The 42,041-nt window shown below is 35.0% G+C and carries 39 protein-coding genes and 2 rRNA genes (1 of these 41 only partly in view); 19 read left to right on the top strand and 22 right to left on the bottom strand.

Annotated features, from left to right (window positions below; translation table 11 throughout):
• Nucleotides 1-308, top strand: a 23S ribosomal RNA gene (locus tag IJE13_RS03955); the annotation flags it as partial.
• A gap of 166 nt (nt 309-474) precedes the next feature.
• Nucleotides 475-596 (top strand): 5S ribosomal RNA (gene rrf / locus IJE13_RS03950).
• Between the two features lie 434 nt (nt 597-1,030).
• On the opposite strand, the gene IJE13_RS03945 is transcribed toward rrf, so the two are convergent.
• The 4 genes from IJE13_RS03945 to IJE13_RS03930 form a co-directional block, all read right to left on the bottom strand.
• Nucleotides 1,031-1,867: an ATP-binding cassette domain-containing protein gene (locus IJE13_RS03945; RefSeq protein ID WP_292777338.1), complete on the bottom strand. Its 837-nt coding sequence runs from the start codon at nt 1,865-1,867 to the stop codon at nt 1,031-1,033.
• 1 nt (nt 1,868) lies between these two features.
• Nucleotides 1,869-2,564: a cobalt ECF transporter T component CbiQ gene (gene cbiQ / locus IJE13_RS03940; protein ID WP_292777336.1), complete on the bottom strand. Its 696-nt coding sequence runs from the start codon at nt 2,562-2,564 to the stop codon at nt 1,869-1,871.
• A 64-nt stretch (nt 2,565-2,628) separates the two neighbouring features.
• Entirely contained in the window at nt 2,629-2,916 is a 288-nt protein-coding gene (locus IJE13_RS03935) for an energy-coupling factor ABC transporter substrate-binding protein (RefSeq protein ID WP_292777334.1), read from the bottom strand.
• Nucleotides 2,917-2,926: 10 nt separating this feature from the next.
• Complete coding sequence (locus IJE13_RS03930; protein ID WP_292777332.1) at nt 2,927-3,592, bottom strand: energy-coupling factor ABC transporter permease; 666 nt, start codon at nt 3,590-3,592, stop codon at nt 2,927-2,929.
• A gap of 559 nt (nt 3,593-4,151) precedes the next feature.
• Here IJE13_RS03930 and cobI point away from each other — a divergent pair.
• The 12 genes from cobI (at nt 4,152) to IJE13_RS03870 (ending at nt 15,113) form a co-directional block, all read left to right on the top strand.
• A complete protein-coding gene (cobI, locus tag IJE13_RS03925) occupies nt 4,152-4,838 on the top strand; it encodes a precorrin-2 C(20)-methyltransferase (protein WP_292777330.1) in 687 nt (228 codons plus the stop codon).
• A gap of 53 nt (nt 4,839-4,891) precedes the next feature.
• Complete coding sequence (gene cbiD / locus IJE13_RS03920; protein WP_292777327.1) at nt 4,892-6,034, top strand: cobalt-precorrin-5B (C(1))-methyltransferase CbiD; 1,143 nt, start codon at nt 4,892-4,894, stop codon at nt 6,032-6,034.
• 127 nt (nt 6,035-6,161) lie between these two features.
• A complete protein-coding gene (gene cobM / locus IJE13_RS03915) occupies nt 6,162-6,917 on the top strand; it encodes a precorrin-4 C(11)-methyltransferase (RefSeq protein ID WP_292777325.1) in 756 nt (251 codons plus the stop codon).
• A gap of 58 nt (nt 6,918-6,975) precedes the next feature.
• The gene (locus IJE13_RS03910) at nt 6,976-7,995 is read left to right on the top strand and encodes a cobalt-precorrin 5A hydrolase (RefSeq protein ID WP_292777323.1); all 1,020 of its coding nucleotides are present in this window, start codon (nt 6,976-6,978) and stop codon (nt 7,993-7,995) included.
• Between the two features lie 53 nt (nt 7,996-8,048).
• Entirely contained in the window at nt 8,049-8,780 is a 732-nt protein-coding gene (cobJ, locus tag IJE13_RS03905; protein ID WP_292777321.1) for a precorrin-3B C(17)-methyltransferase, read from the top strand.
• A 106-nt stretch (nt 8,781-8,886) separates the two neighbouring features.
• On the top strand, nt 8,887-9,639 hold the full coding sequence (gene cobK, locus IJE13_RS03900) for a precorrin-6A reductase (RefSeq protein ID WP_292777319.1): 753 nt from the start codon (nt 8,887-8,889) through the stop codon (nt 9,637-9,639).
• Nucleotides 9,636-10,826 (top strand): precorrin-6y C5,15-methyltransferase (decarboxylating) subunit CbiE, encoded by a 1,191-nt coding sequence (gene cbiE / locus IJE13_RS03895; protein ID WP_292777317.1) that lies wholly within the window; start codon nt 9,636-9,638, stop codon nt 10,824-10,826. Before cobK ends, cbiE begins: the two co-directional genes overlap by 4 nt.
• A complete protein-coding gene (locus IJE13_RS03890) occupies nt 10,819-12,171 on the top strand; it encodes a cobyrinate a,c-diamide synthase (RefSeq protein WP_292777315.1) in 1,353 nt (450 codons plus the stop codon). Before cbiE ends, IJE13_RS03890 begins: the two co-directional genes overlap by 8 nt.
• A 79-nt stretch (nt 12,172-12,250) precedes the next feature.
• A complete protein-coding gene (locus IJE13_RS03885) occupies nt 12,251-12,889 on the top strand; it encodes a precorrin-8X methylmutase (RefSeq protein WP_292777313.1) in 639 nt (212 codons plus the stop codon).
• Between the two features lie 218 nt (nt 12,890-13,107).
• Nucleotides 13,108-13,896, top strand: coding sequence for a sirohydrochlorin cobaltochelatase (locus IJE13_RS03880; protein ID WP_292777311.1), 789 nt, complete (start codon nt 13,108-13,110; stop codon nt 13,894-13,896).
• A gap of 181 nt (nt 13,897-14,077) precedes the next feature.
• Complete coding sequence (locus tag IJE13_RS03875) at nt 14,078-14,785, top strand: hypothetical protein (RefSeq protein WP_292777309.1); 708 nt, start codon at nt 14,078-14,080, stop codon at nt 14,783-14,785.
• Nucleotides 14,786-14,846: 61 nt separating this feature from the next.
• Nucleotides 14,847-15,113 (top strand): hypothetical protein, encoded by a 267-nt coding sequence (locus IJE13_RS03870; protein ID WP_292777307.1) that lies wholly within the window; start codon nt 14,847-14,849, stop codon nt 15,111-15,113.
• A gap of 58 nt (nt 15,114-15,171) precedes the next feature.
• Here the strand turns inward: IJE13_RS03870 and IJE13_RS03865 are convergent, their stop codons facing one another.
• The 4 genes from IJE13_RS03865 to IJE13_RS03850 all read right to left on the bottom strand — a co-directional run bounded on the left by IJE13_RS03865 (nt 15,172) and on the right by IJE13_RS03850 (nt 23,762).
• Entirely contained in the window at nt 15,172-15,609 is a 438-nt protein-coding gene (locus IJE13_RS03865; protein ID WP_292777305.1) for a hypothetical protein, read from the bottom strand.
• Nucleotides 15,610-16,049: 440 nt separating this feature from the next.
• A complete protein-coding gene (locus tag IJE13_RS03860; RefSeq protein WP_292777304.1) occupies nt 16,050-17,975 on the bottom strand; it encodes an endonuclease MutS2 in 1,926 nt (641 codons plus the stop codon).
• Between the two features lie 147 nt (nt 17,976-18,122).
• Nucleotides 18,123-21,110, bottom strand: coding sequence for a U32 family peptidase (locus IJE13_RS03855; protein ID WP_292777302.1), 2,988 nt, complete (start codon nt 21,108-21,110; stop codon nt 18,123-18,125).
• A gap of 84 nt (nt 21,111-21,194) precedes the next feature.
• Nucleotides 21,195-23,762 carry a U32 family peptidase gene (locus tag IJE13_RS03850; protein WP_292777300.1) on the bottom strand — a complete coding sequence of 856 codons (2,568 nt, stop codon included), beginning with the start codon at nt 23,760-23,762 and terminating at the stop codon, nt 21,195-21,197.
• A gap of 237 nt (nt 23,763-23,999) precedes the next feature.
• Here IJE13_RS03850 and tmk point away from each other — a divergent pair, with 237 nt between their 5' ends.
• Nucleotides 24,000-24,590, top strand: a complete 591-nt coding sequence (gene tmk / locus IJE13_RS03845) for a dTMP kinase (RefSeq protein ID WP_292777298.1) — start codon at nt 24,000-24,002, stop codon at nt 24,588-24,590.
• Between the two features lie 73 nt (nt 24,591-24,663).
• On the opposite strand, the gene IJE13_RS03840 is transcribed toward tmk, so the two are convergent.
• The 5 genes from IJE13_RS03840 to IJE13_RS03820 all read right to left on the bottom strand — a co-directional run bounded on the left by IJE13_RS03840 (nt 24,664) and on the right by IJE13_RS03820 (nt 29,833).
• Nucleotides 24,664-24,870 (bottom strand): hypothetical protein, encoded by a 207-nt coding sequence (locus tag IJE13_RS03840; protein WP_292777295.1) that lies wholly within the window; start codon nt 24,868-24,870, stop codon nt 24,664-24,666.
• Nucleotides 24,871-24,950: 80 nt separating this feature from the next.
• The gene (locus IJE13_RS03835) at nt 24,951-25,916 is read right to left on the bottom strand and encodes a tyrosine--tRNA ligase (protein WP_292777292.1); all 966 of its coding nucleotides are present in this window, start codon (nt 25,914-25,916) and stop codon (nt 24,951-24,953) included.
• 111 nt (nt 25,917-26,027) lie between these two features.
• Nucleotides 26,028-27,068: a 60S ribosomal export protein NMD3 gene (locus IJE13_RS03830; RefSeq protein WP_292777289.1), complete on the bottom strand. Its 1,041-nt coding sequence runs from the start codon at nt 27,066-27,068 to the stop codon at nt 26,028-26,030.
• A gap of 103 nt (nt 27,069-27,171) precedes the next feature.
• On the bottom strand, nt 27,172-27,579 hold the full coding sequence (locus IJE13_RS03825; protein ID WP_292777287.1) for a translation initiation factor IF-2 subunit beta: 408 nt from the start codon (nt 27,577-27,579) through the stop codon (nt 27,172-27,174).
• Nucleotides 27,580-27,829: 250 nt separating this feature from the next.
• A complete protein-coding gene (locus IJE13_RS03820; RefSeq protein ID WP_292777285.1) occupies nt 27,830-29,833 on the bottom strand; it encodes a minichromosome maintenance protein MCM in 2,004 nt (667 codons plus the stop codon).
• Nucleotides 29,834-30,078: 245 nt separating this feature from the next.
• Here IJE13_RS03820 and IJE13_RS03815 point away from each other — a divergent pair, with 245 nt between their 5' ends.
• Nucleotides 30,079-30,510 (top strand): hypothetical protein, encoded by a 432-nt coding sequence (locus IJE13_RS03815; protein ID WP_292777283.1) that lies wholly within the window; start codon nt 30,079-30,081, stop codon nt 30,508-30,510.
• 125 nt (nt 30,511-30,635) lie between these two features.
• Here the strand turns inward: IJE13_RS03815 and IJE13_RS03810 are convergent, their stop codons facing one another.
• Together IJE13_RS03810 and IJE13_RS03805 are read right to left on the bottom strand one after the other, a co-directional pair.
• A complete protein-coding gene (locus tag IJE13_RS03810; RefSeq protein WP_292777281.1) occupies nt 30,636-31,262 on the bottom strand; it encodes an RlmE family RNA methyltransferase in 627 nt (208 codons plus the stop codon).
• Between the two features lie 12 nt (nt 31,263-31,274).
• Nucleotides 31,275-31,823, bottom strand: coding sequence for a metallophosphoesterase (locus IJE13_RS03805; RefSeq protein ID WP_292777279.1), 549 nt, complete (start codon nt 31,821-31,823; stop codon nt 31,275-31,277).
• Nucleotides 31,824-32,132: 309 nt separating this feature from the next.
• Between IJE13_RS03805 and IJE13_RS03800 the strand changes: the two genes are divergently transcribed.
• Nucleotides 32,133-33,224 carry a formate--phosphoribosylaminoimidazolecarboxamide ligase gene (locus IJE13_RS03800; protein ID WP_292777276.1) on the top strand — a complete coding sequence of 364 codons (1,092 nt, stop codon included), beginning with the start codon at nt 32,133-32,135 and terminating at the stop codon, nt 33,222-33,224.
• Nucleotides 33,225-33,315: 91 nt separating this feature from the next.
• Here IJE13_RS03800 and IJE13_RS03795 read toward each other — a convergent pair whose 3' ends face one another.
• The 3 genes from IJE13_RS03795 to IJE13_RS03785 all read right to left on the bottom strand — a co-directional run bounded on the left by IJE13_RS03795 (nt 33,316) and on the right by IJE13_RS03785 (nt 37,229).
• The gene (locus IJE13_RS03795) at nt 33,316-33,846 is read right to left on the bottom strand and encodes a hypothetical protein (protein ID WP_292777274.1); all 531 of its coding nucleotides are present in this window, start codon (nt 33,844-33,846) and stop codon (nt 33,316-33,318) included.
• A gap of 243 nt (nt 33,847-34,089) precedes the next feature.
• Entirely contained in the window at nt 34,090-34,464 is a 375-nt protein-coding gene (locus tag IJE13_RS03790) for a DUF5518 domain-containing protein (RefSeq protein ID WP_292777272.1), read from the bottom strand.
• A 164-nt stretch (nt 34,465-34,628) separates the two neighbouring features.
• Nucleotides 34,629-37,229, bottom strand: coding sequence for an ATP-dependent helicase (locus tag IJE13_RS03785; protein WP_292777270.1), 2,601 nt, complete (start codon nt 37,227-37,229; stop codon nt 34,629-34,631).
• A gap of 293 nt (nt 37,230-37,522) precedes the next feature.
• On the opposite strand from IJE13_RS03785, the gene IJE13_RS03780 reads away from it, so the two are divergent.
• A complete protein-coding gene (locus tag IJE13_RS03780; RefSeq protein ID WP_292777268.1) occupies nt 37,523-38,374 on the top strand; it encodes a HEAT repeat domain-containing protein in 852 nt (283 codons plus the stop codon).
• 118 nt (nt 38,375-38,492) lie between these two features.
• Here IJE13_RS03780 and IJE13_RS03775 read toward each other — a convergent pair whose 3' ends face one another.
• On the bottom strand, nt 38,493-39,332 hold the full coding sequence (locus tag IJE13_RS03775) for a carbon-nitrogen hydrolase family protein (protein ID WP_292777266.1): 840 nt from the start codon (nt 39,330-39,332) through the stop codon (nt 38,493-38,495).
• 140 nt (nt 39,333-39,472) lie between these two features.
• Complete coding sequence (locus IJE13_RS03770) at nt 39,473-40,555, bottom strand: hypothetical protein (RefSeq protein ID WP_292777264.1); 1,083 nt, start codon at nt 40,553-40,555, stop codon at nt 39,473-39,475.
• Nucleotides 40,556-40,766: 211 nt separating this feature from the next.
• Between IJE13_RS03770 and IJE13_RS03765 the strand changes: the two genes are divergently transcribed.
• Complete coding sequence (locus IJE13_RS03765; protein WP_292777262.1) at nt 40,767-41,267, top strand: hypothetical protein; 501 nt, start codon at nt 40,767-40,769, stop codon at nt 41,265-41,267.
• A 65-nt stretch (nt 41,268-41,332) separates the two neighbouring features.
• Here the strand turns inward: IJE13_RS03765 and IJE13_RS03760 are convergent, their stop codons facing one another.
• Nucleotides 41,333-41,905, bottom strand: coding sequence for a manganese efflux pump MntP family protein (locus IJE13_RS03760; RefSeq protein ID WP_292777259.1), 573 nt, complete (start codon nt 41,903-41,905; stop codon nt 41,333-41,335).
• Between the two features lie 76 nt (nt 41,906-41,981).
• Nucleotides 41,982-42,041 carry the final stretch of an endonuclease NucS gene (gene nucS / locus IJE13_RS03755; protein WP_292777257.1) on the bottom strand. The gene runs 726 nt beyond the window's last position, so 60 of the gene's 786 nt are visible here — the last part of the coding sequence; its start codon lies beyond the right edge, outside the window; the stop codon is at nt 41,982-41,984.

Raw genomic sequence — 42,041 nt, 5'->3', positions numbered from 1 at the left:
TAGACCGTCGTGAGACAGGTTGGTTGCTATCTAATAGAAGTGTTTTGTTGCTTGAGCGGAAGGTGGTTCCAGTACGAGAGGAACGAGCCGTCGGTGTCTCTGGTCTACCAGTTGTCTGATAAGGCATTGCTGGGCAGCTACGCACTGGACGATAAAGGCTGAAAGCATCTAAGCCTGAGGTGTCCCCTGAAAATAGATTGCTTAGGACGCGAGTAGAAGACTCGTTTGATGGGGTAGGGATGTGAGCTTCGAGGTTTTTTTCCGAGTTGTTTAGTCCGCTGCTTCCAATTGTTCGCTTGCTTTATTTTCTTTTTATTCTCAAGGAAATTAATGTATTGTTTGAATTCCTAGTGTTCGTAATGGATGATTAGGATTCGGTTTGGTGTATTCAGTTTGGGTGAAAATGTACGTTTAATTAAAGATCATTGATTTTATGAGTCAAATTATGTCTTGATTCTATCATTATCATATAGGTTTGGCGGTCATAGCGATGGGGTTACACCTGGTCTCGTTTCGATCCCAGAAGTTAAGTCTTTTCGCGTTTTGTTTGTGTACTATGGGTTTCGGTCTATGGGAATTTCATTTAGCTGCCAGCCTTTTTTATCGACCAATATTTAGTTTTATTAACTACGAACTATTTTTATTAATATTATTTATTTTCCTTTTTGAAAGTTTTTTTTAAGCATCTAATTTTTAAAATTAACTACTTTTGTATTTTTTGCTAAAGTGATGTAGATAACATTCTTTCAATTATTATAATTTTTATTATCATTCAATTTAATTAATGAAGTGATTAATTAAAGTATATCTTTTCATTATTTCTTATATTTTAATCAATTCTTATTATATTTTACATAGGAGGAATTTGAAGCGTAAATTTTTAATAAAAATTTAATGTAAAAATAGTTGACTTTTTTAAAAAGTATTATCTCCAATCAAAAAAAGTAATACTTAGTCTATTAAAGTTATGATGAATTTTATGATTTAAAAAAAAATAGGATTTTTAACTTATTTCAAATTCAATAAGTAATTAATTGTTGTTTCTTAAGATTTCTAAGAACTTTTCTTTTGCTTCATCAATGGTTAAAGGATAATCTCCTTTCATATCAAAACCTTCTTCTTCAAGGTCTTGGAAAAGTTCAGTAACGATTGGCACTTCCAAATTAGCTTTGTCAAGAATTTCAGGTTGTGCAAAGATCTCTTTGGGAGTTCCTTCTGCAATGAGTAATCCATCAACCAATACAAAAACTCTTTGTGCATAGTTAGGAACCAAATTAACTTCGTGAGTTGAAATGATGATTGTAATTCCTTCGTCGTTAAGTTCCTTCAATAATCTGCTTAAATCTGTTACACCTTGTGGGTCAAGACCTGCAGTAGGTTCATCCAATACCATGATTTTTGGTTTCATTGCAAGAATTCCTGCAATTGCAACCCGTTTCTTTTGACCTCCACTTAAATGGTGAGGTGCCTTCTTCTCATAGCCGCTCATTCCAACACGAGCCAAAGCTTCAGTCACCCTTCTTTGAACTTCTTCCATAGGCAAGCCTAAGTTCAAAGGACCGAATGCCACATCCTCTTCAACGGTAGGTGCAAAGATTTGATCATCTGGGTTCTGGAAAACAATTCCCACTTTCTGTCTGAATTTAAGCAAGGATTTCTTGTCGTATTTCAATTCCTCTCCTTCGATGAACACTTGACCTTCATCAGGTTCAAAGATACCGTTCAAATGAAGGAACAAGGTAGATTTTCCAGCACCATTCTTACCTAAAAGAGCGACCATTTCGCCTTCTTCAACTTTTAAGCTGACTCCTTTAAGTGCTTGATAATCTTTATTATAAGAATATTTGATATTTTTTACTTCTAACATTTTATTCCTCCATCTTTGGTGGTATATAAACTGGAAGTTCTCCAGTGTATCCTCTTGAATCTAAACTGTGTTGTAATGTTTCACTTTTATCTAAGGACCTTAAAAATATGTTGCTTATAAGTGAACCTAAGCATTCCAATGAATTCCGATAGGAATTATAACCCATTCTTGTTTTTTGTGCCTTTTGCATTGTGTCAATTTCATTTAGGAATATGAATATTGTATTATACATTAAAAGTCCGATTTCAATAAGAATCTTAGGCACTTTGAGGGTTTCCAAGCAATGGAAAACTTTTGCAATAGGGGTTGTAAGTGCAAGGAAACCTAAAATAGGGAAACATCCTAAAACTCTAAAGAATGTGTAGAGACCATAATGCCATGAGTCATCAGTGACTACAATGCCGAAAATTCCAGTTTCATAAATAACATTTCCGATACCAAAGAAGAATATTAAGAAGAGACATGTTATTATAAGAAATGCCATAGGAATTGTTAGGAATTTTAAATATGATCTTAAACTGATTTTTGCTATCCCTAATATTATAATGGAAAACAGAATGAATATAAATACATCAAAGTATAAGTTATCTAACGCCAAAGTAACAATTAATAATATTATTGTCAAAAACAATTTAAAATAAGGATTTGTTTCAGTCAATTCATTGTTGTGTGCAATGTAATCCATATCAAATTTCATAAAATCACTAAATGTCACTAATATGTTCTAAAAATTTAAAAAAAGAAAAAGTGATAAAGAAGATTTATTCTTCTTTACCTTGTCCTCTCCAGTAACCGAAGAAGTAACCAATGATGATTGCTCCTATAGCTGCTTGAAGAGCGAATAATAAACTTTCGATTTCACCACTAGGTGGCTCCCAAATTGAAGAGAACCATGGTTCGTAATTTGTTGCTTCAATTTGTTCACTAGCTGCATCGTCAGATCCACCGAAGTATCCTTCATCTTCACCGAGACCACTGTACATGATGAGTGGTGCGATGAATAATAAAATACAAACGACTGCTAAAATAATTAATGTTGATCTTTCCATATTAATCACCTTATGCTTCATTAGGAGCTAATGCGCCTAATTTGTCTAACAATTTTGGTTTGTAAGCTTTTAATCTGTCCCAAATGATTACGGTTAAGAGACCTTCACCAATAGCTAATGGTACTTGGGTAACTGCAAAGATAGTTAAGAATGCAGTTAATGCTGCTCCAAAGGTTGGTGCAGGGAATGCGAAAGCTAATTGGAATGAAGTAGCTACGTAAGTTAATAAGTCACCTAAGAATGCTGCAAAGAAGATTGCAATGGTTGATGAAATATTAGCTTTAGTTAAACCTTTGTATACTAACCAAGCAACGAATGGGCCTACAATACCCATTGAGAAAATGTTTGCACCTAAAGTGGTTAATCCACCGTGAGCAAGTAATAATGCTTGGAAAATAAGTACAATAGTTGCGAGTACAGCGGTTACAGCAGGACCGAATAATGCTGCACCTAATCCGTTACCACAAGGGTGAGAACAACTTCCAGTAACAGATGGTAATTTCAAAGATGATAAGATGAACATGAATGCTCCGCTTACAGCAAGTAAAGCTTTGGATTCAGGGGTTTCATCTACAATTTTTTTGATTTGATAGATACCAAATGCAACAATGGCGAATGATATGATGAACCATATGATACACCAGGTCAATGGTAAATATCCTTCCATAATATGCATAACTTTTTTCCTCCAAATTAATATCAAAAATTTTTGATATAAAATTCTTAAAAATCAACTTAAATTAATATTTTTTAAAATTAAATTGATTGTTACTATATATATAAATTATTATATATAAATGTTTATCATTTCTTAATCGAGTTAACCTAAATTTTAAGCACTTTTTAAAGAATATTGGAATTAAATATGCTCAAATCCGACTTTTATTGTTTTTGGGATTTTTGTAAAATTCAGTTAAATCTTATTAAATTTTTTCAATTATATTTTATGAGCATATTTATATATTCTTGTTAACATATTTTTTAAATAGATGATTAAGTTATAAAATTTCATTAAGAAATTTGAAGACTATAATCAATTTAAATTTTAATTAATGCGATTAAATTAAGTGTTACTTATATATTTATAAAATATCATTATTAAGTTTATTTGATATTTTTAAAAATTAATTTAATAAATTGGAATAATTTTTCTAAAAATTTCATTTATAATATGATATGTCAAGTAATTTTTAGTGAATTTTCAGTGCATTGAAAAGAGAAAAAAGGGTATTAAAATGGAGAAAGGAACATTATACGGAGTAAGCATAGGGCCAGGAGATCCTGAGCTGATCACTGTAAAGGCAATGAATATCATATCCAAGTCCAAGTATATTGCCACTCCCCATACAGGAACCGGAGATTCATTGGCAATGAATATCGTATCTCAAGCAGTAGATTTATCTGACAAGGAGATAATGCTATTGGAATTTCCAATGACAAAGGATAAGGACATCTTGACTAAAAGTCATAATGAGGCTGCAGATGCAATAGCTAAGGTTCTTGATAGCGGTGAAGATGTTGCAATGTTGAATTTAGGGGATGTGACAATCTATTCAACATTTGCCTACACTATGGACAAATTATTGGAAAAGGATTACAATGTTGAAGTGATTCCTGGAGTCACAAGCTTCTGTGCCTCCGCTTCCCAGTTGAAGATAGGCTTGACAACAATGAATGAGCCTTTGCATATCATTCCGGCAACCGGAATAGATATGAAGGAAGCTTTAGAGATGCCTGGATCAAAGGTTTTCATGAAGATAGGTAAGTCAATGCCTAAACTTATTGAAACATTGAAGGAATTGAATATTGAAGACAATGTTTATGCGGTTGAAAACTGCGGTCTGGAAAATCAGAAGGTTTATAACAGTTTAGATGAATTTGATGGTAAAATGGGCTATTTCACCATTGTTGTTGTAAAATAGTTTTAAAAATTTATATTAATTTAATAATTTTAAATCTTGATTGAGGATTTAATATGGCAGAAAAGAGATTGGTGAATCAAAAGTTGTTGCGTTGTGGCTATACAACAGGAACATGTGCCGCAGCAGCGTCAAAGGCAGCTGCAGCAATGCTGTTCAAGCAGGAATCAATGGATTCTGTGGCAATCACAACACCTAATCAGACAGACCTTGTCATAGATGTTTTAAGTCCCCAATTCAATGATACTGCAGCAAGCTGTTCCATTGAAAAGGATAGCGGTGACGATCCCGATATCACCAATGGCACATTGGTGTCCTCTAAGGTCACACTGATTCCAGATTCTACTGAGATTATTATTGAAGGTGGAAAAGGGGTTGGCAGGGTAACCAAAGGTGGTCTCGACCAGCCTGTAGGGGAGGCTGCAATCAATTCGGTTCCCCGTAAGATGATTAGGGATTCATTGTATGAGTTGGCTAAGGAAAACGATTACAATGGTGGTTTTCATGTTCTGATTTCAGTACCGAAAGGTGAGGAATTGGCAAAGAAAACATTCAATCCCGAACTGGGAATCGTTGGCGGAATTTCCATATTGGGAACCACAGGTATTGTGGAGCCTATGAGCTCTAAAGCCTTGGCTGATTCCCTTAAGGTGGAAATAAGCGTCATTGCTGCAGAGAGCAATGAGAACATACTTATCTTCTTAGGCAATTTCGGTAAGAAATTCACTGAAGAGGAATTGGAATTGTCTACAAAGCCTGGAATAATGTGCAGTAATCTCATTGATGTTGCATTGGACAGTTCTGTGGAATATGGATTTAAAAAGATCCTTTTGATTGGACATATTGGAAAGCTTGTGAAATTGGGCATTGGAATGTTCAACACTCACTCACGTAATGGTGACGGAAGGATAGAAACATTATTGTCCTGTGCTTTGGAAGCAGGTGCTGATTTGGATACATTAAATGGGATTCAAAAATGCGTCACTACAAATGCGGTATTGGATATATTGTATGAAAATGACTTATTGGATAAGACCATGGAAATTCTAAATGGAAGAATACAACATAATATCGATAGAAGAATACCTGATGAGATTGAAGTAGGATTCATATGCTTTGCAAATACCGGGGAATATGCCGGTGTTCTATTTGAGAGCGAAAATGCAAAAGAGCTTATGAAATTATGGGAAAAGAAATAAAAAAATAATTAATAAAAAATAATTAAAAATAATCAAAATCATTAAAATTAACTATAATTAAATAGAATTAACTAAATTATACTAATGGATTTCTTTAATTAACTTAAAATTTATGGAGGAAAAAATTATGATTCATTTTGTTGGAGCAGGAAGTGGAGCTGTTGACTTAATAACCGTAAGAGGGGCAGAACTCTTGAAGGAAGCGGATGTTATAATCTATGCAGGTTCATTGGTCAATCCTGACTTGTTAAATTATGCTAAAGAGTCTTGTGAAATTTATGACAGTGCTAAAATGACTTTGGATGAAGTATTGGAAGTCATGTTTGAGGCAGAAAATGAAAATAAGATGACAGTACGTCTGCATACTGGAGACTCCAGTATTTATGGAGCTATCCGTGAACAGATGGACCGTTTAGATGAGGAAGGAATTTCCTACGATGTTTGTCCTGGTGTTTCAAGCTTCTGTGGAGCTGCAGCATCCCTCAAGGCAGAATATACCTTACCTGATGTAAGCCAAAGTGTCATCATCACACGTATGGCAGGAAGGACTCCAGTTCCTGAAAAGGAAAGCATTGCATCATTTGCAGCACATGGAGCTACAATGGTCATTTTCCTAAGTACAGGGCTCCTTAAGGACTTATCCAAAGAGCTTGTAAAAGGGGATTACACTGAAGACACCCCTGCGGCAATCGTTTATAAGGCAACTTGGCCTGACGAAAAAATAATGAGATGTACTGTCGGAACATTATATGAAACTGCGCAGGAAAACAATGTTACAAAAACCGCTTTGATTATTGTTGGAGATGTTTTAGACAGTGAATACTCACTTTCACGTCTTTATGCAGATGATTTTTCAACAGAGTTCAGACAAGCTAAGAAATAATATTTTTTGAGTTCAAGATTAAAAAAAGTTTTTTTTTCCTTGAATTGTGGGGTTAAGAATGAAAGTATCAATCATTGCATTTACAGATAATGGCATGGAGATAGCCTATACATTATCAAATTCATTGTCTGAGGATAATGATATAAGCTTCACCAGATGTGGTAAAGGTGAACTGTCTGTTTGGACAGAGGAACATTTTTCAGATAGTGATGCTCTTATATTCATAGGTGCGATAGGAATAGCATTAAGGGCAATTGCCCCTTACATTAGGACTAAAACAAAGGATCCTGCTGTTGTCGTTGTAGATGAATTAGGACAATTTTCCATACCTGTCCTATCTGGGCATATTGGAGGAGCCAATGAATTGGCACTTCAAATGGCAGACATATTAGATGCAATTCCAGTCATTACAACTGCAACCGATATAAACAACGTATTTGCAATTGATACTTGGGCAAAAAGCCAAGGATTGCAGATTTTAAATCCGCAGTGCATCAAACTGGTTTCATCTAAATTGCTAAAGGGAGAGGCCATTCATATAAAATCAGATTATCCTATTCAAGGAAATGTGCCAAATAATGTCCAGATTAATGATTTGGGAGATTCAAATAATGATTATGATGTCATAATAAGCCATAAAAATTTTGAAAATGATGATAAGGATGTCTTATTATTAGTCCCAAAAATAATCACAGTTGGAATTGGATGTAGAAAGGATATAAATTTTGAAAATATTGAAAAATCCATTTTAAATATATTGAAAAAGGAAAATTATCATATCCTATCTTTAAATGCCATTGCAAGCATTGATAAGAAGGCTAATGAAAAGGGAATATTGGAATTTGCAAAGAAATACGATTTGCCATTCAATACTTATAGTGCGGAAGAGCTGAACAGTCTTGAAGGAGATTTCACAAAGTCAGAATTTGTAAAAAGTGTTGTGGAAGTGGATAATGTCTGTGAACGTTCCGCAGTCATGGAAAGCAATGGAAGCTTGATTAGAAGAAAGGACACTTGTGATGGTGCCGGAGTGACCGTTGCTTTAGCGATGAATGATCCCATTATCTCATGGGAATAAATTAGAATAATGATTATAATAATTATTTAGGTGTCTATTGGAGGAATAAATTTATGAAATGTGTGTCTGTTGTTGGTATCGGGCCTGGAAATGAGTTATACCTTAGCATTGCAGCTAAGGAAACTCTTGAGGATTCAGATTTGATTGTTGGCTATAAGAAATATGTGGAACTTGTTGAAGAGTATCTGCCTGAAAAGGAGTATCTCTACACTGGAATGACAAAGGAAGTTGACCGTTGCAGGATGGCATTGGAAAAGGCTTCAGAAGGCAATATGGTTTCTGTTGTCTGCAGTGGAGATGCCGGAGTCTACGGTATGGCAGGATTGGTTTATGAATTGTCTATCGACTATCCTGATGTTGAAATTGATATTGTTCCGGGCATAAGCGCTGTATTGAGCGGTTCTGCAGTTTTAGGTGCTCCAATAGGACATGATTTTGCAGTGATCAGCTTATCAGACCTCTTAACTCCATGGGAATTGATTGAAAAGCGATTGGCATTGGCTGGAGAAGGAGATTTCTGCATTTGCCTTTACAATCCTTCAAGCCACAAAAGGAAGGATTATCTTAAAAAGGCATGTGAAATATTATTGAAATACAAAGATGAAGACACCATCTGCGGATATGTGAGAAACATTGGCAGAGAAGGTGAGGAGTATCATATCACAAACCTTTTAGAGCTTAGAGATACTGAAGTAGACATGTTCACTACTGTTTTCATTGGAAATGCCAATACTATGGTCATTGATGATAAGATGGTAACACCTAGAGGCTATAAAGGCGTATAATTATAAATGATATGAATCATTATATTATATTAATTAATAAAGTTTCAAAATTACAAGTTTAACTTTCTAAATTATGAATTAAAGTTCTCAAATCAGAGGTGTGAATATGCACAAAATTGTTTTGTTTGGAGGAACAACTGAGGGACGTCTTTTAACTGAATTCCTGTCCCAAAATAAGGTTCCATCCATTGTATGTGTTGCGACTGAATATGGGGAGAAAGTCTTGGAATACGAACCTCCTGTCATAGTTCAGCCTAAAAGATTGAAACCTGGCCCTATGAGAAAACTATTTGAAGATGAGCAAACCGAGTTTGTCTTTGATGCGACACATCCTTATGCAACCGAAATAAGCAAGCACATCAAGGAAGCTTGTGATGAGATGGGCATCGAATACATTCGAGTATTGAGGGAATCCATTGAGATTGAAGGTGCCGTTAAAGTTTCCAGCATGGACGAGTTGATTGATTATCTAAACCAAACAGAAGGATTGATATTCTCATCTATGGGTGCTAAGGAAGCTGAAGCCCTAACTGATGTAAAGAATTTCCAGGAAAGGGTTTATTTGCGTATGTTGCCTTCACCTGAAGGAATGGGGCATTGCCTTGATTTGGGATATCCTATGAAAAACCTTTGCGGAATGCAGGGGCCTTTCTCTAAGGAATTTAATATGGCTCAATTTAAGGAAGTCGGTGCAGACATACTTGTCACAAAGGAATCAGGCAATGTTGGAGGATTTTTGGAAAAGACAGATGCCGCTAAGGAGTGTGGCATGGAAGTGGTTGTCTTATCCAGATTGGTTAAGGAAGAAGGGATTAGCGTAGAGGAAGCTAAGGACACTATTAGGAGCAAGTGCTTATGAAGGAAATCAATATTATTGGAATGGGAATGAGTGAAAGGACACTTACTGCTGAAGCTTTAAGACTCATTCAGGATGCGGATATATTAATAGGCGCTAAAAGATTGATCAATGAGTTCGCTCACTTAAATAAACCTAGTTTTAATGCTTATTTATCTGATGACATATTGAAAATAATTGAAGAGACAGATGCAGAAAAAATTGCTATCCTGGTATCTGGAGATGTTGGATTTTACAGTGCAGCAGAAAAATTGACAGATACTTTAAAGGAATATGATCCTAGTCTAATCACTGGAATCTCTTCTGTTTCCTATTTCTTTGCAAAATGCAGTCTTCCTTGGAAGGATGCAAACTTGATAAGCTGTCATGGGCTTGATACAAATATAGTCTCTTCAGTTAGAAGAAATGAATACACATTTGCCTTAACTGGCAAGAACATTCCAGAATTACAAAAGGAACTGGTCAAATATGGATTTGGAGATTTGAAGGTCTGGGTTGGCGAAAACCTGGGATCTGAAGAGGAATCCATTCAAGAAAGCACCATAAATGAATTGGGCGGAAGGCAGTTCAGTTCCCTGACTGTCTTGATTATTAAAAATCCTGATTTTGATTCAAGAATCAGAACAGGCATTCCCGATGAGGAATTCATTAGAGGAAAAGTCCCAATGACAAAGTCAGAGGTGCGTGCTGTCTGCTTATCAAAATTATCAATAAAACCTGATGACATAGCATATGACATTGGCTGTGGAACAGGTTCTGTAACAATCGAAATGGCATTTGCAGCTTATGAAGGAAAGGTTTATGCCTTCGATAAGAATGAAGAGGCAATTGCTTTATTAAATCAAAACTGTGAAAAGTTCCATTTGGATAATGTAGAAGCAATCTGTGGTTTGGCGCCTGACTGCTTAAAAGATTTACCTGTTCCAGATGTGGCTTTCATTGGAGGAAGCTCTGGAAACATGGATGAAATTGCAAGTTATCTCTATGGCATAAATGATAGGATGAGATTTGTCATTACTGCAGTGACTCTTGAAAATGCCATGGCTGGATTGGAATCATTGAAGAATATTGGAATAAGCGGGGACATTGTTCAGGTTGCCGTTTCAAAAGGCAGGCAAATTGCTGACTTGCATATGTTGATAGCTCAAAACCCTATATTCATTATTAGCGGATGTGGTGCTGATGAATAGGATACTGATTTCTGGAACCAACAGTAACTGTGGAAAGACAACAATTACTATGGCATTGCTTGCAGCATTTAAAAATAGGGGCTTGGAGATTGCTTCATTCAAATCAGGTCCTGATTATATCGATCCTATGTTCCATCGTAAGGTCTTTGATGTGGAAACCCATAATTTGGATCCTTACTTTTCAACAGAAGAGATGCTATGCGACCAGTTCATCAGAAACTGCGGAAAGGATTTAAGCATAATTGAAGGGGCTATGGGATACTATGATGGAATTGGCGTAGAAGGAAAGGCAAGCGCTTGGGAAGTTGCCAAATCCATTAAGGCTCCGGTGGTACTCATAATTGATGCTAAGGGAATGAGCAATTCTGCAGCAGCGATTATTACAGGATTCAAGGAATTCAAAAAAGACAGTATGGTTGAAGGAGTCATATTCAATAATATTTCCCCAATGTTATATCCGCTTTTAAGGGATATTGTGGAAAATGCAGGTGTTAAGGCTTATGGATTCCTGCCAAGGGAAGAGAAGTATTCTGTAGGAAGCAGAAACTTAGGACTCATCACTGCTGATGAAATCGAGGACATTAAGGAGAAGATAAACGGTCTTAGGGAATTGGCGGAAAAATACATAGATTTGGATGGATTGTATGAATTGGCACAGTCCGCTCCGGTGCTTGAAGCAAGTGATGATTATAAGGAATTGATTGAAAGTTCACAATCTAATGATGGTGAACCTAAGCCTCGCATTGCGGTTTCCCGTGACAATGCTTTCTGTTTCATGTATAAGGAAAACATTGAGATATTGGAGGATTTGGGATGTGAAGTTGTCTATTTCAGTCCATTGGAAGATGAAGGGCTTCCAGAAGATATCTCTGGATTATACTTATGCGGAGGCTATCCTGAATTGTATCCTGATGAATTGTCCAACAATAAAAAGATGTGTCAGGCAATCAAGGACATAATAAGCAAGGGAATTCCTACAATAGCCGAATGTGGAGGTTTCATGTATTTGCATGATTCCATTGAGAATGTTCCTATGGTCGGATTCATAAAAGGAAACTGCATTAAAACAGATAAACTGCAACGTTTCGGATATATTGAAATCACTGCCCTTGAAGATAACCTATTATGTGACAAAGGAGAAAGCATTAGAGTGCATGAATTCCATTATTATGACAGTGAAAACTGTGGAGAATCATTTATGGCTAAAAAGGCATCAAATGGCATAGAATATCTTTGCTGTCATGGCTCAGACAGTCTTTATGCTGGTTTCCCACATATCTATCTTCCTGCAAATCCGAATTTTGCAAAGTCATTTGTGGAACATGCCAAAAAGTGGAAGGGTTAAATTAAATTGTTTTTAGATTAATTGTTTTGATAATCTGTTTATATTTACCAAATTATATCAATTGTAATGAAGTGATAGTATGAAAATTGAGTTAGAACAAGTTGAGCCTGCTGAAATTGAAAGCAGAAGTATGGAAATCATTGAATCTGAACTTCCTCATGAAATTGATCCTAAATTGGCGCCAATCATCAAAAGGGCGGTTCACACAGCTGCCGATTTTGATTATGTGGATAACTTATGCTTTAGCGAAGGTGTTGTGGACAAGGCGTTGGAAGCAATCAGGAATGGTGCTTGCATTGTAACCGACACTCAAATGGCAAAGGCAGGAATCAACAAGAATGAACTTAAGAAGCATGGCGGGGAAGTCTTCTGCTTCATGAGTGATGATGACGTTAGGGAAATGGCTAAGAAGAACCATTCAACCCGTGCAAGGGCATCTATGGATAAGGCAGCAAGCTTGGACAAGCCTTTGATCTTTGCAATCGGAAATGCACCAACCGCATTGATTAGATTGTATGAATTGATTCAGGAAGGAAAACTCAAACCGGAACTTATCATAGGAGTTCCTGTCGGTTTTGTAAATGTTGTCCAATCAAAGGAATTGATCATGCAATGTGACGTTCCATATATCGTTGCTCGTGGACGTAAAGGCGGAAGCAATGTTGCAGCAGCTATTTCAAATGCATTGCTGTACATCTTAAGAGATCAGGATAAATAGTTTTTTATTCCTTTTACTTTTTAATTTTTTTATTTCATGTATTTTCATGTTTTTTCATGAACAACTTTTTTCTCTTTTTTTCTTATTTTATTTTATTAATTCACTTCCTTTTATCAATATTTTTAAATATTTCTTCAAATAAAGTATAATTTAGTATTATTAAATTTTTCTTTAAAAAACTATAATTTAATAAAATTTTTATTTTTTAGGATGATATTATGAATGATAAGATTATTTTAGTGGTAAGTTTTGGAACTTCCTATAATGAAAACCGTGCTCTCACCATTGGAGCTATTGAAAAGGACATTGCGGAAGCATTTCCTGATTATGAGATGAGAAGGGCATTCACAAGTCAGATGGTCATAAACATATTGAAAAAACGTGATGACTTGGCAATTGACAATGTGGGAGAGGCTCTTGAAAGAGCATTGAATGATGGCGTAAAGACAGTCATTATCCAACCAACCCACATCATGAACGGTACTGAATATCATTTCAAGATCAAGGATACTGTAGAGAAGTATCTTGATAAGTTTGAAAACATTCCAATTGCAGATCCTTTATTAATCACTGATGAGGACTTTGAAGACTTGATTGCAAGCATAACCACTAAAGGGGACTATGATGATGACACCGCTGTAGTATTCATGGGTCATGGTTCTCCTGCAGAAAGTAATATGGTCTATACCAAATTGCAAGGAATGTTAAATGATAAAGGTTTCAACAATTATTACATCGGTACCGTTGAAGCCGAACCTGACTATGATGATGTTTTGGCTATGGTTAAAGAGAAAGACTATAAGAAGATTGTACTCAAACCATTGATGGTAGTTGCTGGTGACCATGCTACAAATGATATGGCTGGAGATGAGGAGGATTCCTGGAAATCAATGTTTGCATCAGAAGGCTATGAGGTTGAATGTGTCGTAGAAGGATTGGCACAATCCAAAGACATTAGGGATGTTTACATCAAGCATGCTCAAAAAGCCATTGATGGCTTGAATTAATTTATTTTTCATAAGGATTATTCCTTATTCTCTTTTTTTATTTTATTTAATCTATTTTTTTAAATTTAGTTAATTTTTTAGAATTATATTGTCCTATTTTTTTAAATTCATTACCTTTATATATTATCGTTCCCTTATTATATTTGCAATTAAAATTTAAAAAATATTTAAGGGTGATATTATGAAATGTTCTGCTTGTGGTGAAAAGTACTCAGATGAATTGGATTTCTGCCCGTTTTGCGGTGCATATCCTAAAAAGTTCTGTCCAAAATGCTTTTGTGAAGTGAATGATGGTGGAAAAGTATGCTCAGACTGTGGAAGTGAGCTTTTGCCATTTGAACAATTTAAACCTTATCATAATCTTAAGGAAAAGGCTTTAGAATATAAGGATAAGAATGATTTTGAGAAATCTGCTGAATGTTATGAAAGGATATTGGAAGAGTGGCCTAATGTTGAGGAAATAAATTTTCTTTTGGCTGAAAATTATGCATTTATAGGAGAGACTGATAAGGCTTTAAGGCAGTATGAAAGATTGGAGAATATCAATCCGGAATATGTCGGGCTATGTTCAAGACTGGCTAAGATATACATTGAAAAAGAGGAAATTGAAAAGGCGAAGGAATATCTCAAAAAGGAACATAAGGCACATCCATTTGAAAATGAGCACTATATCTATTGGATGCACATATGTTTTATCAAGGATGAATTTGAAAAGGCGAATAGAATCCTTGATCGTTTGTTTGCAATCGGCCCTAATGAAGATGACCTATTGATGTTCAAGGTCAACAATGACTTGAATCTGAAATATGTTGAGTATAATCAGGAGCTTGCAGATATAAATGAAAGGGTTAAAGAGTATTTGGAGAAGAATTTCAATATTTCCATTTAATCTTTTCTTTTTTAAAAAAGTATTCTATAGATGATTTACAATATGTTTAGGGGGTTGAAATATGGAAGTAATTGATGTAATTAATGAGATAGAAACCAATAATAATCCATTTCAAGACGGTTTGGATTATTATATGGATTGCATTGTGAATGTGAACAATGTCAGAACAAGATGCGACCAGATCAGTGTAGTTCAATGTGATATGGATGACTATGGCAGAAATGGGATTCAGATTTTGCTTGAACTTCGCAGAGGTGAGTGGATCACTTGGGTCTTCCTTGATGAAGTGGAATCCTTAGAGGTAAAGGAGTTTAAAAAAAGTAAATAAATTAATGGTTTAAGAAAAAAGAGTTGAAAAAGTTTTCAACTATTTATTAAACCACCATCTATTTTTTATAATCGTCACAAGTTGTCTTTTCGCTATTATCCTTAATGGAACAAACTCCATTCTGTGATAAAGCACAGTTTAAGCAGTTTTGTTCTTCTTCAGGATCTGGAGCTGCAACTATTTGTTGAATGGATAGTGTAAAAATGCCATTCAAATGTTCTCCATTGGTCTTTTTTGGGCCTCTGCCAACTATAGGGGATAAGCTTTTCATATAACATGGAATATCTCCGGTTCCTCCAATATCCACTTTGATTTGTTCATAAGTGTTGAATGTAGAGAAAAATTCTGCTCCTTCCTTCAATATATCTTGAGAAGCTTCAAATTTAAATATTAGCATTTTATTTTCCAAAGAAGTTATTTGAACGTACTTGTCATCAAAAATAAATTCTTCCCCATTTCCTTTTTTAAAAATAACTATTCTTGCAATCTCAGACATGTTTAATCTCCTAATAATATATGTATGATTATAGTCTCTAATAGTATATTATTGTTTGCATTTATCAAAACTAGTTTCATTGAAAATAAGTTGCTATCTAATAAGTTTATAAATTCAATTCTTAAATTCCCTCTTTTTACAAAATTATATATACAATTTTAAGTAAAGATTATATTGTCGTATCATATTTATGACTGATGTTTACGGTCCTTCTATGAGGGAAGCTTTAGCTGTCGATGATTAGGAGAAACCCGACATTAGATAGGCTGCCTGTTTCGAGGGTTACTCGTGGAGGAAAGGGTAAACTACCTGTGAAGCAAGAGAGTTAGTATACGGGCAAAATATCAATATTTAAAATATTTAATAATTCTTATAGATTAATTCCGGAGATTTAATCTATTTTATTAAATATCTTTTTTAGCTATTTTTTTTATTCTATCTTAAAACTTTTCCAAGATTCTGCCATATACCTTTTTAAGTTCAGGCGGTGAATTGTTGTACATTCTTTTTATGATCAGTTCTGGTGTACTCTTTGCAAGATAATTCATCTTAGGTGTCCTGTCCACAATCAAATTGTAGTTTTCATCAAGTCCTGTCGCTTCGATTCCATCTACACGAATATCTGTATATTTCATCAGCTCATTTGCCATATGTGTTACGATGATTGCAAAGGAATTGCTTTCCTCAATCATTTCAATGAAGCTGGAAATGATCTTTACAGCTGCTTCGAGTTCTGTGATTCCTTCAAGTTCATCCAATAGAACCAATTTTTCTGAGTCGCTTGTAACTATCGGCATGAATACATTCAGGAATGATTCGAATGCTCCTGCATCCAATGATCTCTTTTTGGAAAAGTGATAAATTTCATCCAACAATTTTATCTTAGCGGATTTGGCTGGAACAGGCAATCCCATTTGTGCAAGGATAGCTATTTGGCTGATTGTTTCAAGCAAGGTTGTCTTACCTCCGCTGTTTGCTCCAGTTAAGAGTGCAATGTTTTCCTCCTCATTCAATCTGTAATCCACTCTTTGAATATCCTCTGGGTTTGTTCTTTCCCTTAGGCATAGGTTCAGGTGCAATGCCTGATGAAGGTCATATTCATTGGCGAACTCAGGCTTGTTCAAGTCATAAAGATAGGCAAAGCAGCCTAATGCATATTCATAGTCAAACCTGATTATTTCTGCAACTTCCCTTTCAGCATCTTCCTTGATTGAAGCCAATTGTTCTGCAGCAGTGATCTTCTTGTCAAAATAATTATTCTCAGTGTTGGAGAGAATTTCCATCTTCACCCTTTCCATTTCCATGTCATCAATTTCGATAGGATATTTCTTTATGAATGGGTCGAAATCAATACCACTTTCTGCCTTGATTGTTTCCTTTGATTTACTTAAAATTTCGTTAAATATTTCTTCTATTTTTGCAGGTAAAGTATTGTTTAATAAACCGAGAACTTCATCTCCTTCAAGGTCTATGTTTTGAATCTTCCTTTCCAACTCTTGGTCTATATATCTCTTTTCAATATTAACAATTTCATCCAAATCCACATCTTTGGTCTTGTAGTTATCAAGTTCATCAAGTATAGGGCCAATGTCATTCAAGACAGTTTCCTCACCAAGAATGGTTTTTATTTTAGAGACTCTTTCAAAGAGATCCCTGTTCTCATTGAAGTAATCCAAGATGACTTCAGGAACAAGCTGATAGGTAGGAGCATCCTTGTTTATCATGATAAGATTAGGCATGTCTCCAAAGTCAAGGAACCCTTCAGTGTAGATGTAAAATATCAGTTCGTATCCCCTTAATTCCTCTTGGAGGAATGGGGAGTCAGATGCTGTCATAATGGTGTAATATTTGTTCAGGCCCAGATCCATCAGATAGTCTGCATCTTCATGGCTTTCCACAAGAATTGCCTTGCTTGCATCGTAATTTGCCTTGGCGATTTTAGGTTCATGAAGGTTTCTCATCAATTTATCCAGGTCATATATCGGCAGATTGCTGACTTTCTCTTTGGCATTCATTACAAAATCCAATCTTTCATTGATGATTTCCTCATCCTTTATAGGAGCAAGGAGCAAAATCCTATTCTTGGAGTATGAGGTGTTTGAATAGCTTAGCACTTTATCTATGATCTCTTCATAGAGTTGGACTGCCCTATCGCTTTTCAGGAATTTCTGGGCAGGGTTTCCAATCAATTGATTCATGATTTCAATGGCCTTTCTTTGGCTGATTCCATCAATATTGATCAGTCTCTCGAGGTCAAGGTTTTCAATGACCTGGTTCAGTTCCTCTTCTCCTCCCAATTCATTTATGATCTTTTGAGATAATTTATCTCCAATTCCCTTTATGTTCTGTAATTGTGCTCCTTCCATAAGATCACCTCAATTGGAAATTAAATAATTGATTATCATTTCAATATCATTAATTCTCTTTATTTTCATATTGATTTTTAAGTTTTTTGTTTTTCAATGCCTTGTGTTTCAAGATGATTTTGATATTGATTTCATTTTGAAAATTATTTATTTCAACCCTTTTTCAAAATTGGCTTTAGTTAGATTAGGACAATGTTTAGCTATTGCTTTTCTGGATTCTTCAATATCATTTTCCTTCTTGTCAATAAGCTCTCTGTAAACCTTTCCAATGTCTCTGATGTAGTCTAAGGATTTCCATCTTGCATCAATTGAAAAGCTGGAGATTCCTATTGATTTCAAATAGTCTATATCATCAAGCAAGCAAAGTTCCTCTGAATTTAGTATGATTATATTGTCTTCATTCAAATTGGTTTTGATTGGATAATGCTGATCTTTTCTATTTCTCAAATAGTATTCATTTGAGTCAATATAGTATTCATTTGCATTTCCCTTTCTTGATTTCTTTTTGTATTTATTGATAAGCTTTAATTGCTTTTTGGAAATAAGTTCCTTTCTTGTTATCATGGATTCTATGTTTCCATGAACCAATACCTCTAATTCTGGAATAGTATTGTTATTTTTTGGTAGTTCCTTATAGTAATCCTCCATCAAATCCTTGATGTTTTTCTTATATATCTCCGGAGATACACATAAGACTTCAAAATTATCCATCTCCAATACTGTCTCTATATTATATGCATTCAATGGATAATTTCCATAAAGATTGAGATTGAACTTATCCTTTAATGAATCGTGGAGTCCAATTAAGCTAGTCATTATGTCAATCTCCAGATTCATTTTCTTAAGAATGCCTATGATCTTTATTATGGATTCCTTTGTTTGCTTATGAGCGATATCTGGAAGTTTCCAGATCAGTTTATAATCCTGATTCCTTGAAATTTCAATAGCTTCCTTTAAGAAATTGACGCAATAGCTGATGTTAAGTTCATGCTCTTGAATGGATTTGTTTTCTAAGATGTTCTGGCTGATTTCCTCAAAGTCCTTGTTTGGAGGTATTTCCAAATAGATTCTATCAAAAATGGATTCGCTTTTATTAAGTTCCCTTAATATTTCCAAGCTATTTATGTATGCTGATAAGTTATATTTTTCAGCATTTGCCTTTGATTTCAAGTCTATTCTTTTTCTTAAATCCTCATTCAAGTTCCTTATATTCTCTTCAGCTATTCTTATGTACTCTTCATTTGGCCTGTAACTTTCAATGATTTCCTCTTCAAGTCTGTTGAAGAAAGTTCTTCTCAGCTCATTGATTTCACTTATCGGAGAGAATAGGCTTTTGTTATTGTTGATTGTAATCTTTTCAATATAGTAAGGCAAATCTCCAATCTTCAGCAATTGCTTTCTGATTGTTTCGTTGGAAATTGGCTTATTTATCGCTTCCTCCCAAGGATTTTCTCCTTTTACCTTGAGGGTGATTACCTTGCCATTGTCCAATTTGAGATTTCCCTTCAAATGAGGGTAATTGTCACTGTCTATTCTAAAGTAAAGTTCCAATAATGATTTTTTGATGTAATGATTTTCCTTTTTATGTGGAAGGTCCTTCACTTCATTCAACAATGAGTTTTTCTTTGTCAGGTAGACTTTTGAGCCTTTTTTAAGTGGGAAATTGATTCTCTTGTTTTCTCTAACCCTTTTGATGACCAACAATCTTCCTTCAATGTCCTTGTCCTTTTCCCTTTTTCTCCAATGCCTGTCTTTGGAGTCCTTCAATACAGGCTTTGAGGATATGTCGAATCCATAGGTTTGGATGTTATTGATTTCATCAGTTGGATTGATTTCCTTTTCAGCTCTTTTCTCTTTTCTTTTGGCTCTTTTATCCTGTTTTGTCTTTGATTTTTTAGTATCCTTAGTATTATCATTATTGTCGTTATTTTCCAAATTAGGAATATTTTCAATTAATATTCCGTCCCCCTTTTCTGGGATGTTTATGAGATTATCCTTTAGAAGGATATGGATCTCTTCAGTTTGAGGATTGTATCTGTGTATCTTTCCGATGTACAATCCTTGATGCCCTGGCTTTTTCCTGTTCATGATCATGGGATTGTTTTTAGGAATGAGATGTCCAGTTGTAAATTCCCTATTGAAGACCAATTCAAGCTCTTCAAGGGATTCCAGATTTTCCAATTTCTGCTCTTCTTTAAGTCTTTCAATGTTTTCCTTATCCTTTAGCTTTTTCAAGTCAGTGCTTCTTCCCTTTTTCCCTTTGCTCTTTCTTTCCAGCTCTTTGATATTCCTGTTCAATGCTTGGCTTGTCTTGTCATATCTTAATTTGTTAAGTCTTTTTCTATAGTTTTTGACAACAGTTGCAACATAATCATTGCTTCTCATTCTGCCTTCTATCTTAATGCTGTCCACTTCAAGATTGACTATCTCGTCAAGATGTTCGAATAATGACAAATCCCTTGGTGATAGGAGGTAGTCCCCTTCGGTTTTTGGATTTATTCTTTTGCTCTTGTTGATGTTCAATTCATACCTTTCCCTGCATGGCTGAGCGCAGGTTCCTCTGTTTCCACTTCTTCCTCCTTGCATGGAAGAGATCAGGCAATGTCCCGAATAGCTGTAGCATAATGCTCCATGAGCGAATATCTCTATTTCAATTCCAAGTGGATGTGCATAGTCAATGATTTCCTTAAGTTCATTTATTTCCATTTCCCTTGGAAGAACAACCCTTTTTATATTATGTTCGGAGGCCCATCTGATTCCTTCAATGTTGTGAAGGTTCATTTGGGTTGAAGCATGAATCTTAAGTTGGGGGATGTTTTCATTGATGATCCTTACAAGGCCGATATCCTGAATGAGCACTGCGTCAACACCCATTTTGTATAATTCGAGAAGGTAATTGCTAACCTTTTCCAATTCCCCTTCCTTGATCAATGTGTTTACAGTCACATAGACCTTCACATTATGCAAATGGGCATATTTCACTGCTTCCCTAATCTCCGGAACTGTGAAGTTTTCAGCATATTTCCTTGCTCCGAAGTTTTCTCCAGACAGGTAGATGGAGTTTGCACCGGACAATATGGCTATCTTCAAATGTTCCGCAGAACCGACAGGTGCTAATAATTCAGGCAATTTCATTCTTTTTCCTCAATGATAATTAATATTAATTTTTTGTTTTCTTTTAGTTATTTTAATTTAGTTTATTGGATTTAATTTCATGCATTAGCAGGATTTTTCATGTATTCGTCCGTTAATGAAGTTTCCTTTGTTCAATCTTGATAATGTGATGTTTTCAATTTGTTCTTTCAATAAGTTCAAGTCATAAATGTTGTCCTCTTTCAATGCCTGTGAATAGAGTGAGATTATTGTAGAACTGTACTGTGGAGATGAGAATCTGCAGTCGATTATTACAGAGTTCACTCCAGTGTCCTTGATCAGTTCCACTTCATCTATCAGGCATAAGCAGTCCTTATTGATGAAATGGCTGTGCCTATTGTAATCGAATACCACTTTGTATTTGAATTTCTTACGTTTCTGGTCTTCAAGTATTGCATAGTCTGAAGAGTCTTTGATTATGAAGTCTTTTCCATCATTAAGGTTTGAGAAATCATCCTTACTGCTCATCACTTCAAGGTTTCCTTGAATGATGATGTTCAAGTCAAGATCTTCATCATCAGTCCTGATAAACTGATATTTTGATACCAATTCCTTGATTTCTGTGTGTGACAATTCGGAGGATAGGATAACGCTTTTGAATCCGGAATCTGACAGGTTCTTAACATTATAGCTGTTCCAGACATTCAAGTTATGATTTCCATAAACCTTGTTCTTGAAGCTTTTAGCTATTCCTGGTGTGTCATACATGATTGGAATTCTTATATTCTCCTCTTCCAGTTCATCTATGATTTTGCTTATCCTTTCTATTTCCTCATCGCTGATGAATGATGATAGGACCAAGACCAGCTTGTCATCTTTATTTTCCTTTCCTTTGTAAACGATGGAATAAGCCTCTTTCAAGACGTCCTTAATGTTTTCAAAGTATTCCTCTTGACTGTTGTATGAGAAGGAAGGGTCGAAGAAATACTTGTGTATTGGCAATTTGGAAGTCATTTTCAAGAGTTCCAGATTGTCTGCGAATATTGAAAGTTTCAGCTTTTCATTTCTGACTGGAATCTCACTATAAGTCTTATACTCTTTTATGAATTGGCTAATTGCTTTGTTGGTTGCCCTGATTTCCTTCTTGTCTGGCTTGTAGTAATTCAATAAGAGTTCAGTAGCTTCATCAAGAACATTACGTCTTATCTTATTAAGCTTTCCAATTGGAATAAAGCTGTTTTCAGGCATGTCATTTATTGTCAGGTTATTGATGTAGAATGATGTTGAACCGGTTTTAAGCATTTGCTTTTCAATGTCTTCAATGCTTACAGGTCTTTTTTGGGCCGGTTCGAATCTGGTTTTGGAAATGTATCTGAAACTAAATTCCTCTTCCTTGTTTTCGTTGTTGATTCCCTTTTCCACAATCTTGAATTTGGCGCCAATGTTCAGTCTTAAGTCATCGGTCCATTTTATATCCAAATCCAGAGGGATGTTCTGTCTTATTGTTTCGTTCTTGAACTTCTTGAGATTGTCATGAGTTGATTTGGAATAGCTTAAAAGAACCTTATCTCCTTCTCTGACGTTTCTTGTTGTTTCAAGCTTGATGTAGTCATCGGTCTGTTCCTTGATGTTGTCGATATAGATTCCCTTGATCTTATCCTTGTATTTGAATCCGATTCCATCTCCAATGTCAAGGTTTATCTTGAATTCCTCGTTTTCCTTAGAGATAGTGATTAGGTCTCCTTCCTTTTCTATGATCTTTCCGATGTAGACTCCTTCGTGTCCGGAGCTTTCCCTTCCTAAAACCTGTCCTGGCTTCTGGTTGAGGATATAGCCGTCTGTAAATTGTCTGTTGAATACAAGGCTCAAGTCCTTGTCATAGTCTCCCTCATCCCCGTCGATCAAGTGCCTGTATGCATTTGTGATTGTTCCCACATAATCTGCAGATTTCATACGACCTTCAAGCTTGAGGGAGAACACTCCTGCTTTTTCTATTTCATCCAATCCTTTGTAGACTGCAAGGTCATGGGTTGAGAGCAGGTATCCGTTTCCAACATTGTAGTTTTTGTATTTCAGTTTGTATTGCTTACGGCAAGGCTGTGCGCATGCTCCTCTGTTTCCGCTGCGGCCGCTGTTGTATGATGAGATATAGCAGTTTCCGCTGAAGCAATAGCAAAGTGCCCCATGTCCAAATGCTTCAAGTTCCATGCTTATGTTTGATTCCTGCATTTTTCTTGACATTTCAGCTATTTTGTCAACGCTGATTTCACGTGGCAGGACTATTCTGGAGACATTGTTTTCAACAGCCCATAAGATACAATCATAATCGCTTAATGTCATTTGTGTGGAAGCATGGACTTCAAGGCCTGGGATGAGGTTTTTAATCAGTTCAATGATTCCCAAATCCTGCACAATAACCGCATCAACCCCTACTTTGTATAGATAGAATAAGTATTTCACAACATCCACAACTTCAAAGTTGTTTATTAGGGTGTTAACGGTCACATGTATCTTTGCCCCATTCAAGTGAGCATATTCCACACTCTTTTCAATTTCCTCTAAAGTGAAGTTCTTGGCAAATGCCCTTGCCCCAAACCTTTCTCCAGATATGTAAACTGCATCGGCCCCTGCATTGATTGCTGTAACCAGTATCTCATAGTCCCCTGCAGGTGCCAATAATTCAGGTAATGTCATTAAGTATCTCCTATAATCTTGATTGTTTTTATGATTGTATTCTTTAAATTGATTCTAGTTATTTAAAATAATCTAACTATTAATAAATATGTTAATTTTATTATATAATATTTATATAAATATGAGTTTAATTATTGATGACTTATATATTGTTTTTTATGAGAGCTTGTGAAAACTAATGGAATTAATAAAAATTTACAATAGAATTTATATATTTTTAAGAATAAATTCTATCTTATGTATATTGTATTGGAAGGAATAGATGGTGCTGGAAAATCAACTCAGATAAAATTATTGAAGGAATGGTTGGAGAGCAATGGTCTGAAGGTTGAGACAGTTGTTGAACCGACTGACATGGAAGTCGGAAAGCTTATTCGCGAGCTATTGACTCGCTCTGATGCTACAAGCGACACCATGCAAAAAACATTAGGTCTTTTGTTTGCAGCGGACAGACTTATTTTAATGGATAAAATCAAACAGCTAGAGAATGACAATGTTGTAGTAATCAGTGACAGATCCTTCTATTCAAGCTTATCATATCAAGAGCCGCAGGATTGGATTAATGAGATAAACAAATATGCCAAAATTCCGGATTTGGTCTTGCTCTTGGATTTGGACGTTAAGAAATCAGTTGAAAGATGTGATGGAACTGATGAATTTGAAAATGAAGAGTTCCTGACTGGAGTAAAACAGAATTACTTGGATTTGGCCAAATCCAATGAAAACTTCAAGATAATTGATGCAAATAATGGTCCGAATAAGGTATCTTCCGATATAAAAAAAGCTGTAGCTCCATTATTTGATATCTGTAAGGATTGTATCTTATAATTATAATGGAAAATTTAAAATAAAAATTTTAAGCTAAAATCTTAAAATAAAAAAGTTAAAAGAATTATTAGAGTTATCTTTTATCTAATTCTTCTAATCTTTCTTTCATAACTTGAATAATGTATTCCTGTGCTTTTTCAAGTTCTTCTTTTGTTCCTTGGAGTTTAGGTCCGAACTCGGTTTGCTTAAGTTCCACATCGAACTTTTCAAACACATGAGCAAGCATCTGTTCTCCAATCCCATTGGTAAGTTTCATTTCATATACTGGTTCTTCTTCCATACTATCCCTCTTTTTAATCTTTTTTTAAAAATTAATAATTATATTATTTAGATTATAATAGTTTATTCAATTATTTATACTTATTCTTGTGAATCCATAAAGTCTCTTACAGGCTTTAGGAAGTCAATTAAGAATTGTGTCATTGCATTTTTCAAATCCATTGGGTGGAGGTTTCCTTCACCGTACATTTGGTACAGCTCATCTTTAGTGAGTTCCAGGTTTCCGCCAAATTTCTCCGGTCTTTCTATGACTAAAGTGTCCTGTTGGCTGAAAACAAAGTGATCTGCAATTTCTAGAATTGGGTTTCCTTCGGTTTCTCCCATTGGACAGTAACTTTTCTTGATCTTGTCCTTGATTGTCTTTTCATCATCATCGACAGCGATGTAGTTTCCTTTGCTTGAGGACATCTTGTCATCACCGTCAAGGCCGTGAATCAATGGAGTGTGAATGCAGACAGGAGCTTCCTTTCCTATTCTAGGGAGGTTTTCCCTTGCCAACATTTGGATTTTTCTCTGTTCCATTCCTCCTAAGGCGACATCCACTTCCAAAGCGGACATGTCTGCAGTCTGCATCAATGGATAGACTACACTTGCCACTTTTGGGTTGTCGTCATGTCTGCTGACTTGATCCATACTTCTTTTTGCCCTTTTCAAGGTGGTCAATGTGGCTAATTGGTAAACGTCATTAGTGTATTCGCTTCCTGTTTGGAAAGAGGAACCTAAGATGTATTCTGTGTCATCTGCAAGTCCCAATCCTTGGAAGCATCTTTTATTGTACTCTGCAGTTTCAGCTATTTCCTCTACAGTTCCTTTACCATTCAAGAAAGCATGATAGTCTGCAAGCAGAATCTTGATTTTGAATCCCAATTCCTGCAATTGCTTAAGCTTCATTATTGTCACTGCATGACCTAAATGAATTTTTCCAGAAGGTTCATATCCAGTATAAGCGATTGGATGTTCTTTTTCGAGTTTTTCCTTTAATTCATCTACATCAATGATTTCCAATGTTCCTTCCTGAATTAATTCAATTTTCTCTTCAATGTTCATATAATCACACTTTTCTTTTTGAATCAGTTATTGATAATTTTTATAATCATGAATTTTAATTATTATGATTTGTTTTTATTTTCATTTTTCTTTTTTTTTAAAGCATTGTTTTTAGATTATATAGATTTTTCCATCTATTTTAATCACATCTATCTCTTCGCCGATTTCGTATCTTTCCAGTTTCTCATTCATTTCCAAATCAATCGGACTATAGTCGTCAGGGTCAAGAATCTGAAGGCTGTTTGGAGATTTTGCTGTAATGATTGCCTTTTGGATTCCTTCCAAATGTTCCATCTTTTCAATGGAATCATATTCTCTCCATTTCAAAGCTATTATGTCCTGATTTTCTAGGTTTATCACTTGGATTCTGTTTCCATCGACATCATTGATTTGATAGATGTTGTCGTGATATTTAACGAAATCATCCTTGACGAATTTTGGAAGCCTTAAGGATATCCAAATTCTGTATAGTCCCTTTCCAGTTGATTTGTCTTCGCTGATGAGTCTTGGAGATTCCTTGGTGCTTCCTCCAAACTCTTCCTTAAGATGTTCCACAACCTTCTTTGCGGATTTTAAGGAACCTATATAATAGTCATTTCCCTCTTTAAGCTTGGCAACTTGAGGGATGTAAGCCAATTTGTCCTTCTTGAATTGCTTTTCGATTGTTCTGCCGATTATCTCTTCTGCAGTTTTTATCTCCTCGTCCTTAAGCTCTCTGTCATCTGCACGGAGCTGTATCACTGCTTCATAGTATCCTGCATTTCTTTTGCTGCAATCAGGACAGACGGAGTAATTGATTTTCACATCCGGAGTGTGTGTTTCAACAACTTCCTCTCCTAAAACGGTTGCAACGGCTTCAACATAGCATTCTGCAATTGTTCCTCTCATCTGGTCGATTTCAAGTTCAATCTCCTCGTTTTCAGCCAAATCGGAAACGGTGATGTTTCTCTCCAATGCCCTATAGATGATTTCCTCTTCCGGAATGTATTCATCTTTCCATTTTCCCTCTTCCAACTTGGCATTGCAGTGCTTGCAGATGGTTACAGTGATGTTTTCAGGAATTTCCATAAGCTGGAATTTCTTTAAAAAGCAGTTCTTGCAGATTCCATCTATCATTTCAACATCGGTTGCACCGCATTCTGGACAAAACATTTTAAAACACTCTAATAAAAATCAAGCTTGAAAAAATGATTGGCATTTCAATTTAGAAAATAAATCTGTTTTTAATTAAAAAATAAAAAAATAAAGAAGAATATTATAATGGCTTAAGCGGAGCTTTTGCACCGCATGCTGCACATTTCAAGATGAATATTCTGTCTTCCCTTATGATCTTGGTATCCGGTCTGTTACATTCATGGCAGATAACATACTTTTCAATATAGTCATCAATCCTTTCATTGATAAGGAAATGATTGAATTTACCTTGTAGGATTGCTCTTACTCCTTCCAAGTTACCTGCAGTACCTAATTCTCTCAATAAGTATTTTAATACATGCTGTGGGTCTCTGTTTAAGGAGTCTGCCACATCTTTGAAATTTTGAATAAAGGTTCTATTACCTTGAATAACAGAGTATGCCTTTACAGGTTCAAATCTTTTTGTTTCAAATACCTCAGGAGGCAATTGATCAATAGCTCTGTTTAATAAACTGTCATAATCATCCATTCTTTCACCTCTATGAATAATAGTTATTAATTTTAATTTTCAATAATTATAATCAAATAAAATTTGAAGTCTTATAAAATTAGTATTTGAGTTATATTAATATAAATTATATTTTTTATCATTTATTAATGTATTTATTAATATGATATAATGGATTATATAATTAAATAAAACGAATATGAAATTGCTTAAAAATTCTTTAAAAAATAGAAAAATGCTTGAAATTAATCAAGCAAAAAATTTAATTTTTTTAATCCTTCAGTGTTTTTACTTGGCCATGACGAGGTTCGTAGATAAGCCCTTTAGATCTGAGTGTTTTTAAGATTTCATCAGTCTTCTCTTCACTTATACTGAAGTTTTCGCTAAGATGTTCTTTTAGAATATTAACTGGAACATTATCAAATTCCTCTTCCAATGTTTCAATCTCGGCCATCACAGTATTCATCTTATTTTTTTCAGAGGTCGGTGTTCTTCCTTCAACTCTTGCAATATCGATTTTGCCTGTATCTGGATCCATTCCGATTTTTTCCAAACACCATTTTTGCAAGCTTACAGCTCTAAGGGCATCTGAAGCTTCCACTTCATCTTTAAGTTGGAGTTTTGCACTGGCCTCAGCTAAACGGATGGTGGCCTCCAATTGCCTTGGAGTGATTGGCACTGGTGCATCCTCTTCCACGGCACCGCTTCTTACGGATACGTAAAACTCTTCTAAAACTTTTGTTGCACCATCTGTAAGTACAGGGTGAACATTTTTACGTGCATAAGCAATATATTTTCTAAGCAATTCAGGCTCTATGTCATATGCTATGTTGGAAAATTGGTGTGTCTTAAGAATATGTTGGGCCAATTCCTTATCCTTTTCCACATTTGGCTTGTCTTCAAGTACAAATGTCAAGTCGAAACGAGATAGGATTGGGGAAGGCAAGTCAATTTGGGATGCTAAAGCCTTATAAGTGTCAAATTTACCGAATTTAGGGTTTGCCGCTGCAAGAACGGAACATCTTGTATTCAATGTTGCCATGATTCCCGCTTTTGCAATACTTACTGTTTGCTGTTCCAATGCTTCGTGAAGTGCAGATCTGTCTTCTGAACGCATCTTATCCAATTCGTCAACACATACGTTACCTTGGTCCCCAAGCACCAATGCACCTGCTTCAAGGGACCATCCTCCAAGCTCGTCTCTAACTGCCGCTGCAGTCAGCCCTGCACCAGATGTACCTTTACCGCTGGTGTATACGCTTCTTGGAGCTAATTTTGAAACATATTTGAGTATCTGGGATTTACCAATACCAGGGTCCCCAACAATAAGAATGTGAATGTCCCCTCTCAGACGGGTTCCATCTTCCAAATCCTTAACTGCCCCACCGAAGAGCTGCAATGCAATAGCTTCCTTCACATGTCTGTGTCCTTTGATTGAGGGTGCAGTTGAATTGATGATCTTATCGTGTATATGAGGATCTTTAGATAATTCCAATATTTTTTCTTCATCCTCTTCACTAAGTTCCAATTCCTCAAATTCCTGTTCCAATGGTTCGATATGATTTACGTAAATGTAATTTTTGAATTTTCCACTTCTCTCTTCCCTAAATGTCTTTAAGGTTCCTGTGATTCTGACTTTATCTCCAGGATTCAATTCATCTACCAAATCGTCTTCCAGAACCATAAGCATTTGTTTTGGTTCGGTTCCTCCAGATAGGTTTTCCAAAGGTTCCTGCATTCTAGCGCTTTGTGTATCGATATATTTGGATTCCTCTTGAAGCAATCTGAAGGATCTTCCACCACATTCACTACATAATGAAGGTTCCATAATGCGGTTTCCAGAGGTTTGTTCCACTTCATGAAGTCTCATGCAACCTCTACATTCAAATACTCCTGTTTCAATACGAGGACGAATCTCATCAGTCTTTCTTACAATTCCATCAGCAGATACAAAGTTACCGATGTATTTACTCAATAAGTCGCTTAATGGAATGTTATTGTTAAGATTTTCAAATCTGATATTGAGTTCGGCATCTTTCATTAACGGATCGATATTCTTGATAGCCTTCTGTGAAGCTGCAATTACTTCATCAGGCTTTTCTATCAACAAATCCGCCAAATCAGGATCAAACATCTCCAAGTCTTCGTAATTGACTGTAAGTGACCTTTCATCAGGATATTTTTCTAAAATTTCAAATACATCATCCTTGTAAGTTGTTGAGAAAAACTCTTCAAATTTTGCAAGTGATGTTTTTGTTTTGTTAGTGGAATTCATTGTAATATAGTTTTTATATTTAATATTATAAAAGTTTATTTAATTTTTTAAATTTTAATTATAATCATATTGAAAAATTGTTTTGATTTCATTATAATTTTACTGTTTGATTATAATTTCACTTCTTAATTATAATTTTTTAATCCCTTCTTATTTTTCTAATCAATTGATAATTTTAAATATATGTAAATTTAAAACTAATAGTAACGCTAGTTTATTTTTTTAAATAATATTATGGTGAATTTATGAGAAAATCAAGATTGAATCTATTCAAATCAACTTCTATGCTAATTTCAGTTTTAGGGGTTATAATGATTATAGCTACTGTGGCTGCAATAGCTTATGTTGGTTTCAGTTTAGTCTCTTCCAGCTTGACCGGAGGTATCTCTTCAGGTACCCAATATGATCAGTTGGCTCAATTGAAATCAGATTATGCTGATTTAGAGGTTCTATACAATGATACTGGAAATAAGATTTATGCCATGAACAATATCACTTTGGAAAGAGAATATGTGAATGCACAGGTGGAACTTGTAAGGGTTCAAAATGATATAAGTGATGTTGAAAGTGCATTATCGATGAAAAAACCGGCTTCAGAAGTTGATAAAAGATTGCAACAAGCAAAAGATGATTTAAAAATAGCTCAAGAAGCGTATAATAGTTTATCAGTTAAATAATAATTTATTTAACTTACTTTTTTTATTTTTTTTAGTTTTAATTTTAATTTAAATTTTATATTTTGTAGAATGGTCATTTTTTAGTTTTTTTCTATTTTTTTAAGTTTTTTATATTTTTCAGATAATTATTTTTTATTTTTAGGTCCTTTTCTATAGCCTAATCCTACAATATACATTTCCTTGCTTCTTTGTCTTGAGGATGGAGGCTTGGTTGACTTCACTTTCCTGAAATCATATTTGATGCTGTCTAAAAGACGTTTGTATTCAGGGCCTTGGAATGCCTTGATTACCAGATTCCCTTCGGTTTCAAGGATGTTATTTGCAATCTTGAACACTGCTTCAACAAGGTCAACGGATCTTAAATGGTCCAAGTCCTTCACTCCTGTCAAGGAAGGTGCGGCGTCTGACATCAGGACCTTTACCTTTCCATTTGTCAATTCCATGACCTTTTCCTGTACGATTTCCTTTGTGAAATCCCCTCTAATGCCATAATAGTTAGGTTCGCGGAATGGCTTGATCCTATTCAAGTCAACTCCCACTACGATTCCATCTTCCCCTACCTTTTCCAATGCAACCTGAGACCATCCTCCAGGAGCTGCACCTAAGTCCACTACAGTGTCTCCCTCCTTAATGATCTTGTATTTCTTATCAAGTTGCTTGAGTTTATATGATGCTCTTGAACGGTATTCTTCACTTTTAGCTCTTTTATAATAAGGGTCATTTTTCTTTTCCATTTGCCATTTGCTTCCCATCTTAACCCTCCTTTATTTTTCTTTATCCTTTTTGGCTTTCTCTTCATAGAAATTCAATGCTGAACAGACAGGCCTTCCGGTTTGAACGAATTCTATGCTGATATCGTTTCCATTTATTTCCATCAATGCAACAGACGGATCAGACAGTCTTGGATTTGTCGGACTTCCTGGATTTACCAAAATGACATTTTTTATCTTTTCAAGCTGTGCCACATGTGAATGTCCGCTTACTAGAATGTCCACTTCCAATTGGAGTGCGTGGTAATATAATTGCTGTGTGTCTCCTCTAGGATAAACCTCTCCATGTATCACTCCAATCTTATGGCCTTCCACTTCAATAACCCTTGAAACAGGCAAATCAATGTCTCCATGGACCCTGTCCATATTCCCTTCAACTGCAACTACAGGAGCTATTGCCTCAAGTTCATCCATGACGCTCCCGCTTGTTATGTCTCCTGCATGAATGATCAAATCCACTCCTTCAAAGGTTTCCAAAACTGTTTGAGGAAGCTTTACTCTTCTATCTGGAATATGGGTGTCTGATATTAATCCGATTAGCATATTTTCACATTGAATATTTTGTTAATAATTTGAATAATCTATTATTTGGTCTAACAATAATAAATTTGTTTAATATAAATTATATAGTTTTTTGGAATTTCCTTATTTTACTCTAATTTTTTATTATTTTTTATTATTTTTTACTATTTTCTATTAAAAATTAGAAATTAATTTAGTTTCATATCATAGCAATAAAATTTCAATAATAAAACTTTATAAGTTTATAAAAATATAATATTATTATCGATAAATATCTTGTTATATTTATGATTCATTTCTGAGAAAAATATTTCGTTCAGGAGATTAAAAATGGGAAAAGTTAGTAAAGAAAAAATATTGGAGATTTTGGAAGGATATGATAAAGACAATATCACTATCGCAACTTTAGGTAGTCACACTTCTTTGCATATTCTTAACGGTGCTAAACAGGAAGGATTTAGAACTGCTATTGTATGTGCAAAAGGCAGGGAAGTTCCTTATCAACGTTTTGATGTTGCAGATGAATATATCATTGTCGATAAGTTCGAAGACATTGTAAACGAAGATGTTCAACAAAAATTAAGAGACATGAACGCAATCGTCATTCCTCATGGATCTTTTGTTGCATATGCAGGTTTAGACAATGTTGAAGATAAGTTCAATGTGCCAATGTTCGGTAACAGAGACATCTTAAGATGGGAAGCTGAAAGAGACTTGGAAAGAAAATTGCTCGTAAACGGTGAAATCAGAATCCCAATGAAATATGACGACCCTGCAAAAATTGACCGTGCTGTAATGGTTAAATTCCCTGGAGCAAGAGGTGGAAGAGGATACTTTGTAGCTTCATCTCCTGAAGAATTTAATGAAAAGATCGATGCAATGAAAGAACGTGGATGGATTGAAGATGCAGATGTTGAACAAGCTCACATTGAAGAGTACGTATCCGGATGTAACTACTGTATCCACTACTTCTACTCAGCATTGAATGATGAAGTTGAACTTATGGGTATGGACAGCAGATATGAATCCAGCATTGACGGATTCGTAAGAATGCCTGCTAAAGACCAATTATCCATTGACATCAGCCCATCCTATGTTGTAACCGGTAACCACCCTGTTGTAATGAGGGAATCATTGCTTCCACAAGCATTTGAAATCGGTGACAAATTGGTTAAAAGTGCTGCAGAATTAGTAAAGCCTGGTTTAAACGGTCCATTCTGTATCCAAACTCTTGTAAACGATAACCTTGAAGTTGTTGTATTTGAAACAAGTGCAAGAACTGATGGTGGTACAAACACCTTCATGGAAGGTTCTTCATACAGTTACCTCAAATATGGTGAAGGTATGAGTATGGGAAGAAGAGTTGCACGTGAAATCAAGAATGCACTCGAAAATGGCGGATTTGAAAAGATTATTACATAAATTTAATTCTCTTTTCTTATTTCTTTTTTTTAACTTTTTTTATTTTAAATTTTTATACTGATTTTTTTATCTGGTTTTGATTCTTTTTAGATTATTTTTTCCTTCTGCTTTTTGGAAGGAATAGGTTTGCAATGTTCTTTTTGACATCACCAGTGTCTTCGAACTTTTTCTCTTTAGGTTCTATAGGAACATTTTTAGTGCCTTTAATTCCTTTTGCGGCATCATATTCCTCTTTAGCCCTTGCTCTTTCCTGATAGAGGTAAGCTCCAAAGAATGCCATCAATGCACCAAGACCTAATATTGCAACGCTTGTTATCAAATCCCCTATTTCTGTAGGGGTATAAGCTCCTAAAAGCCCTCCGAATGCCAAATACAATAATGGTGTCGCACCGACAATACCTAAAAGAACAGCCTTAAGATATGATTTTGCCTGATAACCGATGTAAAGCGGTCCAATAGCTGCAAATGCCATTAAAAGATCTATCCCATATTGATTTGCAACAAGCGGGAAAAACGCATATGCTCCTGCACCGAATATTAATGACTTTAAATCTATGTCTGGTAAATTAGTGTTTTTATTCCTGTTTCCTTTAGGTTTCCTTGCCTTCTCTGCATCTACCATTAAATCACCTAAAACTAAAAAATTATATCTTTATTAAAATAATTATCTTTTATTCAATTTCTTATTAATTTTTTATTTTTCATATAATTTAAAGTTTAATATTTTTTTAATAAAATAAGGATTTTCAATTGATGAAAATGGGAAAGATAAAGATAAAACTGGTTTTAAAACGAAAAATAGTGAAAAAAGATTATAAAAATAGAAAAGATTAGAAAAAATAAATTTAAGAAAAATTAAAAAATATTAATTTTTCTCTTTAGATAAGGCTCCACCGAGAGCACCGGTTATTCCCATAACTATCATATATTTGATTATATTATAGATAATTACAAACAGGCTTGAAATTCCAGAGATGGTAAATCCGGTAAGTCCTCCAAGAGGTCCCATCAATGCGGTTCCACCTATGGTAACAAGTATTATGAATAGGACGGATGCTACAATTGTTCCGAATGCTCCTGCAAGTGCTGCATTCCACATTCCTCCAAGTATTCCTTCGTGAGCCATGTATCCGACAATGAATCCCACAATCAAAAGACCCCAGAATTCATAATGTCCAAAGAATAAATAAACGACTAATGTCAATAGAAACCCTAAAATAACTGAGTTCATCTTAGCCATCATATCACCTCATTTTTACATTAAATCTTTAAATTACAATAGTTTCATTTATTATAATTTATTACGTATTTAAATATAGTCATCAAGTATTTAAACTTTACTTTTTTAATTTAAGTTTTTTTAATTTAAAAATTTTTAAAATATGTTCATATTAATAAAATTTTTCAATAATAATCATTTTCCATTTGCTCTTTTATTTTCTCTATGACTGCCCTATGCATTCTTTTGGTAAATTCAGACTTGTCATTTTGTTTCAGGACTTCAAGGTATCCCTGTGAGACGAGATTGAATGCAAATGGACTTGGAATGATTGTATTTATTGTCTTTATTTCCATCTCTCCGCTATGGATCCATGAAATGACCCTTTTCGCATTTTTTATGTCCATATAATCTTCAGTGGCTTCCCTTCTTGATTCCTTGAGGATTGGGAAATTATTGTCCATTTCCTGAATGTATTTGAGCAATATCTTTCCTCTGACCTGCTGTCTTCCTACAGACTTTTCATGACCCTTATACCTTCTTAATGTCATAAGGGATCTTCCGGCGCAATGCCTGAATCTGCTAGCCAATGTTTCGGTCTTGTCAAGTGACCTTATCAATATGTTCTCAAAATTGGTCGGAGTCAGTCTCTTCAACGCTTCCAATGCACCCATCTTGCCGTCTGAGCTTAAATAGAATCCATTGTCTGTGATTGAAATTGTAATGTTCCTTTTGTTTCTGTCACTTGCAACATAAGCCACAGCCCTTGCAATCGCATCATTTGTCTTTCTGCCGAACAGGCTATGGAAAACAACGAATTTCCTTCCTCCAAAACCTGTATAATACTCAACAAGAAGCTTTTGCTTATGTGGGATTTGGGCATATAGGAACTGTTCATTGAAGTATTCGTAAATGGAATTTGCCGCAAATTCGTCAACATAAAGGTATTCATGGAGGAATTCTATTATTTCCTCCTTGGACCTTCCATATTGGAACTTGCTTTCAAGAATGTATCTGAACCTTTGAATGTCAACTGCAAGGTCAAATGCCAGAGGCAGCTGTTCGGAATACCATGAAGGAATTGTAGGTGGTCCTGATGCCGGAGAGACATTGATTGTCATTCCCTTTCCATAATTGAACTTATATGTTCTTCCACCGAGGACAAAGCTGTCTCCTTTTTTTAGCTTTTCCATGAAGCCCTCTTCAACCTTGCCGATTGCCTCGCCATCACATTTTACGATTACCGCAGAATGGTCTGGGATTGTTCCTATATTTGTTGAATAAAGCATTCTTGCCAGTTTTCCTCTCTTTCCAAAGGTATTTTCCTTATAGTCAATCCAGATTTTTGCATAAACGTAACGCTCTTCAAGCTCCACATATTCTCCTGCCAAATAGCTTAGGACATCTTCGTAGTCGTCCCTTTCTAGGTCCTTATAGCAATAGCTTTTTCTAATTACATCATAGGCATAGTCAATGTCCCAAGGGTTTTCGATTCCCATTCCATAGATATGCTGTGAAAGCACATCCAAGCAGTCCTTTGGAATCTTAATATTGTCGATTTTCCCTTCCTTTGCATTCTTCAATAGCACGGAACATTCCACAAGTTCGTCCCTATCTGTAACGATTATTCTTCCCTTTGACTTTTCATGCAGCCTATGTCCGCTTCTGCCTATTCTCTGCAATGCCCTTGAAACTGATTTCGGAGAGTTGATCAGTATTACAAGGTCGATATAACCGATATCAATTCCAAGTTCAAGTGATGTGGAGGACACTACGGCTTTCAGTTCTCCCTTTTTGAGTTTTTCCTCGGTTTCCAATCTTGATTCCTTGGATAGTGAGGAGTGGTGAGCCATAATGTTACTGTTGTTGAAGTGCTCTCCATAGAGCTTTTTAAGATTATAAACGTAGCGTTCAGTTGCGCTACGGGTATTTGTGAATATCAATGTTGTCTTGTGTTCCATCACCAGGTCATCAATCAGTGCATAGGTTGCCATCCTTGTATCCTCATCGTCAGCTATTACAATATCGTCAACTGGAGAGATGACTTCTATATCCAATTCCTTCAGATAGTCTATATCAACTAGAATGCAGTCCCTTTCTATTCCGTATTCGTATCCAACAAGGAATTTTGCAACCTCTTCAAGGGGGCTGACTGTAGCGGAGAGTCCAATCCTTGTATATCCCCCTATCAGATGCTGCAATCTCTCAAGAGACAAGCTTAAATGGACTCCTCTCTTGTTTTCAGCCAATGAATGAATCTCATCCACTATCACATATTTCACATGTGAAAGCTTTTCCCTGAATTTAGGGGCGACGAGGAGTATTGACAATGTTTCGGGAGTTGTAATTAGGATATGTGGAGGGGATTTCAACATTTTTGTTCTTTGGTATTGGGTGGTGTCTCCGGTTCTTACGGCTTTTCTAATTCCCAAAGGCTTTTTAGCTATCTTTTCTATTTCCCTAAGTGGCTGGTCCAGGTTCCTTTCAATGTCATTGTCCAAAGCCTTTAGTGGAGATATGTAAATGCAGTATACTTTATCTTCAAGCTCTCCCTTATCGGCAAGTTCGGTCAATTCATTTATGACTGATAAAAAAGCGGTCAGAGTCTTTCCAGATCCTGTTGGTGATGAGACAAGTATGTTCTTTCCCTTATGAATTTCAGGAATCGCTTGTTTCTGTGCAGGTGTAAAGTCATCAAAGTTATTCTCAAACCATTCTTTTACGTAAGGATGGAGATTTTTATAAATCTCTTTTTTTGAATAACTTTTTGTCTGTTTTCTTATCATATTATCAATTCTTATTTGGTGGTATAATTTATATCTAATCTTCTGTTTTAAATACTGTACTAATTATTTTATGTAATTTATTTATTTTATAGTTTAGTTAATAATTCGTTTATAGTTTAGTTAATAATTCGTTTAACTTTAAGTTTTTTATCCGAATTAATTTAAATATTAGTTTTAACTTAAATATTATTAAATTAAAAATTTAGTTTGATGGCATGAATTTTTTATTTTTCATGACTATTTTTAATTTTTATTGATTTACAATTTCAATTTTTATTTAATGAGGATTTATTATGGTTGGAAACTTATCAATTGAAGAAGCTATTGAAGCATTGAAGGATGAGGATGTAGCTACCAGAAAATCAGCTATTGCAAGCTTGGAAAATGTAAATGATGAGGCAATCATCGACCCATTGATTCAAGCCACTAAGGATGAAAATGCGCAGGTTCGTTTTAAGGCTGCAGAGATTTTGGGAAACATGGGGGATGCAGCTGTAGATAAACTGATTGAGGAATTCACCAAATCAGAAGGAAAGGATAAAAGATTCCTTGCATTTGCACTTAAGGAAACTGAAGATGAGAAGGTAATTCCTTATTTTGTCGAATCCCTTGATGATGAGGATTTCGGAGTAAGAAAAGTGGCTGTCAGATCATTAGGTGAGCTTCAAGCTGAAGATGAATTTGATAATATTGCAAAATGTCTTGAAGATGAGGATTGGGGTGTAAAATTGGCTGCAATTCAAGCTTTGGGAGATTTGGCAACTGACGAATCCATTAAATTAATCAAGCAGGCAAGAAAGACTGAAGACGATAAGGACTTTAAGAAATCCTGCAATAAGGCAATCAAAAAGGCTGAAAAGAGGAAAAAGGCCAAGGCATCAGGAAAAGCAATTGTAAAAGTCATTCCAATGAGCACCATCAAGGAAATGGAAGAGGCCAACCTTAAAAAGGCGATTAAGGAATATGAAAGGTATGTTGAATCAAAACAGCCAAAAGATGCAGCATATAAAAGGTTATGTGTCCTTTACAGAAAAGAGAATGACTATGACAATGAAGTGAGAGTCTTGGAAACCGCATGTGAAGTGTTTGCGGATAATGAAAAGAAATTGCCTTACTTTGAAAAAAGATTGGCTAAAATGAAATAAATTTTAAAATTTTTTTATTTAATTTTAATTATTTTTTATTAATTTTCAGGATTTTCTTCCTCTTTTTCTATTTTTATTTTTTTTCATGAAATTTCATGTTTTTTTCATGAACATTTTTTTACTTTTCTTTTAATTCGTATAAATCGGCTCTTCTATTCTTTAAAACTGGAATCTCTTCTCTAACTCTTTTTATTTCATCCAGGTCTATTTCAACGATTCTTAAATCTTCGTTGTAATCCAATTCTTCAATCACTTCTCCCCATGGATTGACAGCTATTGAATGTCCATATGAATTGTAACTTGCATCCTTATCAAGTGCCGGTGCCACTCCTATTGCATAAACTTGATTGTCCAATGCCCTTGATCTGAATAGAAGCTCCCAATGTGCAGGGCCGGTTGTTAAATTGAATGCTCCTGGGAAAATCAGTATCTCTGCACCATTCAATGCCATTATTCTTGACAGTTCAACAAATCTTATGTCATAGCAGATTCCAATTCCTATTGTGGCCAAATCGGTTTTTATTATTGTAAATTCATTTCCTGCACTTAAGGTGTCAGATTCCTTGAAATAGATCTTGCCTTTAACGTCAATGTCAAAAAGATGCATTTTCCTATGTTTTCCCAATATTTTTCCTTTATTGTCAAAGAAAACTGCAGTATTGTATATGGATTCAGTTTCTTTATTCCTCTCAAGTTCAGGAATTGATCCTGCTAGAACATGAATGTTCTCTTCCTTTGCAATTTCAGCTATTTCATTTAAAGTCTTGCTGTCAGCTAATTCTTCAGCATATTCTATGAATTTCTCATTTTCATAAGGGCAATTGAACATTTCCGGAAGAACAGCCAAATCAGCTCCTTGCTGTTTGGATTCCTTAATAATTTGAATAGCCTTATCTATGTTTTTCTCCTTATTGTCAACCACATTCATTTGGCAAAGGGCTATTTTAATTGATTTCATGTTTTTTACCTCGAGAATTTGTATATAAATATTAAAAATAGAAAAATTTAAAATCAGTTAAAGATTAAAAAAAAGAAAAATAAAAAAGAAAGAATTATTTTCAAGTGGAAGTTAAAAAATAAAAAATTAATAGATTAGTTTTAAGCTGCTGTAGCACCATCTGCACCAGCATAGTCCTCTGTTGGGAAACTAATACTATTAATCATATTTTGGATTTCAGTTGTATTCAAAGCACTGATGTCCTTGTTGTTGGATTTTCCATTGTTTATGACAAAGCTGTAGTATACTCCATCACGTAAGGTACAGATATATCTTGAATATCCTTGGTCTGCAGTGCTTATTGTCATTTCCAGGGATGGAATTCCGCCAACATCAACAGTTTTCGCTTCTAAAACCTCTCCATTCAAGGATTGTGCAGTCGCATTGACATCGCTTATGATCTTATCATATGTGATGTCATCGCTTTGAATTGTAGTGAATCCAATTAAGGTATTATCTTTGGTCTTAAATGCAATATCACTGGAATTGCCGTTTCCATTTGTATTGTTGTACATGGACCAGTTTCCAGAATAGTCAAAGTTGATAATGCCATCAGTATATGTTTTTACTTCATCAGTAGTTTGGTTTTGGAGTCCATTGAATCCAATTCCTGCAATCAAGAGAATGATTATCGCCAGGATAGCGACAATTGCTATTTTTCTGATATTGATGCCGGAACCAGCAGGTTCTGATTTTTCAATGACTTTGGTTTTGGCCTTCTTCTCTTTTTTCTCTTTTTTAGGAATTTTAATTTTCTCTTTCTTAGGACTTTCCTTTTTGATTTCTTTTGCGTTTTCTTCGGTCTTTGGAGTGCCGAATTTCTTAGCAGGGTCTTTTATTCCCTTATCCTTCTGTTTAAATCCTTCAGTTGCGGTTTTGCTGAATGAAGGTTTTGAACTTACTTGGGTTTGAGCATGACTTTCTTCTTTCTCTTTAGCAACGCTGCTGAATTTGCTTAAATCGAATCCGCCTAATTTATCAGACAATCCTTTTCCAAATCCAGAGGACTTGCCAGCGAATATTGAATCGTTGGTGCTGGTGATCACTCCAGGTTTGTATTGTCCGTCTAATTTAGGTGGTCTAGCATTTGCTTCAGATTTTGGAGGCAGTTTAGCACCACAGTTACCACAAATCGGTGCACTGTCATAACTTGCATTTCCACACTCTTGACAATATTTTACCAAATTTTAACCTCCTACTTTGATAATTAGAATAAAGATTAATTTAAATTATTAATATAAATTAATATACTATTATTATGTTTTTATTTAATCTTATTTAAAATTTAAGATATTTCTAATTCTTTTAAGTAAACTATTTTATTTAGTAATAAGAAAATAATATCTAGTTAAAAAGATTTAATTAACTTATTTTTAAAATTATAAATGTGATAAAATGGCTGAAGAAAAAGAGATTAAATGTGATAATATCAATTATGCAGTTTATAAGATTGGAAAATGGGAAAATGATTATGAGATAAACATTTTAGGAACTGCAAGTGAAATCCCAGTAACCAAACCGACTTTAGACCATATGGTAAAGCATATGGATCATATAAGGGCTTCTGTTTTTGAGATTGGAGGAAAGGAAATCAATGGGATGATCGGTTTGGCTATGCAATTCAATCCAAGCTTTGCTTCAAGAGACATTGATGAGCTTATAGAATTGGAAGAAAAAGAGCATGAATTGATTATGGATGAATTGAACAGTGTCGAATTGAAGGGAGCAGAGGACACAATAGCTTTGGACACTGATGAATTTGTCATTTATAAGTTGGAGTATGATGGACACACCTTATCTCCAAAGCCATACAATGATTTTGCCAAAAGGCATCAGATGGAAGAGATAAAGCGTCTAAAAGAATTAAGCGGAGAAAGATTTGTATTAAACATATAACCAAGCTTTTTGACCTTCGGTCAAAAACCTTGATCAAAATCTTTTCTAATTCTTTTTTTATTAATTTATAAAACCAATATTCCAAGTCCTTCAAGAAGGATTTTCACACCAAGCAATATTAAGATCACTCCACCAAGTATTTCAAACTTGCCTCCAAAGTAATTTCCTATTTTTTTACCTAAATAAAGCCCAATGATTGTAAATATGAATGCTGTAACGCCAATCATTATTATTGGAATCAGAATGTCTGTATTCAATACCGCATAGGTTATTCCAACTGCAAATGCATCGATGCTTGTAGCTATTGCAAGGAGAGTTAGTTCTTTAAAGGAAAAGTTATCTGAATCTTCTTCCGCTTCTCCATCACCAGATAAGCTCTCTCTGATCATATTTGAACCAATCAGAAGAAGTAGAATGAATGCAACCCATGGCGCAAAAGTGGTAATTAGCCATTCCAATTGGATTCCGCCTAACCATCCAAGTACTGGCATGAATGCCTGGAATCCTCCAAAGAATATTGCAAACCATAGGATTTGGCTTTTAGTGATTTTCTTTAAGGTGAATCCTTTTGTAAGTGAAACGCTGAATGCATCCATTGCAAGTGCAATTGCAATCAATAATGTTGAAATGAAATCCATAATAATCAGTTATTAATCAGTATATTAATTAGTATATTATAATTGTTTTTCACAAGATATATTCTTTTAGTTTTATTTATCCAAAGGCATCCAGAGTTACTTTTTTATCTCTTTTAAGTTCTCTTGGAGGTTCTAT

Source organism: Methanobrevibacter sp., from assembly GCF_017410345.1.
GTDB lineage: Archaea > Methanobacteriota > Methanobacteria > Methanobacteriales > Methanobacteriaceae > Methanobrevibacter.
This window is presented reverse-complemented; position numbering and strand designations above follow the sequence as displayed.

Bases quoted from the DNA above. Each gene is read 5' to 3' on its own strand.
- IJE13_RS03945 (WP_292777338.1), bottom strand. From the start codon at position 1,867: ATGTTAGAAGTAAAAAATATCAAATATTCTTATAATAAAGATTATCAA.
- cbiQ (WP_292777336.1), bottom strand. From the start codon at position 2,564: ATGAAATTTGATATGGATTACATTGCACACAACAATGAATTGACTGAA.
- IJE13_RS03935 (WP_292777334.1), bottom strand. From the start codon at position 2,916: ATGGAAAGATCAACATTAATTATTTTAGCAGTCGTTTGTATTTTATTA.
- IJE13_RS03930 (WP_292777332.1), bottom strand. From the start codon at position 3,592: ATGCATATTATGGAAGGATATTTACCATTGACCTGGTGTATCATATGG.
- cobI (WP_292777330.1), top strand. From the start codon at position 4,152: ATGGAGAAAGGAACATTATACGGAGTAAGCATAGGGCCAGGAGATCCT.
- cbiD (WP_292777327.1), top strand. From the start codon at position 4,892: ATGGCAGAAAAGAGATTGGTGAATCAAAAGTTGTTGCGTTGTGGCTAT.
- cobM (WP_292777325.1), top strand. From the start codon at position 6,162: ATGATTCATTTTGTTGGAGCAGGAAGTGGAGCTGTTGACTTAATAACC.
- IJE13_RS03910 (WP_292777323.1), top strand. From the start codon at position 6,976: ATGAAAGTATCAATCATTGCATTTACAGATAATGGCATGGAGATAGCC.
- cobJ (WP_292777321.1), top strand. From the start codon at position 8,049: ATGAAATGTGTGTCTGTTGTTGGTATCGGGCCTGGAAATGAGTTATAC.
- cobK (WP_292777319.1), top strand. From the start codon at position 8,887: ATGCACAAAATTGTTTTGTTTGGAGGAACAACTGAGGGACGTCTTTTA.
- cbiE (WP_292777317.1), top strand. From the start codon at position 9,636: ATGAAGGAAATCAATATTATTGGAATGGGAATGAGTGAAAGGACACTT.
- IJE13_RS03890 (WP_292777315.1), top strand. From the start codon at position 10,819: ATGAATAGGATACTGATTTCTGGAACCAACAGTAACTGTGGAAAGACA.
- IJE13_RS03885 (WP_292777313.1), top strand. From the start codon at position 12,251: ATGAAAATTGAGTTAGAACAAGTTGAGCCTGCTGAAATTGAAAGCAGA.
- IJE13_RS03880 (WP_292777311.1), top strand. From the start codon at position 13,108: ATGAATGATAAGATTATTTTAGTGGTAAGTTTTGGAACTTCCTATAAT.
- IJE13_RS03875 (WP_292777309.1), top strand. From the start codon at position 14,078: ATGAAATGTTCTGCTTGTGGTGAAAAGTACTCAGATGAATTGGATTTC.
- IJE13_RS03870 (WP_292777307.1), top strand. From the start codon at position 14,847: ATGGAAGTAATTGATGTAATTAATGAGATAGAAACCAATAATAATCCA.
- IJE13_RS03865 (WP_292777305.1), bottom strand. From the start codon at position 15,609: ATGTCTGAGATTGCAAGAATAGTTATTTTTAAAAAAGGAAATGGGGAA.
- IJE13_RS03860 (WP_292777304.1), bottom strand. From the start codon at position 17,975: ATGGAAGGAGCACAATTACAGAACATAAAGGGAATTGGAGATAAATTA.
- IJE13_RS03855 (WP_292777302.1), bottom strand. From the start codon at position 21,110: ATGAAATTGCCTGAATTATTAGCACCTGTCGGTTCTGCGGAACATTTG.
- IJE13_RS03850 (WP_292777300.1), bottom strand. From the start codon at position 23,762: ATGACATTACCTGAATTATTGGCACCTGCAGGGGACTATGAGATACTG.
- tmk (WP_292777298.1), top strand. From the start codon at position 24,000: ATGTATATTGTATTGGAAGGAATAGATGGTGCTGGAAAATCAACTCAG.
- IJE13_RS03840 (WP_292777295.1), bottom strand. From the start codon at position 24,870: ATGGAAGAAGAACCAGTATATGAAATGAAACTTACCAATGGGATTGGA.
- IJE13_RS03835 (WP_292777292.1), bottom strand. From the start codon at position 25,916: ATGAACATTGAAGAGAAAATTGAATTAATTCAGGAAGGAACATTGGAA.
- IJE13_RS03830 (WP_292777289.1), bottom strand. From the start codon at position 27,068: ATGTTTTGTCCAGAATGCGGTGCAACCGATGTTGAAATGATAGATGGA.
- IJE13_RS03825 (WP_292777287.1), bottom strand. From the start codon at position 27,579: ATGGATGATTATGACAGTTTATTAAACAGAGCTATTGATCAATTGCCT.
- IJE13_RS03820 (WP_292777285.1), bottom strand. From the start codon at position 29,833: ATGAATTCCACTAACAAAACAAAAACATCACTTGCAAAATTTGAAGAG.
- IJE13_RS03815 (WP_292777283.1), top strand. From the start codon at position 30,079: ATGAGAAAATCAAGATTGAATCTATTCAAATCAACTTCTATGCTAATT.
- IJE13_RS03810 (WP_292777281.1), bottom strand. From the start codon at position 31,262: ATGGGAAGCAAATGGCAAATGGAAAAGAAAAATGACCCTTATTATAAA.
- IJE13_RS03805 (WP_292777279.1), bottom strand. From the start codon at position 31,823: ATGCTAATCGGATTAATATCAGACACCCATATTCCAGATAGAAGAGTA.
- IJE13_RS03800 (WP_292777276.1), top strand. From the start codon at position 32,133: ATGGGAAAAGTTAGTAAAGAAAAAATATTGGAGATTTTGGAAGGATAT.
- IJE13_RS03795 (WP_292777274.1), bottom strand. From the start codon at position 33,846: ATGGTAGATGCAGAGAAGGCAAGGAAACCTAAAGGAAACAGGAATAAA.
- IJE13_RS03790 (WP_292777272.1), bottom strand. From the start codon at position 34,464: ATGGCTAAGATGAACTCAGTTATTTTAGGGTTTCTATTGACATTAGTC.
- IJE13_RS03785 (WP_292777270.1), bottom strand. From the start codon at position 37,229: ATGATAAGAAAACAGACAAAAAGTTATTCAAAAAAAGAGATTTATAAA.
- IJE13_RS03780 (WP_292777268.1), top strand. From the start codon at position 37,523: ATGGTTGGAAACTTATCAATTGAAGAAGCTATTGAAGCATTGAAGGAT.
- IJE13_RS03775 (WP_292777266.1), bottom strand. From the start codon at position 39,332: ATGAAATCAATTAAAATAGCCCTTTGCCAAATGAATGTGGTTGACAAT.
- IJE13_RS03765 (WP_292777262.1), top strand. From the start codon at position 40,767: ATGGCTGAAGAAAAAGAGATTAAATGTGATAATATCAATTATGCAGTT.
- IJE13_RS03760 (WP_292777259.1), bottom strand. From the start codon at position 41,905: ATGGATTTCATTTCAACATTATTGATTGCAATTGCACTTGCAATGGAT.